Origin of the sequence: Enterococcus songbeiensis, assembly GCF_005405265.1 — a bacterium.
GTDB lineage: Bacteria > Bacillota > Bacilli > Lactobacillales > Enterococcaceae > Enterococcus_C > Enterococcus_C songbeiensis.
Genome location: NZ_BJDS01000010.1, coordinates 1 through 57,671, shown reverse-complemented (window position 1 = coordinate 57,671; position 57,671 = coordinate 1). Strand labels below are relative to the sequence as shown.

Here is a 57,671-nt window from a genome sequence, read left to right as displayed (position 1 = left end):
ATTGCCGCCGAAAAATTTCGGTTTGGCTTCGTCCAACGCTTCTTTGAGAACGGTTTGATCTCCCCCACGCACCAATGCCATATCCAAATTATTTTGGGCAACTTCCCCAATTTTCACCAACGATTCTGAACCATACGCTACACCAATACTGATGGTCAATGGTGGTGCCTGTTCTTCCGTGGCTTTGCGGATTCGCTCCATCAAAGAAAATTCATCCTGTGCCATTTTATCGATGTCTTCATTGTGGGCTACAAAAAAATAACGTTCCGCATTCAGGCGTTTATAAAAAATCTGATATTCGTTGATCCAATCAGAAATAACCGTGGTAATCAGGGAATTCAAATAAGAAACTTCCTTATCATCCATTTTATCCACGACGTCGGTATAATTATCTACCGAAATAATTCCGATTCCCGGACGAATTGCCAATTGTTTCTTCTTTGCCCGTTCCTGATCCGTGACATTGTATAGAAAAAGAATTCCTTTTTTTCGATCCATGGAATAGGTATATACATCATCTGGTAAATGCAGCAAGCCCTGTTCCTTATTGTGATTCAGCAAATTGACCAAATAGTCCTGCCAAACAGACTTGCTGTACTTGTGCAGCAGTTGCAGCGCATTTTGGTTCATCCATTCTACCTGCTGATGCTCATCATAGATAAAGATCAAGGAAGGTGATTTCTCAGATAAATATTTGGAGTTTTCCTGCGCAACTCTGGCAGACATTCGGATACTCTCCTGCTCACTGATTTGATGCCATCGGCGCAAACGAATGTGCATTTGAAAAAGAAAAAGATTGGCAACAATCACGATGCCAACTGCCAGCCATTTATTGAGAAACAGGAGACTCAGGACCTGCAAGAGACAACAAAGCAAAGCAAGTTTCCCAAAAACTTCTTTTTTCATAGATAACTCCTCACTACAACTCATTTCATCTCTTTTATTTTATCACAACTTGCCTGTGAATGCGATTTAGGATGTTTCACGTGAAACATTTTCGCGAAAACCCATCATTTAAATAACATAAAAAAGATGAAACAAAAATCAATTGACTTTTGTTCCATCTTTGAAATTCTAATTATTCTTCGCCTACAAATGGTAGTAAGCCCATGATACGTGCGCGTTTGATCGCAATAGTTAATTTACGTTGGTTTTTAGCGCCGGTACCTGTTACACGGCGTGGCAAAATCTTTCCACGTTCTGAAATAAAACGTTTCAATAATTCAACATCTTTATAGTCTACGTGTTCAATATGATTTGCTGCAAGATAATCAACTTTACGACGTTTACGTCCGCCTCTTCTTTGTTGTGCCATTCTGTTTCCCTCCTATCAACTAAAAATACTAGAATGGTAAATCATCGTCTGAAATGTCGATCGAAGAATCTGTTCCAAATGGATCAGAAGTATCACGATCGAAATTCGGCATTCCGGTTGATGGTTGAGATGATTGATTTTGATTACCAAATGAATTGGAGTTAGCGTTCGAGTTAGAACTTGTATTGGTATTGTTGAAAGAATTATTGGAATACCCGCCACCATCTGTACGACGTTGTTCAGATGCTGAACGTGATTCTAATAATTGAAAGTTTTCAGCAACAACTTCCGTTACATAGACCCGCTGACCTTGTTGGTTTTCATAAGAACGGGTTTGAATCCGTCCGGTAACTCCCAGCAGAGTACCTTTGCGTGCATAATTCGCCATTGTTTCGGCTGGTTTGCGCCAAATGACACAGTTGATAAAATCAGCTTCACGTTCACCGCTTTGGTTTGTGAAGTTGCGATTTACAGCAAGTGTGAAAGTAGCTACCGCCGATCCGCTAGCAGTGTAACGTAAATCAGGATCTTTAGTCAATCGTCCAACTAATACGACATTATTGATCAAATCGATTCATCTCCTCATCGTTAAAATTTGTTTCACGTGAAACATTTTTATTCTTCTTCTTTAACAATCATGTGACGAAGAATATCGTCGTTGATTTTTGCAAGACGATCAAATTCATTGATTGCACCTGCACTTGATGGAGAAGAAACTTTTACGATGTGATAGATGCCTTCGCGGAATCCATTCATTTCATACGCTAGACGGCGTTTTTCCCAATCTTTTGATTCGATAACTTCAGCTCCGTTATCTTTCAAGATTGTATCGAAACGTTCGATCAAAGCAGATTTTGCTTCCTCATCAATGTTAGGACGAATGATGTATAAGATTTCATACTTCGTGTTTTCCATTGATTTTCACCTCCCTATGGACTTTGGCCCTTAGAATTCCCTAAGAGCAAGGAGAGCTGTCATAAAAGACTACTCACAAAGTCAAATTATACAGGAAAAGTTCCTAAAAGGCAAGCAAAGAATCGCTGATTCTCCAGGCTTTTTTCGTAAAAGAATTGCGGCTTTTCTGAATTTTTAGCTGCTGTTTTTCTCTCCTCTAGTTTTAAATACGCCTTTTTCAGTCGAATCTTTTTTCAAATCTTTTATTTCAAAAAGAATTTGTTCTTCTTGCTCCACATACTTGGCGCTTTCCATATAGCAAAACCGACGAACGCCTTCTTTTTCAAAAAGTTTCACTTTCGTCATCTCTGTCATAATCTCCCGCACCTCTGCTTCGGTCAGATCCTCTCGACAGGCAATTGGCATAAAGGTGTGGGGACGATTGTTGCCATCCAAAAAAGTTAAGGACAGCTTTTTTCGAGCATCTCCCTCCCTTCTGAAATTTCGCAGCTTCACTTTTTCTAAATAATCCTCCTCTTTTGCCAGTTTTTGTATTTTTCGTGTGGTTTCAATAACTGCAACAGCTGCAAATTCTGACGGCATCAATCGCTGACAAAGTTCAGTCCAGCGGTGCAGCGCTTCTTCTGTTGGTCCTTTGATGACATCGTTCAATCCCTGCTTAAAGAGCTGTCCCCGCCCATTTTGAAACAAGAGTTCAATTTTCGTATCCAAATAATAACGCATCTTTTTCCCTCCGATCCCTTTACCTCTATAACGAAAAAAAAGCACAAAATGTCAAACGAATTTGTGAAAAAAGATAAAAAGAAACCGTCAAAAGTTATCCACTGGGGAAAACTTTTGACGGTTTTATTTATCCACATTTCTTTTTTTACGTCTCGCTTTAGAAAAAAGACCACCTACAAACTAGGCGGTCTACTTTCTTATTCTGGGTCAACACTTTCTGCTTCCTCTTCAATCGCTTCTGGATCAACGGCTGCCATGGTAACTACCTTGGCATTGTCTTCCATCTTCATCAAACGAACCCCTAAGGTTGCCCGTCCGGTTTGCGAGACTGTCGCAACATTGAAACGAATGATTACACCACGATTGGTGATCAGTAAAATATCTTCTTCTCCGTTTACCGTCGTCAGACCAGCCAGTGGACCATTTTTCGTCGTGATATTGGCAGTCTTGATCCCTTTGCCTCCCCGACCTTTGATTGGGTATTGATCGCCGCCGGTTCGTTTGCCATAGCCGTTTTCGGTAATGACCAGTACTTCCCGATCAGGAGTAATAACAGCTGCGCCAACGACATAATCCTCTTCACGTAAACGAATTCCGCGAACACCTGCTGCAGTCCGTCCCATATCTCGGACGGCTTCTTCCTTGAAGGTAACGGAATAACCGTTATGCGTGCCAATGATAATGACATTTTCACCATTTGTTTCCAAGACGTTGACTAACTCATCGCCTTCCTTCAATCCGATAGCAATCAGTCCATTGCTGCGGATATTGGCAAATGCCGTTACTGAAGTCCGCTTAACTACACCCAATAGTGTCGTAAAGAAGAGATAGCGACCATCTTTTGGTGAACCGTCAACGGAAATAATCGTTTGGATCTTTTCACTGGAGTCGATTCCCAATAGATTGATTACTGGGATTCCCTTAGCTGTCCGACCATATTCTGGAATTTCATAGCCCTTCGCCCGATAAACTTTTCCTTTATTGGTAAAGAATAACAACGTATCATGGGTGGAACAAGAAACCAGCGTCTTCACAAAGTCTTCATCGTGAATGCCCATCCCCTGAATTCCGCGGCCGCCACGGCGTTGCGCGCGAAATTCACTTTTTGCCAAACGTTTGATGTAGCCGTTGTTGGTCAAGGTAATCACGATTTCTTCTTCTTCGATCAAGTCCTCGTCTTCCAAACTCAACACTTCACCCACCAACAATTCCGTCCGGCGTTTATCTCCGAAACGATTGGCAATTTCACCTAATTCTGTTCGGATGATTTCAGAAACCCGTTCTGGATTTGCTAAAATTTCCTTCAAATCAGCAATTAAAGTCAGTAAATCTTGGTATTCATTTTCGATTTTTTCCCGTTCCAAACCGGTCAATCGGCGTAAACGCATGTCTAAAATCGCTTGCGCTTGTCGATCTGACAGCTTGAAGCGGTCCATCATCGTGGTTTTGGCCACATCATCTGATTTTGATCCGCGAATAATCGCAATAATTTCATCAATGTGATCCAAAGCAATCCGCAAACCTTCTAAAATATGCGCTCTGGCTTCAGCTTTGTTTTTGTCAAATTCTGTCCGACGAGTCACAACTTCCCGTTGGTGTTCGACATAATTTTCCAAGATTTGTTTTAAGCTGAGAATCTTTGGCACACCTTTTTCGATGGCCAACATATTGAAGCCAAAAGAGGTTTGCAATGACGTCATTTTATATAAATTATTCAAAATAACCGAAGAGCTGACATCCCGTCGAACGTCAATGACGATCCGCATGCCTTCCCGAGAAGATTCGTCCCGTAGATCCGTGATTCCTTCGATCCGTTTGTCGCGATGAAGTTCTGAGATTCGTTCAATCAGCTTGGCTTTGTTGACCATGTAAGGCAGTTCAGTCACCAAAATTCGTTCTTTTCCGTTAGGCATCTCGGTGATTTCTACCCGACCGCGGATCGTGATTGATCCTTTTCCAGTTTCATAGGCCCGACGAATGCCGGATTTTCCCATGACAAGACCCCCTGTTGGAAAATCTGGTCCTGGTAAAACTTCCATCAATTCGCTGTTGGTCACTTCTGGGTTTTCCATCAACAAATCAATCGCTGCAATGACTTCATTCAAGTTATGTGGAGGAATGTTGGTCGCCATCCCTACTGCGATCCCGGTAGTTCCATTTACCAGCAAGTTAGGAAAACGTGCCGGTAAAACTTCTGGTTCTCTTTCGGTATCATCATAGTTGCTGATAAAGCCTACAGTATTTTTATTGATGTCCCGCAACATCTCTAACGCTAATTTGCTCATGCGGGCTTCGGTATACCGCATCGCCGCAGCACCGTCACCATCGACAGAGCCGAAATTTCCGTGGCCGTCTACTAGCATGTAACGGTAACTAAAGGGTTGTGCCATCCGCACCATTGATTCATAGATGGCACTGTCGCCGTGGGGATGGTATTTCCCCATAACATCTCCGACAATCCGGGCTGATTTTTTATGGGGTTTATCCGGTGTTACACCTAATTCGTTCATCCCGTAAAGGATTCGCCGATGGACCGGTTTTAAGCCGTCGCGGACATCTGGAAGGGCCCGAGCAACAATTACGCTCATGGCATAGTCGATGAAGGACTCTTTCATTTCGCTGGTTAAATTTACATCATGGATATTTTTCTTTGCTTCGCTCACGATTTTCCTCCTTATTTATGTCAAGGTAAGAAATTTCTTTTAAATTTCCACCGATTTTCATGCCGTCTATCATTCCACAAAATACTTACACAAGTGGAGCTGACATCCTTCATCTAGATATCAAGATTTTTCACGTAATGGGCATTTTCTTCGATAAACGCACGGCGAGGTTCTACCCGGTCTCCCATTAGCATTTCAAAGATTTGATCGGCTTCGATAGCATCATCCACGCTGACTCTCAGCATCAAGCGATTATCAGGGTCCATTGTGGTTTCCCATAATTGGTGGTCGTCCATTTCTCCTAGACCTTTGTACCGTTGTACGTTAGGTTTTGGTGTTGCCGGCAAGGATTGAATCACTTCCTGCAACTCTTCTTCTGCACGTTTTCCAGGCTGAACGTAGGTGATATTTTTTCCTTGCTTTACGCCATACAATGGTGGTTGGGCGATATAAACGTACCCTGCTTCCACGATTGGACGCATGTAACGATAGAACAACGTCAATAGCAAGGTCCGGATATGGGCGCCATCGACATCGGCATCCGTCATAATCACTAATTTGTGGTAACGGGCTTTGGAGACATCAAAATCGGAACCAAAGCCGGTTCCCATTGCTGTGAAAAGAGAACGGATTTCTTCATTGGCTAAAATTTTATCCATCGTTGCTTTTTCAACATTCAAGATTTTTCCGCGGATTGGTAAAATCGCTTGGAATTCCCGATTTCGTCCTTGTTTTGCAGAACCACCAGCGGAATCCCCTTCGACGATGAACAATTCGCATTTTTCCGGATCGTTGCTGGAACAGTCTGCCAGTTTTCCAGGGAGATTGCTGATTTCAAGCGCACCTTTTCGTCGGGTCACTTCCCGTGCTCGTTTGGCAGCTAGTCGAGCTTTGGAAGCCAGCATCCCTTTTTCAACGACTTGACGACCAATCGTCGGATTTTCCATCAAGAATTTAGTAAAATGCTCTGAAAACAAACGATCGGTAACCGTCCGGACTTCTGAGTTGCCTAATTTGGTTTTGGTCTGACCTTCAAACTGAGGATCAGGGTGTTTGATGGAAACCACGGCAGTCATGCCTTCTCGGACATCTTCCCCCGTCAGATTTTCATCATTTTCCTTCATCAGCTTTTGTTTGCGGGCATAATCATTAATGACCCGTGTCAGCGCCGTTTTAAAGCCGAACTCATGGGTCCCGCCTTCATAGGTATGGATATTGTTGGCAAAGCTCAACAGGTTCGTGTGGTAGCTGTCTGTGTATTGTAGCGACACTTCAACCGTAATGTCTTGCTGTTCCCCTTCAACATAAATCGGTTCAGGGAACAATACATTCTTGTTGGCATTCAAATGTTCCACGTAGCTCTTGATTCCGCCATCAAAATGGTATTCTTTCAATACCGGTTCCCCACGACGGTCTTCAATAGAGATATGCAAGCCACGATTCAAGAAAGCTAATTCACGAATCCGAGTAGCTAGTTTGTCAAAATCAAATTCAACGGTTTCCGTAAAAATTTCCGGATCCGGAACAAAATGGACCGCCGTTCCGTGTTGATCGGTTTCTCCGATGATTTTCAAATCATCTACGACAGCACCCCGATGGTATTCTTGGAAATAAATCTTGCCGTCTTTAAACACTTTGACATCTAGTGTTGTCGACAAGGCGTTGACAACGGAGGAACCTACCCCGTGCAGCCCACCGGAAACTTTATAGCCGCCACCGCCGAATTTTCCGCCGGCATGTAGAATCGTAAAGACAGTTTCCACTGCGGGACGTCCCGTCTTGGCTTGGATGCCGACAGGAATTCCCCGGCCATCATCAACAACGGTGACACTGTTGTCTTCTTCCACAACGACTTGAATCTTCGTCGCAAAACCTGCCAGCGCTTCATCGATGGAGTTATCGACGATTTCCCAAACAAGGTGGTGCAATCCTTCAGAGCTAGTCGAACCGATATACATACCGGGACGTTTCCGAACGGCTTCCAGTCCTTCCAACACTTGGATCTGACTGGCATCATATTCTTTGGCGCGTTCGACTAAACTTTTTTCTTCTTCTGTCATCTAGTTTTCTTCTCCTTTTAATTCGCCTTGCTGAACGTAAAAAATTTCCGGTTCAACAGTCATTTTATTTTTCACATGTTCCAACGTCGTGGTAGTCAAGAAGGTCTGGACTTTGCCTTCAATGGTTTCTAAGAGATGGAGCTGCCGTGTGTCATCCAATTCACTCATGACATCGTCCAATAAAAGAATTGGATATTCGCCGGTCTCCTCCTTCATCAAATCGATTTCTGCCAGTTTGACGCTCAAGGCTGTCGTTCGCTGTTGTCCTTGAGAGCCATAGGTTTGGACGTCTTTGCCATTAATCGCAAAATGCAGATCATCCCGATGAGGACCTGCCAACGTAGATAAACGCAGCCGTTCTTTTTCTCGGCTTTTTTTCAACTCTTGGGTAAAAGCTGCTTGGATTTCTTCCAAATTTGAAGAGTGAAATGGAATACTTGAAACATAATCGATCGTCAGAGTCTCTTTTTCATGGCTGATTTTATGATGCAGCTCATTTGCCCAGTACTCTAAACGTTTGACAAATTTTGCTCGTCCTAAAAGCACCTTGCTGCCAAATGCCACCAGCTGCTCGGATAAGATATCCAGATACAGAGGATCGGCTTTGTTCAGCATTTGTTTTAGGTATTGATTCCGCTGCTTCAGTACATGCTGGTACTGGACCAGATCGTAGAGATAGATAGGATCAATCTGCCCGATTTCCATGTCCAAAAATTTTCGCCGCACCTGCGGACTGCCCTTGACCAGCGACAGATCCTCCGGCGCAAACAAAATCACGTTCATCTGCCCCACATAACTGCTGAGCTTTTTTTGTTCCATGTGATTAACTTTCGTTTTCCGACCTTTTTTCGAAAGTGTGATCTCTAATGGAATCTTGCTGGTATTTTTTGTCACCGTTCCTTGAATATGCGCAAATTCATTGCCCCATTGGATCAATTCCTGCTCATTATTCGTCCGATGACTGCGGGTCATGGCCAATACATAGATACTTTCCAATAAATTGGTTTTTCCCTGTGCGTTTTCTCCCAAAAAAAGAGTGAGATTTTTGGAAAAAGAAAGAGAGAGTTCTGAGTAATTTCGGTAATTTTTTAAATGGAGATCAGTCAGCCTCATGGGGTTGTTCCTTTTTAGTCATAAAAAAAGTACCTGCATCAGGTATCTCGATCATCATACCGGCATAAAGTTTTCGACCGCGGCGATTTTCCGGCTCTCCGTCAACAAATACGGTATTTTCTGCCAGATACCATTTTGCTTGTCCGCCACTGCTGATGACACTGACTTCTTTGAGCACCTGCCCCAATGTCATATAATCTGTTTCCAAAAAGATTTTCTCTTTCATTTTCATCCCTCAATTCTATGGCAGACATATGGCTTTATTATACCTTTTTTTAGGGGGAAAAACAAATTTATCTTGTTTATTTTCTTTCTAAGAAGTTTTGTTCCAAATCGAGTTTTTTTAACAAAAATAAATAAACGGGCTCAAAATCGATTTTAAGCCCGTTTTCTGTGATTGATTCTATTCTGTAAAATTTCTGAGGATTTTCACTTTCTAAACATCTCTTAGTTGGTGCGGACCGGAGTAATCAGTTGGATAAAGGCTGCTTCGCCTTCCGTTGGTTCCAAAGTGAAAGGACGGATTGCAGAGATGAACTTGACGGTGATACTCATATCGCCAAATGCCCGCAATGCAGCTTTCATGTAATCTGGATTGAAGGAAATATCCAATGGTTCGCCGGTTACTTTTTCGTAATTCAGCGCTTCTTCTACTTTCCCGATTTCTGGTGAATTTCCGTAAAGAGTTACTGCATCGTTGCGGATAGACAAACGAACAATATTGTTGCGGCCTTCATGAGACAGCAATGACGCCCGTTCGATAGCAGCCAATAGTTTTGGTACGGAAAATTCGATTTCGGTATTGAAGCTGGCTGGAATCAAACGATTGGTATCAGGATAATTGCCTTCTAACAAGCGAGAATAAAACAACATATTTTCGGTTTTGAACAGAACTTGGTTTTCCATAATGCTGATTTCCACGATTTCTTCTTCATCGCTCAATGAACGGGATAATTCGATCAGGCTCTTGCCAGGAATCACGATATTGAAATCACTGGCTGCCTGCTCGATAGGAATCACTCGTTGGCTTAAACGATGAGAGTCTGTCGCAACAGCTAATAATTTTTGATTGTCTAAAACAAAATGGACCCCAGTCAAAATGGGACGACTTTCGTGTTGAGACACTGCAAAAACCGTTTCATTGATCAGTTGGTTCAAGACATGTACCGGAATCTTCATTTGATTTTGACTTTCGACAACTGGCAAATGTGGATAACTGTCGGCATCCAAACCGTTGACGGTAAAGTTGGCTTTTCCAGAGTTGATGGCAACGAGATTATTTTCTAACACTTCCATCGAAAAGGTGTCTTCTGGTAATCGTCTGATGATTTCGCTAAAGAAACGTGCCTGTAATACAACAGCTCCCGTTTCCTCGATCTGCATTTGGGCTTTTTCATTTTCCACTGATAAAAAGGTTTCAATCGAGATATCGGCATTGCTGCCGGTCAAGGTCAATCCTTCACTGGTTAAAACGATTTTTACGCCTGTCAAAATGGGGATCGTAGTTTTAGAAGAAATTGCCCGTTGAACAGTTTGTAATTCTTGTATAAATGACGCACGATTTAGGGTGACTTTCATAGATGACTCTCCTTGCTCATTTTAGTGTATTAAATTTTCTAAAAGAAAATTTAAGTTTATTTTCGCACCGTATATCATTCCACTAGAATACTTGGAAAAGTGGAACTGACATCCTTATTCGGTTTATTGTCTGGATTTTTCTTGTTTGTTCGGTGGCGCTTTATCTATTAATAGATAATTAAAGATAATAGTAGTAGTAGGGCTGTTTAAACAGTGGATAACTCAGAAAAAGTGCGGACAGTCCAGTTTTCCCCATGTGTATAACGTGTGGATAACTTTTGGGATTCTGCCGCTTTTATCCACATGCTAATGAATCAGCAGATTTTTGATTTCGCCGATTTCGGTCTTTATGGTTTCATCGCTGGCAACTAATTTTTCGATTTTTTCGTGGGCATGGATGACAGTGGTGTGATCCTTTCCACCAAATTCTGCGCCGATTTTCGGCAAGGAATGGTCCGTCAGCTCCCGAGAGAGATACATGGCGATTTGTCGGGGAACAACAATAGTTTTGACCCGTTTTTTCCCTTTTAAATCTTTTAATTGGATATGATAATATTTTGCCACTTCTTCTTGAATTTGCAAAATAGAAACCTGTGCCAAGCCATGATTGGATTTCAATGCTTTTAGGGCTTCTGCCGCCAAACTGGTGGTGATATCGGAATTATTCATGGTAGCAAAGGCCTGCACTCGGACCAACGCCCCTTCTAATTCACGAATGTTGGAATCGATTTGCCCGGCGATGTAACTCAACGTATCATCGGGAATTTCCAAACGTTCTGCTTCGGCTTTTTTCCGCAAAATAGCGATTCGAGTTTCCAAATCCGGTGGTGTGATGTCTACTGACAACCCCCACGCAAAGCGGGAAACCAATCGTTCCGGCAAGGTTGGGATTTCATGAGGCAACCGGTCACTGGTCAGGACGATCTGTTTATTGTTTTTGTACAATTCTTCAAATGTATAGAAAAATTCCTCCTGGGTGCCTTCTTTGCTGACTAAAAACTGAATATCATCCACTAAAAGTAAATCGACACTGCGGTATTCGTTGCGAAAATCCTCCATTTTATTCTTTTGAATGGAGTTGATGAAGTCATTCGTGAAATTTTCACTGCTGACATATTTGATTTTTGCATCGGGGCGGTTTAGCAGCATTTGATGTCCGATGGCATGCATCAAATGGGTTTTTCCTAGACCAACGCCGCCATAAAAAAAGAGCGGATTATAGATCGAACCGGGTTCTTCCGCTACCACTAAAGCTGCTGCATGAGCCATCTGATTGCCTTTCCCGATAACAAATGTGTCAAAGGTGTACTTGGGATTGAGCATGGCATTTGGTTTGCTGACTTCTTTTGGTTCTTCGGTTTTTTTCACCGGGGTTAGCTGTTGGGCCTCTTCCGGGGTTACAAAGGTAGGAATAATTTCTTTGCCGTACAGCATAAAACTTGTTTCCACGATTTTTGACGCCAAATTTTTCTTCCAATATGTCTTGTGGACATCTGTAGGGACTTCAATCACCAATTGATTGTTTTCAAAAGAAATCGGTTTGACCGTCTCGATCCACACTTCATAGCTTTGTGGATTGAGTTCCTTTCGAAAGGTGTTTTGAAGTTCCTCCCATATGCTTTTAAGAGATGACATAGAATGTCCTCCTAGGTTCAATTTAGAATACTAGTACTAATTTAGCATGGATTAGCAAAGTTTTCCACAGATTAACGAAAAAAAAAGCCAAAGGCAGAAAAAAATTTTTTTATCTTTTCCACAGCTGTGCATAAAAAAATAAAAGTTATCCACAGAAAGCAATAAAGTTATCCACACAAAAAAAGTTTCTGGGGATTATTTACCATTGTCCAAAAGTAATCCACAAGCAGATGTGAATTATAAAGCCCGATATTAGGCGTTTTCTAGCAAGTTGTCCACAGCACAATAAAAAAATGTTGAAAACTTATTTAGGGCTGTGTAATTGTTGAAAACTTCCGGAAAAATCCTGAAAAGCTGTTGACATCTTTGAAAGGCATCCACAAATTTTACCAAGCTGGCAGTAAAAATGTGGATAATTTCGTTGGTTGTCCGGCAGAAGAATTCACGTTTTCTTATTGACAAAATAGATAAGTTCTCGTTATACTATCAAAGTATGTCTAGTATCTAGATAGATCATCTTGATGGAGGTGGAAGTAATGAAAAGAACTTACCAACCAAATAAACGTAAACGTCAAAAAGTTCATGGATTCCGAAAACGTATGAGTACTAAAAACGGTCGTCGTGTTTTAGCAAGCCGTCGTCGTAAAGGAAGAAAAGTTCTTGCAGCGTAAACCACTGAAACCACAGTGGTTTTTTTTATGCCCTTTTTTCCTTTAAAAGGATGAAGTAAGCGGCGCAGATATGGTATTATTGTTGAGTGAGTAAATGAGAGAGAAATGAAGGAAGCGAAATGAGAAAGTCCTATCGAGTAAAAAAGGAAAGTGATTTTCAAACAGTTTTTCAAAACGGCGCATCTTTTGCCAATCGCAAGTTTGTGGTCTATCGCTTGGATAAGCCTGAACAAGCGCATTTTCGCGTGGGGCTTTCGGTAGGAAAAAAAATCGGCAATGCCGTGACACGAAATGCCGTGAAACGAAAAATTCGCGCTTGCCTGTATGACATGCGGGAAAAAATAGTGCCTGAGATTGATTTCATCGTCATTGCTCGACCAGCGATCAGCGAGCTGGATAGCAAGGAAGTCTATACAAATCTGGAACATGTCTTGAAACTCGCAAAAATTTTAAAAACTAAATAAAGAAGTAAAGGGGAATTTGTTTCGTGAAGAGAAAACAGCTTATCTTATTAGCAAGTCTGCTAGGACTGGTTCTTTTCCTATCCGCCTGCGGAACGGGAAATGTCAGTGCAGAAAGTACGGGAGTTTGGGATCGCTACATTGTTTATACTTTTGCCCAAGCGATTAAAGGCTTATCTTTTGGGAATGCCGGAATCGGGATCATCTTATTCACCTTGATCATCCGAATCATTTTATTACCATTGATGCATTTTCAAACGAAGAGCATGCGCAAGACGCAAGAATTGCAACCCAAATTAAAAGCGCTGCAAAAACAATATGCGTCAAAAGATGTTGAGACTCAAAATAAGTTAAAGGAAGAAACACAACGGCTGTATGCGGAAAACAATGTTAATCCTTATGCCGGGTGTCTGCCATTGCTGGTTCAAATGCCAATCTTGATGGCGTTGTGGCAATCGATTCAACGGGTACCCGAATTGCGTCAAGGACATTTTTTATGGTTGAACCTTGGGGAATCTGATCCAACGTTTATCTTGCCGATTCTGGCAGCAATCTTTACCTTTGCAAGTACTTACTTGTCCAGCATGAGCCAAATCGATGCGAACCCAAGCATGAAAATCATGAACTTCGTGATGCCGGTCATGATCTTGGTAATGGGTGTCAATTTAGCCAGCGGGTTGTCCTTGTACTGGGTAGTGTCCAACGCCTTCCAAGTCGTTCAAACACTTTTGATTAACAACCCATTCAAGATCCGCAAAGAACGGGAAGAAGAAGCTCGTAAAATTCGTGAACGGGAACGGGCGTTGCAAAAAGCGATGACACCGAAGAAAAAACGTAAAAAATAGTAAGGGAGGTCAAACAGATGCCGATCTATGAAGGGACAACTGTGGAAGAAGCGATCCAAAAAGGGTTAGCCGCATTAGGACTTACGCAAGAAGAAGCATCCATCGAGGTTTTAGAAGAAGGAAAAAAAGGATTTTTGGGAATGGGCAAAAAAGATGCCCGTGTTTCCCTCGAACCAACCGTCAGTGAAGAAATCAGCGAGGCTGTCGTGGATACAGTGACAGCCGTTGCAAGAGAAGAAGCACCGGTTGCTCCAGCTCCAGCACCTGTCTCTGAAGCCGAGGTAAGTGAACTTGGCGATGAAGCTGCTTTGACAGAATTGGCGCTTTATCTGACCAATATCACCAACGAACTGCAAGCACCGGCGTTAGTCAAAATGGAGCGAGCAGACGGATTGATCATTTTCCATCTAGAAACGCAAAAACAAGGGATTCTGATTGGAAAACATGGCAAAATGCTAAATGCTTTACAATATTTGGCACAGGTTTTCATCCATCGTATTGCTGAAAATAAACTTTCAGTAGTAGTCAATGTAGGGGATTACCGTCAAAAGCGGCAAGCAATTTTGCAACGGTTGGCTGAACGGACAGCAGACAAGGTCAAACGAACCGGACGTCCTGTTTTCCTCGAACCGATGCCGGCTTTTGAACGCAAGCAAATCCATTCTGTTTTGAGTCATGACGATCAAGTCAAGACCCATTCAGAAGGGGATGAACCTTACCGGTACCTCGTTGTCGAACCCGTCAAAAAACATTACTAAAAAGGACGTATCCCTTTTTAAAAAGCGATTGACAACGTTTACGAAACCAAGTATATTTTACTAGAAATCATTCTTATCAAAGTGAAAGACGTTGCGTTTGTCATTTTGATCAAAAACAAGCCGAGTTTCTCCCGTTTGATGGAGGAACCCGGCTTGTTTTGATTTTGAGGTAAAAGAAACAATTTCTTTGTAAACGGTTCTTTTTTTGTCAGTATAGCATCGAAATCTGCAAAAGGAAAAAGGTATCTTTATCACACGCTAAGGGAATTTTTTCATCCATAGAAGGGTGGAATAAAAAAAGTAAAACTGTAAGCGAAATCACGGTTTTAATCGGTTGACATCAGAAAAAAATAGGCTTATTATAGCAAAGCGAAATTCACTAATAGTGTTAGTGATTAATAGTGTTAGTGATTAATAGTGTTAATTAATCGTGAAGGAGGAAAATCATGTCCTACGCTGAGGAAGCGCAACGAAAATTAGAGCAGTTGATGGTGCGAAACCGTCATGGTGCATTCAGTGAGATGGAAAAAAGCAATCGTGGTGAAACGGTTGTGATCAAGTATCTTGGTCATGAAAATCGGGCCGTCAGTCCTAAACATTTGGCTGGTGCGTTAAATGTTTCTAGCGCAAGAATCGCCGCTTTATTGGGAAGCCTTGAGAAAAAAGGGAAGATCCAGCGCACAATGGACCCGGATGATCGTCGCCGAATCCAAGTGACGCTAACCAAATCAGGCGAGGAAGCCGCTGAAGCTGAAAAGAAAAAAATGCAAGAAAAAATCGTTTGTGTCTTTCAAAAAATGGGAAAAGACGATACCGAGAAATTTCTCGAATTGATCGTGAAATTTATGAAATACTCCCACGAAATGCACAATGAAACAGAAAGAGGAAGTGACACCTAAATGAAGATCTTTAAACATCTTGGCAAATACTGGTATGCCATTCTCGCCGTGCTTGTCCTGTTAATCGTGCAGGCAAACAGTGATTTGAATTTACCAAATCTAACCTCTGATATCGTTGATGTCGGTATTCAACAAGGAGGGATCGAAACAGCGACACCGAAAAAAATCCGCAAAGAATCCCTTCAAGCAGTCGAAATGTTTATGACTGCTGCGGAAAAGAAAACAATTGAAGAAAACTACAAACTTTCAAAAGATGGAAAAATTTATACCTTGGATCTTCAAGACGGGGTAACGAAAGAAAAACTTTCTAAAATTTTTGAACTGCCGATGATGATGTTGGCTGCTTCCCAAACAAAAGGAGAAGAAAGCACAGAAGCAAAGGCAATCATTGAGGCGTATACCAAACTCAGTGAACAAGGAACAGAAGCAGAAAAATTAGGAGAAGAAGCAAAAACTCTCGGTGAACAAGCGAAAACTGCCGGAGAAGAAGCTCAAAAACTTGGAACCGAGGCTGCCAGCGCAACCGACCCGCAAGTGGCCGCACAAACTGCTGCTGAGGCACAGGCAAAAAGTCAAGAAGCACAAGATTTAGCCGCGCAAGCCCAAGAAAAAGGTACACAGGCACAAGAAGTTGCAGAAGAAGCGAAAACAGCTGCTGATGCAATGCCGGACAAAGTCATTGCTGCTCGAAAAGCAACACAAAAAGCCATGGGGGATCTTGGAGAAGATTCTATGAAAACCGTTGGGATCCAATTCGTTCTGGCAGAATACAAAGCCTTGAAGATGGACACCCAACAAATCCAAACCAATTACATGATCAAAACCGGTGGTAAAATGGTCGGTTTGACTTTCTTATCTGCGGCAGCCGCAGTAATTGTTGGATGGATTGCTTCTATGGTAGCCGCATCTGTCGGTAGAAATTTACGGGTCGCACAATACGAACGGACGTTGCAATTTTCCAATAATGAAATGGAAAAATTCTCGCCTGCTTCCTTGATTACCCGAAACACCAACGATATCCAACAAATCCAGATGGGGATTGTGATGATTATCCGGATGGTTTTATATGCACCAATCTTAGGAATCGGCGGTGTGTATCAAGTAGCCAAAACGGGAACCGGCATGGGCTGGATCGTTGGCGTTGCAGTGGGGGCAGTTTTATTTTTAGTCGTGACTTTGTTAGCCTTCACCATGCCGAAATTCAAAGCCCTGCAAAATTTAGTGGACCGAGTGAACTTGGTTTCACGGGAAATTTTGACCGGACTTTCTGTTATCCGCGCCTTTTCACGGGAAAAATTTGAAGAAAAACGGTTTGACAATGCCAATACAGATTTGATGAAGACCCAATTGTTTGTCAACCGGGCAATGTCAATCATGATGCCAGTCATGATGTTATTGATGAATGGTATCTCTGTATTGATCGTTTGGGTCGGTGGTCACAACATGAACGATGGTCAACTGCAAGTCGGTGATATGATGGCCTTCATTACCTATACGATGTTAATTGTCATGGCCTTTATGATGCTTTCAATGGTCTCAATCATTTTGCCTCGTGCCAACGTTGCTGCTGGACGGGTGGATGAAGTATTGAAAACTGAACCTAGCATTACAGACAAACCAACTGTGAAAGACAATGACGTTGAGTTTAAGGGGGAAGTGAAATTTGAAGGCGTTGAATTCCGTTATAGCGATGCGGACGAAGATGTGCTTCATCATATCAATTTCACCGCTAAACCGGGAGAAACTACCGCAATCATCGGGTCTACTGGTTCAGGAAAATCAACAGTCATCAACTTGATTCCTCGTTTATTCGATGTGACAGGTGGACGAATCACCATCGATGGAATCGACATTCGCGACTTATCCTTGCATAAATTGCATGAACTGATTGGGTTTGTCCCACAAAAAGGAATCTTATTCTCTGGGGATATCGAATCCAACATCAAATTTGGTGATGCAGAAATCTCTGATGAACAAATGAAAAAAGCAGCAGAAATTGCCCAAGCAACGGAGTTTATCAATGGCAACGAAACCGGCTATGAACGTGCTATTTCACAAGGTGGTTCAAATGTTTCCGGCGGACAGAAACAACGGCTTTCCATTGCACGGGCATTAGCGAAGAATCCAAAAATCTTGATTTTTGATGATTCCTTCTCTGCTTTGGATAATAAAACCGACGTGGCACTGCGAAAAGCTTTGTCTGAAAATATTCACGGAGCAACACAAATCATTGTTGCACAAAAGATTTCAACGATTCTTCATGCTGACAATATTATCGTGTTAGAAGAAGGACGTGCAGTCGCACAAGGAACCCACGAAGAACTGATCAAAACATCCCATGTCTATCAAGAAATCGCTCAATCACAATTGAGCAATTCAGAATTAGGCATAGAAGAAGCTGAATAGGGAGGAGCGAAAACAATGAGTGAAAAAACAAACAATCGCCCTCGCGGCGGCGGTTTCGGCGGTCCTGGCGGTCATATGGGCGGCGGGCAAAAAGCCAAAGACTTCAAAGGAACATTGAAAAAATTAGTGTCGTATATCGGCGCTTATAAAATCGCGGTCTTTTTCGTTATCGTCTTTGCGATCGCGTCAACGATCTTCAATATTTGGGGACCGAAAATTTTATCCCGAGCAATTACTGAATTGTTCAACGGATTGCTTGAAAAATATCAAGGAACCGGCGGCATTGATTTTGAAAAAATTGGTGGCATTCTGTTATTTATGTTAGGTTTGTATCTTGTTGCATCACTTTTTGGGATTATTCAAGGATGGATTATGTCCACCGTTTCCCAAAAAATTACGTACCGGATGCGGAAAGAAATTTCAGAAAAAATCAATCGGATGCCAATGAATTATTTCGAAAGCCGGACGGTGGGAGATGTCCTGTCACGGATCACCAATGACGTAGATACACTGGGACAAAGCTTGAATCAATCCATCACCCAACTGATTACTTCTGTCTTTACCGTGATTGGAGTTATCGTAATGATGTTGTCGATCTCAGTACCGATGACAGGGATTGCTGTATTGATTGTACCTCTTTCGATTCTGTTAATTGCGTTTGTTGTCAAGAGATCACAAAAGCATTTCCAAACCCAACAAGAATACTTAGGTGTTATTAATGGGCAGGTGGAAGAAACAATCGGCGGACACAATATCGTCCGTTTATTCAATGATGAAGAAAATGCGCTGCAAGATTTTAAAGCGCAAAATGATGTTTTGTTCAAATCGGCATGGAAATCCCAATTTCTGTCTGGTTTGATGCAGCCAATCATGAACTTTGTCGGTAATTTAGGTTACGTGGCAGTAGCGATCATCGGTGGAGTCTTGGCTTACAATGGCACGATCACAGTCGGAGATATCCAAGCCTTTATCCAATATGTGCGGAATTTGACACAACCAATCGCACAATTGGCACAAGTTTCTAATATGCTGCAATCCATGGCAGCAGCAGCAGAACGGGTCTTTGAATTCTTGGAAGAAGAGGAAGAAGATCAAACGGTTGAAAACCCAGTGAAGATCGGGAAAGCCAAAGGAATGGTAGATTTCGATCACGTTCATTTCGGCTATACACCGGATAAAATCATCATCAATGACTTTACTTCCCATGTGGACCCAGGACAAACCGTTGCAATCGTTGGTCCGACAGGTGCCGGAAAAACAACGATGGTGAAACTGTTGATGCGTTTTTATGACGTGAATTCTGGTGCAATCGAAATTGATGGTCATGATATCCGCAAATTTAACCGTGCTGACTTACGGGAAAATATCGGAATGGTCTTGCAGGACACTTGGTTGTTCAAAGGAACAATCATGGATAATCTGCGGTATGGTCGTTTGGATGCGACGGATGAAGAAGTTTACGCGGCGGCAAAAGCAGCCCATGTGGATCACTTTATCAAGACGTTACCTGGTGGCTATAACATGGTGTTGAACGAAGAATCCTCCAACATCTCTCAAGGACAAAAACAATTGCTGACCATCGCCCGGGCGATTTTGGCAGACAAACCCATTTTGATTTTGGATGAAGCAACATCTTCTGTTGATACCCGTACGGAAGAATTGATCCAAGCGGCAATGAACAACCTGATGCAAGGAAGAACCTCCTTTGTCATCGCTCACCGGTTGTCCACCATCAAAGATGCCGATAAGATCCTCTACATGCAAGACGGAGATATTAAAGAACAAGGAACCCACGAAGAATTGCTCGAAAAAGGCGGCTACTATGCTTCCCTTTACAATTCACAATTTGAAACTGTGGCAGCAGTCTAATAAAAAGGACATTGAGTTTTCTCAATGTCCTTTTTATGCCCACAGCTATTTGGTAATTTGTTATTTTAATAAAATCATAACAAACGAAAAAAATTTTTTTACCGGCTTTTCTCCTTGTCAGAGTAGTATTTTTATTCAAAAAATCCCAAGGAGAAATGAAAATTTAAAAAATTTACGGTTGACAAAGAAAAAGTTGGGTCCTATGATACTGGTATAGTAATTATTGAAAACGACAATGACCAAAACGAAGTAGGGATAAAGCCAATGTTTCAGAGAGCTAGTGGGGCTGCGAACTAGCACATGCTTTAAAACGAAGTACATTTTGCGAGTCTATGGCAAAAATGCCACGCGACAGCGTTATATGTTTGAGGTATGCATGTGCATACGAATTTGGGTGGTACCACGTAGAATCGTCCCTTAGCTGAAAACAGCTAAGGGATTTTTTTTATTTTCCGGTAATCACCACAATCACTACTTGTCAGTTAGCAGGTTTCTGCTTTCAAAAAAAAGATGGAGGTCAATAAAATGAATATTATTGATGAATTAACATGGCGTGATGCCATCAATCAACAAACCAATGAAGAAGGTCTTCGCAAGCTCGTTAACGAAAAGAGCATTTCACTTTATTGCGGTGTTGATCCAACAGGCGATTCCATGCATATCGGGCATTTAATCCCGTTCATGATGATGAAAAGATTTCAATTGGCGGGCCACCATCCGTATATTTTGATTGGTGGAGGAACCGGAACGATTGGCGATCCCAGCGGACGGAAGACCGAACGGGTGTTGCAAACCATGGAACAAGTCCAACACAATGTTGATGCACTGACTGCTCAAATGCGCAAATTATTTGGGAAAGATGCGACAATCAGCTTCGTTAACAATTACGATTGGTTGTCAAAAATCTCCTTGTTGGAATTTTTACGAGATTACGGAAAAAGCTTCAACGTCAATACGATGTTGGCAAAAGATATCGTTGCCAGCCGGTTAGAAGTCGGTATTTCCTTTACAGAATTTACTTACCAAATCCTGCAATCCATCGACTTTTTACATTTGCATAAGACCTTTGACGTCCAACTGCAAATCGGTGGCGCAGATCAATGGGGGAATATTACCGCCGGCTTGGACTTGATTCGAAAAATCGAAGGCCCAGAAGCAGAAGCTTTTGGATTGACGATTCCATTAATGTTAAAAGCAGACGGCACAAAATTCGGCAAAACTGCCGGCGGTGCGGTTTGGCTGGATGCCAACAAGACATCACCTTTTGAATTTTACCAATTCTGGTTGAACCAAGATGACCGGGATGTTGTGAAATACTTGAAATTCTTTACCTTCCTGTCTCAAGAAGAAATCAATGAGTTAGCGAAAAAAGTCGAAACTGCCCCTGAAAAACGGGAAGCACAACGACGTTTGGCAGAAGAAGTCACTCGTTTTGTCCATAGTGAAGAAGACTTGCAAGAAGCTCAAAAAATCACGAAAGCTTTGTTCTCAGGGGATATCAAAGAGTTGAATGCGCAAGAAATCGCGCAAGGTTTTGGCAAAATGCCAAAAGTTGACATCTCCAGCACACCAGAAAACATCGTGGAGCTTTTAGTCGCTACGAAGATCGAACCATCGAAACGTCAAGCACGAGAAGATGTTTCAAACGGAGCTATTAGTATTAACGGCGATCGTATTGCCGATTTAGATTTTGTCATCGATCCATCAGAACACTTTGATGGAAAGTTTGTGGTCATCCGTAAAGGAAAGAAAAACTACTTTTTGGCCGAAGTAGTGGATTAGAATTTAGTAATTTTTTCCCATGAGAAACTGGGAGAGAATGAAAGAATTCCCATATAGGAACCCATCCTAAAAAAAGAGCGGCGATCGTCGTTAATACAAACTTGGGAGGAAATTTGCATCTGCAAATTTCCTCCCTTTTTAATTTTTCATAATTGTAGGTACAATTGAGAAAATAGCTTAAAATTAAAATATAATGAGATTAATGTTCGGATTTTGGTTTACAGTCCTCCATAACAGGTGTAATCTAGGCAACGACAAAATTTAAAATATTTTTTTAGGAGGGGTTCATTATGACTGATAAGTCAAATGATCTAAACTTGCACGCACTATTCATTGGTGACAAAGCTGAGAACGGCCAACTCTATAAAGCTTTGTTGAATGAATTGGTGGATGAGCATCTCGGATGGCGTCAAAATTACATGCCACAAGATATGCCCATCATCACACCAGAGGAAAAAAGTTCAAAGAGTTACGAAAACACTGTGAACCAAATGAAAGACGTTCTATCCGAAATTTCCATGCGGATGCGGACGCACTCAGTTCCATGGCATAATGCAGGGCGTTACTGGGGACACATGAATTCAGAAACCTTGATGCCATCGTTACTAGCATACAACTTCGCGATGCTATGGAACGGGAACAACGTCGCTTACGAATCTTCTCCTGCAACGAGTCAAATGGAAGAAGAAGTCGGCCATGAATTTGCTCATTTGATGAGCTACAAAAATGGTTGGGGACACATCGTTGCCGATGGTTCATTAGCCAATTTAGAAGGCTTATGGTACGCCCGCAATATCAAATCCTTACCGCTTGCGATGAAAGAAGTCGCACCAGAACTTGTTTCTGGCAAAAGCGATTGGGAATTGCTGAATATGCCTACCAGAAAAATCATGGATTTATTAGATTCTGTTCCAGAAAAAATCGATGAGATCAAAGCTCATTCTGCCCGCAGCGGCAAACATTTAGAAAAATTAGGAAAATGGCTGGTTCCACAAACCAAGCACTATTCTTGGTTGAAGGCCGCCGATATTATCGGTGTTGGATTAGATCAAGTCATTCCGGTTCCTGTGGATCACAATTACCGGATGGATATCCATGAGCTGGAACGAATCATCCGTCAACTGACCGCAGAAAAAACACCGATTTTAGGTGTGGTTGGTGTGGTTGGTTCTACCGAAGAAGGGGCCATTGACGGCATCGACAAAATTGTTGCTTTGCGCCATGCTCTTGAAAAAGAAGGACTTTACTTCTATTTGCATGTTGATGCAGCATACGGCGGCTATGGTCGGGCAATTTTCTTGGATGAAAACAATGACTTTATCCCATTTGAAGAATTAAAAGATGTTCATTATCAAAATGGCGTCTTCACTGAAAATAAAAATTATATCTTGAAAGAAGTATATGAAGCCTACAAAGCCATTGAAGAAGCAGAATCTGTAACAATCGATCCCCATAAAATGGGGTACGTTCCTTATTCAGCCGGTGGTATCGTGATTCAAGATATCCGGATGCGGGATGTTATTTCGTATTTTGCAACCTATGTCTTTGAAAAAGGCGCAGACATTCCTGCTCTTTTAGGTGCCTATATTTTGGAAGGATCAAAAGCCGGTGCAACGGCTGCCAGCGTTTGGGCGGCGCATCATGTATTGCCATTGAACATTCATGGGTATGGCAAACTGATGGGAGCTTCCATCGAAGGCGCACATCGTTTCTTCAATTTCTTGAATAACCTGTCCTTTACAGTTGGGGATAAAGAAATCGAAGTTCATCCGTTGACGTATCCTGATTTCAACATGGTGGATTATGTCTTTAAAGAAAAAGGCGTGGACGATTTAGAAGCGATGAACAAACTAAATCATGATATCTATGATTATTCTTCCTACGTCAAAGGAAGTATTTATGGCAATGAATTTTTGACTTCACATACTGATTTTGCGATTCCTGATTATGGCGATAGCCCATTGAAATTTGTGAATCAGCTTGGTTTTTCAGATGCAGAATGGAAGCGCGCCGGCAAAGTAACGGTTTTACGGGCCAGCGTGATGACACCTTACATGAACCAAGCCGAAAATTTTGAGGAATACGCCGGCAAAATCAAAGCGGCTCTTCAAGAAAAACTGGAAAAAATTTACGCAGACGAATTATTAGCTGTAAAATAACTAATTCGAGGCTGCAACCAGTTTTTCTTCACTGGCTGCAGCCTCCTATTTTCTAGGAGGATGTCAACAGTGAGTCAATCATCTATCAATAAAATCGGTCTAGGTACCTTTATCGGGTTAACGATGGCCTTATGTGCAACAGTCCGCAGTATACCGACTCTCGCAGCAGTCGGGTGGACATTGATTTTCTACTCTATTTTTGCTGTGTTATTTTTTGCTGGTCCTATCTCCATGATTTCCGGCGAACTTTCTACGATGCTGCCACAAGAAGGTGGTCCACAATTGTGGGTGAAAACAGCATTAGGCAGCAAATGGGGATTTGTTGTTGCATGGTTGCTTTGGGTGCAAATGTTCCCCGGAATGGTCATGGTCGCTTCAACATTAGGCCCTTTGCTGGGCAATACAATCGGCAACCAAGAACTTGGAAACAATCATTGGTTTGTTTTAGCAAGTATTCTAGTTATTTATTGGATTATTACAGTACTGAATTTAAAATTTGATATGGCAAAAGTCGGCGGGAATATTGGTGTTTGGCTGGGGGTTTATATTCCAGTTGCAGTAATGTTTATTCTCGGTCTGTTCTCCGCATTTAAAGTAGGTCTGGTTTCTAACGGTTATCTTGGCGCATTTTCTTGGTCGAAGGTTCTTCCAGATTTACAACATATGGATTCATTGAAATATTTAGCCGGTATCACCTTTATTTTTGTCGGAATCGAAATGAGCTCGGTCTATATGCCAAGATTAAAAGATTCCACGAAAAACTACACGAAGGGCGTTTTTGCCGCTTTAATCGGTTTGGTATTGTTGAATGTGATCAATGCTTTGCTAGTAGCAAATGTCGTACCAAATGGCAAAATGGAACTAGCAAATATTACGCAACCCATCTTGATTTATTGTAAAATTTTAGGTTTGCCAACGATTATCGGCAATATTTTTAGTTTCATGGTCTTTCTTGGTGTTTTGCTACAACTCTCTGCATGGGTCACAGGTCCATCAAAAACCATCATCCAAGTGGCACGAGAAGGCTTTTTACCACCTAAATTCGGCTTTCATAAAGAAAACAAATATGGCGTATCAAAAAATGTCGTATTGACGCAATCTGTTGTAATTTCGTTGTTTGCACTGCTTTATGGAGTAATGGATGATGTCAGCGAAGTTTTTCTGACATTGACCAATGCCACCACCATCATTTATTGTATCGTGTATGTTTTGATTGCCATTTCATTACTGGAAATGCGCCGTCAACAACCAGATTTGGCTCGTCCTTATCGTATCGGTAAAACCGGCAATACGATGGCGTGGATCGTCAGCTGTATGCTGCTCTTTTCAATCGTGGTAGTCGCTTTTGCAACGTTAGGCACAGCGACACTGCAAAATGCTTTACTGGTTGCGATCATTGCCATCGTGATGTTCGTTATTCCATTGATAATCAACGGCTTCAAGAAACAGTCTTGGCAATCCGATGTAGAAAAATCGACAGAGGATTACTCAAAGGTTTCTCATAGTCACTAAAAAATACGACAAGGTCCTGCTTGAAAAAAGTTCAGCGGCCTTGTCGTTTTCAATGGAAGGAGGACATCAAATTGAAAAAGAATCATACCATCAAAGAGAGCGTTATTTTGCTTTTCTTAATGCTGGCTATACTAGGTATTTCTATTATCGGCTTTCATCTGACTCCCCATATCCCGATTTTGGTCGTTTTCATGTTGTTGTTATTTTACGGACGGTTTCGCGGGTATAGTTGGGATGAGATTCATGGGGGAATTACGAAAGGAATCACGCCGGGAATCATTCCCATCATTATCTTTATGTTAATCGGTGTGTTAGTAGCTTCTTGGATTTTAGCTGGAACAATCCCAACGATTATGGTCTACGGTTTTCAATTGATCTCTGTACGTTTCTTTATCCCAACAGTCTTTGTTGTTTGCGGAATTGTGGGCGTCACTGTCGGCAGCTCCTTTACAACGATTTCTACCATCGGCATTGCTTTTTTGGGGATTGGACACATTCTGGGGTTCAATGATGCGCTGACAGCAGGAGCGATTGTTTCCGGTGCTTTTTTAGGAAATAATGTTTCTCCATTGTCAGATACCACCAACTTGGCTGCCGGAATCGGTCACGTCAATTTATTTGAACATATCGCAAATATGCGGTTTACTGATTTGCCAGCGTTTCTTTTGAGTGTGGTCCTTTATATAGTCTTAGGACACACTAGCCATACAGCCAATTTGGCAAGTGTAGATCAGATGATCCACACGATTCAGACTAATTTCTGGATTTCACCATGGACGATGATTCCACTGCTGATTTTATTTTTTGGAGCAATCAAAAAAATTCCCGCAATTCCTACATTGTTGTTGGGATCGACTTCAGCGGTGGTATTATCTTTTATTCACAATCCGCAACTCACGGTTACTAAAACAGCCAATATTTTGATGAATGGATTTATCGCCCATACGTCAGATGCCAAGCTGGATGCGTTGTTTTCCCGTGGTGGTATCGTCAGCATGCTCAGTTCCGTCAGTTTGATTCTTTTGGCGCTGGCTTTAGGCGGTTTGTTGTTGGAATATCAAATCGTAGCGACACTTATTGATAAATTAAAAAAAGCGATGGATCGTCCTTCTCGTTTGATTGGGTTTACTGCTATCAGCAGTATCGGTATCAATGTAATCGTCGGTGAACAATATTTGTCGATTATTTTGCCGGGAGAAACGTTCAAGCATTCTTTTGAAGAAGCCGATCTGGAGGGGAAATATCTGTCCCGAACCATTGCGGATGCGGGAGCGGCAGTTAACGCCCTGATTCCGTGGGGAGTCAGTGGAACCTTTATTATGGGCACGTTGAAAGTTGGTGCGGTTCAGTACCTGCCTTTTGCATTTTTCCCATTACTGGCACCAATTTTGACTATATTTACTGGATTTTTGTTAAATCAACGGCGAACCAATCCTCATATGGTGGGGAAATAGGAAGCCAATAAAGTAAAGAAACAATCAGCTTTTGTTTCCGTCAGTTTGACTGCAAAAGCTGATTGTTGTACATAAGGATACAGAAAGCTTCTATAATAAAGGAATAAACTAAGAAATAAAGAATGATGCAATTTTTTTCGACAAACTTGCATAACCCTTGAAATTATGCTAATCTATGACCAGAATTTAATCAGACAAGCAGTCAAAGTGCAGAGTCTACCCTGTTTTCTCAAAGGGTGGAGTAGGCACTTTTTTTGTGCGAAGGAGAAGAAAATGGCTGAAATTACGAAAGAATTTGATACGATCGCCGCAATTTCGACACCGCCGGGAGAAGGTGCTATCAGCATCGTACGTTTAAGCGGAGAGGATGCCATCAAGATTGCCGGTGAGGTCTATCGTTCTGGCAGCAAACACCTGCAAGACGTGGCAACGCATACGATTCATTATGGACATATCGTTGATCCGCAAAATGACCAGCTTTTAGATGAAGTGATGGTTTCCGTGATGCGGGCACCCAAAACCTTTACGCGAGAAGATGTGGTTGAGATTAATTGTCACGGCGGAATCGTTGTGGTGAATCAAATGTTGCAGCTCTTATTGCGGCAGGGTGCTCGGTTAGCCGAACCGGGAGAATTTACCAAGCGGGCCTTTTTAAATGGTCGTGTCGACCTGTCACAGGCAGAAGCGGTGATGGATCTGATTCGAGCAAAGACCGATAAAGCAATGAATTTGGCGTTGAATCAATTGGATGGCAATCTTTCTCATTTGATTCGAGCTTTGCGGCAGGAAATTCTGGAAACTTTGGCACAAGTTGAAGTAAATATCGACTATCCCGAATATGATGATGTGGAGGAACTGACCACTAAACTATTACAGGAAAAAGCAACTCAAGTTCAAGGACAAATTCAGGAATTATTAGTGACCGCCCAACAAGGAAAAATTTTGCGGGAGGGACTCAGCACAGCTATTATTGGTCGACCGAACGTCGGAAAATCAAGTTTATTGAATTTACTTTTAAAGGAAGAAAAGGCAATCGTCACGGATATTGAAGGAACGACCCGTGATGTCATCGAAGAATACGTTAATGTTCGCGGTGTGCCATTGAAACTGGTGGATACGGCAGGCATTCGTGAGACACAAGATCAAGTGGAAAAAATCGGAGTGGAACGCAGCAAAAAAGCCTTGAAGGAGGCAGATCTGGTTTTATTGGTCTTGAATCAAAGCGAGGTACTGACCAAAGAAGATCGAGAATTACTGACACTGACGCAAGCAAGCAAACGCATTATTTTGCTGAATAAAACCGATTTGCCAAGTCAGCTAGATGCTGCGGAATTGGCTAAATATACAGAATCAGATACCATCTTGACCATTTCCGTTATTGAAAATACTGGCTTAGATCAATTAGAGCAAGCCATCGCTTCGTTATTTTTTGCCGGACAGACCGGGGATAAGGATGCTTCTTATGTTTCCAACACACGTCATATCGCATTGCTGGAAAAAGCCAGTCAAGCTCTTGGCGAAGTCAGCAGCGGAATTGCTCTGGGAATGCCGGTGGACTTGGTGCAGATCGACATGACCCGTTGTTGGGATTATTTGGGAGAAATCGTCGGGGATAGTGTACAAGACGAGTTGATTACCCAATTATTCAGTCAATTTTGTTTAGGAAAATAGTCGCAAAAAACGATAAAACAGTTCACCCAAAAAAGGAGCAAAAGAAATTTATGGAATATCAAGCAGAAACCTATGATGTCATCGTTGTCGGTGCTGGACATGCCGGTTCAGAAGCAGCACTGGCAAATGCGCGCATGGGCAACAAGACCTTGCTGTTAACGATCAATTTGGATATGGTGGCGTTCATGCCCTGCAATCCGTCAGTCGGTGGTCCAGCCAAAGGAGTCGTCGTACGGGAAATCGATGCTCTTGGCGGCGAAATGGGTAAAAATATCGACAAGACCTATATCCAAATGCGGATGCTGAATACGGGAAAAGGTCCAGCGGTTCGCGCATTGCGGGCACAAGCGGACAAGCATGCCTACGCAACAGAAATGAAACATACGATTGAAAAAGAAGAAAATTTGACGCTACGTCAAGGAATGGCAGAAAAGCTAATCGTAGAAGAAGGTGTCTGTAAAGGGGTCATCACCAATACCGGTGCTCGTTATGGAGCAAAAGCGGTGGTAATCACTGCAGGAACCGCTTTGCGGGGAGAAATCATTATCGGAGAATTGAAATATTCTTCCGGTCCCAATAATTCACAACCATCTGTTGGTTTAGCCAATAGTTTGAAGGAATTGGGCTTTGAGATTGCCCGTTTTAAAACGGGTACGCCACCACGGGTAAAATCCAGCTCGATCGATTACAGCGTGACCGAGATTCAGCCAGGTGACAAAGAACCTAATCATTTTAGTTACAGCACTCCAGACAGTGCCTACAAAACCGATCAAGAGCCTTGCTGGTTGACTTATACCGGGCAAAAAACCCATGAAATCATCCAAGCCAATTTGCATCGGGCACCAATGTTTACTGGTATCGTTGAAGGAGTAGGCGCTAGATACTGCCCTTCCATCGAAGACAAGATCGTCCGTTTTGCAGATAAACCCCGCCATCAGTTATTTTTAGAACCAGAAGGCTTGAATACGGAAGAAGTATATGTGCAAGGACTTTCTACCTCGATGCCGGAGGATGTTCAAGTGGAAATGTTGCGGTCAATCGCCGGATTGGAAAAAGTAGAAATGATGCGAACCGGTTATGCCATCGAATATGATGTCGTGGTTCCTCATCAATTACGCCCAACATTAGAAACCAAATTGATTGAAAATCTTTATACTGCTGGACAAACCAATGGTACCAGCGGCTATGAAGAAGCGGCTGGACAAGGTCTGATTGCCGGAATCAACGCCGGTTTGAAGGTACAAGGCAAAGACCCAATGATTTTAAAGCGCAGCGATGGCTACATCGGTGTGATGATTGATGACTTGGTGACGAAAGGAACCAATGAACCGTATCGTTTATTGACTTCCCGTGCAGAATATCGCTTGATTTTGCGCCATGACAATGCTGATTTACGTCTAACAGAAATGGGGCATCGAATCGGGTTAGTCAGAGAACCGCAATATCAAACGTATTTGAAGAAAAAAGCCGCTGTGGAAGCAGAAATTGCTCGTCTAGCAACCATTCGAATCAAACCAACGCCGGAGGTTCAAGCTTTTCTTGAAGCCAAAGGATCTGCCCCGCTGAAAGACGGTGTGTTGGCTAATGAATTTTTGCGCCGACCAGAAATCAGCTACCAAGAATTGATGCAATTTGTTCCTGAAAACGATGAATTGACCCACAAAGAAGTCGAACAAGTCGAAATTCAAATCAAATATGAAGGCTACATCAAAAAAGCCATGGAAAAAGTTGAAAAGTTGAAACGAATGGAAGCCAAAAAAATTCCTGAAAACATCGACTACGCTGCCATCAACGGCTTAGCGACAGAAGCCAAACAAAAACTACAAAAGATCCAACCCGAAACCATCGCTCAAGCTAGCCGAATCAGCGGCGTAAACCCCGCTGATCTAAGTATTTTGATGGTGTATATCGAACAAGGGAAGATTGCGAAGGTATCGAAGGAAACGGCTTGAGGGTAAGAAATGTCGATGTTTCATGTGAAACATTTAAAAGTGACTACCAATCCTATTTTATATAAGATAAACAAACTCATCTTTAAAAGTTCACAGGTAACTGTTGTGTCCTTTTAAAGATGAGTTTTTTGTTTTCAAGAAAATTGAACTATCGAAAATATGAAAATCTATAGTAGAATAAAATTAGCAAAGAGAAGGAGCTGCTATGGAAAAAAATTTGGCTAAAGAAAGTAGGCACTGAGGATTTAAAACCGCTATGGGAAGTCAGTTATGGACCAAAGGCGGATTTGAAATGGATGGAATTTGATGGTCCTTATTTTGAAGATTCTGTGTTAACTTGGGAAGAATTTACTACTGGCTGGGGAAAGACCGCGGTTAACGATTCACACAGAAATCTGATGTTGGTCGGCAACAAAATAGTCGGAATCGTCACAGCTTATTGGGAAGATGGAAACCTCAAACAATGGTTAGAGATAGGAATCGCAATCTATGATGCGGACTATTGGGGGAAAGGAATCGGTCATTTTGCCCTTCGTTTATGGTATCAACAGCTTTTTGAAATGTATCCATATTTGCCGCATATCGGGTTTACAACTTGGTCTGGAAATATCGGTATGCAAAAAGCCGGTGAAAAAAGTGGCATGCGAGAAGAGGGTCGTATTCGGAAGGTTCGTTTTTGGAAAAATCACTATTTCGACTCAGTAAAGTATGGAATTTTGCGAGATGAGCTATCACAATATGATTTAAATGGAGATTAAGAAAGGGACATAAACGTAAATGACAGATTTTTATTTCGTATCTGTAAATTCTTCTGAATGGGCAACACTTGCCAATACCATCAGAACTATTTCATGGACAGCCGGGGAATCTTTGTATCAAAAAATGAATACTTCCGCGTTTACCGAATGGGAAGGACTCACTGTTGGTAAAATTCATGGAGAATTAGTAGGTTTTTGCACCGTGGTGAAACAAGACTCATTGCAAACAAAGCAATATACACCCTTTATCGGCTATGTATTCGTCTTTGAAGATTATCGAGGACAGCGACTATCGCAAAAGCTCCTCACTTTTTCTGAGAACTATTTGAAAAAAATTGGTTTTGGACAGGTCTATCTTGTATCGGATGAAAAAGGATTGTATGAAAAATTCGGTTATGAGAAAATAGGTTTGGAAAAAACGATGCATGGAAACCAAGAAACAATATTTCAAAAAAAATTAAAATAAGTTTATCAGGAAAAAGACGGTAGGAAAAGGAGGAAGCCTAATGTCATTAATTCTACTCTTCACAGCGGGTCTGTTTCTCATAGTCGGAAAAAAATTCAGGCAGGGCAAGTGGCTGCGGTTAATGGCGGGCAATACCTTTAGTCCACCGGGAGAAGAAGCAAAGGAAACGGGCAAAACTATCGGGAGTATTCTCTATTTTTCTGCTTTGATATTACTGATTTTAGCTCTTTTTTCGGTAGGAAAACTTTAATTTTATTAAGTGCTTTCATTTGCGTAATAACAATGATTTAGCTATTATTTAGACAACTAATAATTGTTCGATAATGGAGGGTTTTTATGTTAGGTAATTATGATAAACTACCCAAGAATCTGCAAAAAATTTATGTAATCACAATTATCATTGCAATTGTTCTAATAGCAGCTATTTTTTTCATTTTTAACTTTTCGCAACTCATTGCATTTTCTATAGTTATCTTGATATTATCTGCGATTGACTTGTACTTCGTTCCCAAAGCAACCCGTGGGAAAAAATCATGGCTAATCAGTGATCTTTGTTATTTTATGCTATACGGACTTTTTCTCTTCTGGTTATCATGAGCAATAATTTTAGATTGGAAATCAGGATGAATGGATTCTAATCTTTTTTAGCAGAAACGCCTCACTTTTAATACCTGCATAATCGCCAACGAACATTTTTGTCATCTCAACTTTTTCTTAATTCTTTTCTGGTACTTTTGTTACAGGAGGGATTGGTATGAAAAAGTATACGTTGACGAAAACATTTACTGTACTTGGCTTCATTTTCTTTTTGGTTGCAGCGATAGTAGGGTCACGGGTAGATGCACAGGGGTATCTGATCGAACCCGCATTTTTCTGTATTCCATTGGGGTATTTTTCCTTGATTGTGGCGGGTATCTCTGCGATTATCACCTATCAAAAAAATCGATGGGCGCGATTTCACTAAGCCTTTTAATAGTAAGTGGTTTTGAAAAGGCTGTCATTTGCGGGGATTTGTTGTATAATGTAAAAAAATAACTTATAAAGAATGCGTAGAGCTTTTGAAAAAAATTCAACTAAAATTAGGGAGGTCATCAAAATGTTGGAGGAAATGAAAAAGCAGTTGGCTGAACAAAAACGCGAGAAGGCTGAAGAATTGCGGATAAAAAATGCAAAGTTGCGGGCAGAAGGCAAAGATCCTCTCAAAGGTTGGAATAGGATGGTGGATACGGGTCTTGGAGGTTTGAATAAAGGCGGGATGGCGGCAAATGGGGTCATTGATATGACGGGTGAAAATCTTGGCACAATGAATTTCTTTAGCGAAGAACAAAAAGAACTGGCGAAAGAATTAGAAAAAAAACGACACTAAAAATTCTTAAGCCTCAGTTAAGCCACCGGCGTTATATTCTATTCAACCCCAATAACCAAAACTTTTTCATTTTTCATTTCTTCCCTTTAGAAACCAGTCGGTCTAACCAGCCGGCTGGTTTTTTTGTATATATTTTTGTTGCAAATGCAATAAAAAGGTTGTATATTATTTCTACAAGGAAGAGGGGATCTGGATGACGGAAGTTTTGAGAGATATCGGTGTAATTGCCCGTGCTTTGGATTCAATCGCCAATATTGAATTCAAAGAATTTGATTTGACAAGAGGACAGTATTTATATTTGGTGCGAATTTTTGAAGATCCGGGAATCATTCAAGATAAATTGGCGGAACGGATCAAAGTAGACCGGACCACCACTGCCCGAGCGATTCAAAAATTGGAGAAAAATGGCTTTATCGAAAAGCGGGAAGACGAAAAAAACCGTAAAATCAAACGACTTTTTCCCACCGCTAAAGGCAAAGCGACTGCTCCGCTGATTCTTAAAGAAAACGCCTATTCCAATCAACGGGCTTTGTCTGGGCTGACTCCTGAAGAGGTGGCAAATTTTGCCGCAACTTTGGAAAAGGTCAGAAAAAATATTGATACCGATTGGAACGAGGTAAAAAAAGGGTATAAACGAGTGTATTGAAAAGAGGCAAAAGAATGACGACACAACTAAAAAAATGTACATTAGAGGATTTAGCGACTCTGCAACAACTTAGTATCGAAACTTTCACAGATACGTTTGGCGCATATAATACTGCCAAAGATCTACAAGATTATCTAGAGCAAGCCTACGATTCGGCAAAACTCACAGAAGAATTGCAACAGATGGATTCAGAATTTTATTTTCTTTTTTTTGAGGAACAGTTGGCGGGGTATTTAAAAATAAACACAGGAACAGCCCAAACAGAATCGATTGCCGCGAATGCTTTGGAAGTAGAACGGATTTATATTCGCACGTCTTTTAAAAGGCAGGGATTAGGACGTTATTTGCTGAAACAGGCGATTCAGTTGGCAAAGAGCAAAGGCAATCAGACAGTTTGGCTTGGGGTGTGGGAGCACAATGAAGCAGCAAAGGCTTTTTATCAGGTAATGGGCTTTGCCAAAGTTGGTGCTCATTCCTTTTATATGGGTGATGACAAACAGACAGATTGGATTATGATAAAAAATATCGAGGAGGAATCCCTATGAAAGTTAGTGTAGAACCAGAATTTTGGACACTTTTTCCCGATGCACAAGTCAACGTCCTGCATCTTAAAGGAGTAAAAAATCAGCCAGAAAATCACGCATATTTTGAAGAACTATTGAAAAACGGTGCCAAAGAAGCGCAACATTTTTTGACAGAAGAAACCTTCAGCCAAAATCCTGTTGTTGCACAATGGCGGCAAGCATTCAGTCAATTTAAAACAAAAAAAGGCGCCCGTTCCTCCATCGAAGCTCTCTTGAAGCGGGTCAACCAAGGACATGAATTTTCACCAATCAATCCGCTGGTGGATATTTACAACAGTATTTCTTTGAAATATGCCGTACCTTGTGGCGGGGAAGATCTGAAAAAAATCGCCGGTGACCTGCATTTAGGTAAAGCCATCGGTGGGGAAACTTTTTTGCCTTTAGGAGCAGAAGTGGATGCGCCGGCGTTGCCAGAAGAAATTATTTATTACGATGAAAAAGGCGCGGTATGCCGCTGTTTGAATTGGCGGGAAGCCCAACGAACCATGTTGACGGACGACACGACTGAAGCATTGTTGGTCATTGAAGCCATCAACGAAGAACAAGCACAGCGGGCAAATCAAGCAATGGATGAAATGCAGCGGTTGATGGAAAACTATTTCGGCGTTTCCGGGAGCTCACAAAAACTGACTGCTGATGCACCGGTTTTTGCAATTGAAGAAAAATAAAATCGGTTAAGCTTGTTTTAAGTTGCACCGGTTATAGTCTATTCAACCCAATAACCCAAACTTTTTTCATTTCTTCCCTTTAGAGCAGTCGGTCTAACCAGCCGGCTGTTTTTGTGTGGGCTTTTTTAAAAATGGTGTAGAAAAAAGAAATTATGCTACAATAAGTTCAATAGTATTAGAAAAGAGGAAGAAAAATGGCGTTACAAACTAAGCGAATGATTTTACGACCATGGACGACTGCGGATGGAGACAAATTATTTGAACTAGCATCAGATAATCGCGTGGGTCCGATGGCAGGCTGGCCGCCTCATATAAGCGTGGAAAATAGTCGGGAGATTATTGAAACAGTGTTATCTGATCCGCTGACCTTTGCTCTTGCCTTGAAGGAAGCACCGGAAGAAGTAATCGGAAGTATTGGTATTATGATGAATAAGGAACAAGCACGGCAGCCTTTTATGGCTTCTTCAGATGCAGAAATTGGTTACTGGCTGGGGGTTCCCTTTTGGGGGAAAGGGCTGATGCCGGAAGCAATGACAGAAATTCTGCGCTATGGCTTTGAAGAATTGACAATTCCTGTGATGTGGTGCGGTTATTATGAAGGCAATGAAAAATCAAAACGAGTGCAGGAAAAGGCTGGTTTTACATACGCCCACACGGTTTTTGATATTCCGGTGCCTTTGTTGGCGACCACCCGTACAGAACATTTTACACGTTTGACTCGGGAAGATTGGAAAAAAGACCGACAAAAATAAAAATTATGCTCATAGCATTAAGCTTGTTTTAAGTTGCACCAGTTATAGTCTATTCAACCCAATAACCCAAACTTTTTTTCATTTCTTCCCTTTAGAGCAGTCGGTCTAACCAGCCGGCTGTTTTTGTGTGGAAAATTATTCTTTGGTATTTTTATTGAATTGTTTTTTTACAGCTAAAAAGGTTCTAGCAAAAATATAAAGCAGACTTGTAAAAACTAAAAGAAAATAGCTATACCAAGAAGGAGAGAAAGTAGGGATAATATTCGCGAAAAGTCCCGATTTTTCAGCATCCATCAAGAAACGATGAAACAAAAAATTTGCACAACCTATGCCGATACTAAAGAAAAATACTGTGGCATAAACAGCCTGCAATCCGAATTCAATACCGATTCTGGGAATGCTTTGACCAAGAAGATACATCGTAAAAAATTCTTCCTTTTCCATGATTGCTAATTGTAGAAAGGTTCGTCGCAAATAACCTACAGTCGCAAACAATAAAGCTGCAGCGAGTATAAACGCCATTCCTTTAAAAATAGTGGATGCCAACAAGGGTGCTGTTTGGGCGAAGCCTATTTCTGATTGTAAATCTGTTACCATCACCCCATGCCAATGGTTTAGAAACAAACTGGCGTTAACAGCAAGAAAGGAAAAAAAAGTTAATAAAGTTGTTAGTATTCCAATACTGACTATCCCTTTTGTTCGTAAAAGACTTTTTGCAGCTTGACCGAACAAATAACATACACTAAGCAAGAAATCACCCGTCTCCCAACTTTTATTAAAAAATCGTGCATTCGTTCTAATCTGATTTATCTGTGATAGATTAATTACTTGAAGTATAGCATGGGAAGAAGACCTAGAAAATAGGAAATAAACGGATTGTAATCGTTTTTTAGGGTGGTATGATTATTTTATCAGATAAAAAATTAGTAGAGTAAATGGGAAAACTTACTGAAAATTTTAATTATGAATGGGTGAGATAAAGTGTGAGATTGTATTTTTTGTACCGCAATAATTTCGGTAATTTTAGAGAATGAAACTTGTATTGTGTTTTATGATAAGAAGCCTGTTTCTTTAGGGCATCTATTAATCATCCCTAAAGTGCATAGGATAAATTTTTTTCAACTGTCTCCACAAGAGCGAAAAAATATGAGCGAATTGTTGTTAGAAGCAAAAAAAGTGTTAGATTTCCAATATTCTCCACAAGGATATAATATTGGATTGAATTGTGGAGGAGTCGCTGGACAGACGATTTTTCATTGTCACCTGATTCCTAGATAGAAGGATGATACAGAGAATCCTGCTGGTGGGGTACGAGGTGTCATTCCAGAGAAAATGAATTATCACAGATTAGATTTTCGAAGAAACAATAATTGATTCACAACCCTCTTTGGGGAAATTAAGTTACTTTCCGTTTATCACTCTCGCTTTTTGCGGGAGTTTTTTTGTGCAAATTTTTTGAAAACTTGACAGCCATCAATTTCTTTCCACTTCTTTGGACGTACACTAGGTACATCAAATGAGTGATGGAGGAGTAAAAAATGAAATTTCAAAAATGGATTCAAGACCACAGTAACCATATTACATGGATTACCGCTGCGTTGATTGTCGTAGGTTTTGTTGGAAAATTTGCCGGGGTGATGCTACTGTATAAACTTGCATTGGCATTGGCATCAATTATCGCTGTCATCCCAATTGCAATTCACGCCTTTCAAGCGTTGAAGGCAAAAGTTATCAGTATTGAACTGTTGGTAACCATCGCGGTAGTCGGGGCGTTTATTATCGGAGAATACAATGAATCAGCCATCGTTACTTTCTTATTCTTGTTCGGGAATTTTTTGGAACAAAAAACTTTGTCAAAAACCCGTGAATCAATCAAATCGTTGACTGAAATGGCACCAACGACTGCTTTGATTGTGCAAGCGGATGGTACGACAGAAGAAGTTGAGATCGATGATGTAGAAGAAGGAGACATCGTTCTGGTCAAGACCGGCGGTGCGATTCCTGTTGATGGGGTCGTTGTTGAAGGAAAAGGGTACGCGGATGAAGCGGCCGTAACCGGTGAATCAAAAGAAGTGACGAAACAATTATCTGATGAAGTTTTTTCAGGAACTATTTTAAGTGACGGCTTTTTGAAAATCAAAGCCACTAAAGTTGGGGACGATACTACTTTTGCAAAAATCATCGAATTGGTAGAAGATGCTCAAGATACAAAATCTCATGCAGAAAAATTTATTGATCGTTTTTCACAATTTTACACGCCTGCAGTCCTACTGATTGCTTTAGCTGTCTTTCTTTTCACCCGTGATTTTAAATTAGCCATCACAGTCTTAGTATTAGGCTGCCCAGGTGCATTGGTTATCGGCGCACCAGTCTCCAACGTTGCCGGGATCGGTAATGGCGCAAAACGCGGTATTTTGGTCAAGGGTGGGGAAGCCATGGATACTTTCTCAAAAATCGATACGTTTGTCTTTGATAAAACAGGAACATTGACAAAAGGAACGACTTCCGTTTCGGCAATCAAAAGCTATGGCTCAGAGGAACAAAAATTTATTGGCTTAACTGCCAAAATTGAAACTCTTTCGGATCATCCTTTAGGTCGGGCCATCATGAGCTACGCCGACGACAAGAAAATTGCGTATCATGACTTGTCGATCAGCGACAACCAAACCATTAAAGGACAAGGGATCACCGCAAAAATCGACGGTCATACCGTTTGTGCCGGAAATGCTAAATTAATGGAAACCCACCATGTCTCATTGACCAGCCAACAACAAAAAGATTTGGTTGCTTTGCAACAAACCGGCAGCTCAATCGTAATCGTAGCCATCGACAGCAAGATTCAATTGATTATTGGTATCTCTGATATCGTTCGTCCAGAAGTTGCGGAAGAATTAGCCAACCTTAAAGCAGCTGGTGCCAAACATTTGGTTATGCTGACGGGTGACAATCAAGTTACCGCCGAATATGTCGCAAATAAATTAGGTATTGATGAAGTTCATGCTGAATTACTGCCAGATCAAAAGGTTGGATTCGTTAAACAATTCCAAAAAGAAGGTCGTCGGGTTGCTTTTGTCGGTGACGGTATCAATGATTCGCCTTCATTGGCAACTGCCGATATCGGAATTGCTATGGGCAGCGGAACAGATGTTGCTATTGAAACCTCCGATGTTGTCTTGATGCAATCAAGTTTTTCTGCATTGGTTCATGCCTACAAATTATCGAAGAAAACCGTATTGAACACACGGGAAAATGTGATCATTGCTATCAGCGTAGTTGCCTTCTTACTGATTGGACTAATGGCTGGCTTCATCTATATGGCAAGCGGAATGTTTGTCCACGAAGCAAGTATTTTAGTGGTTATCTTCAATGCTATGCGATTGATCAACTACAACAAAAAAGCCGTCCCACAATTAGTGGAAAAGACAGCGTAGAATTGGGTTAATAGGAAAGGAAAGATGGATGCAAAATTTTGCATCCATCTTTCCTTTTTTATGTTTCATGTGAAACATTTTGAGGAAACCCTCCTTCTTGCGTGAAATTTCACATAGCGGGTGTTTTTTCTGCTATAATGCGGATAAATCGTTACTTGTGGAGGCGCAGTCGTGGCAGATTATCAGATGGAAAAGACATTAGGCAAATGTTTTCGGACAACGACAGGAACGTATACCGGTATCGTTCGAGTGTACGGCAGCTGGTATGATTACAAGGTAGTCGCTGGAATTCCGGATGTAGGAGTGATGTTGGAAGTCGTCGCATATGACGCAAATCAATTGTTGGTACAGGTGAACAACTATCTTATGGAAAGTGATGTGAATTACATTGGCAATTTTTAGTATTATTATCTTGATTTTAGTTATTATCTTAGTCGTTTTTTTGGCTTCACAGATGGTAGTCATCGTGGAACAGGGAGAAGTCAAAGTTGTCGAAAGTTTTGGGAAATACGTGAAATCTTTGGAACCGGGATTGCATTTTTTGATTCCGGTTTTATACAACGTCAAAAGACGGGTTTCTTTGAAACAGATTCCGATTCAAATCGATCCGCAAAGTGTTATTACTAAGGATAATGTTATCGTTGAAATCGACGAAGCAATTAAATACCATGTAACCGATGTGCGGGCATTTGTTTATGATAACCAAAATTCTGTACTCTCAATGATTCAAGATTGTCAGTCTAATCTGCGGGGCATTATCGGGAAGATGGATTTGAATGAAGTGCTGAATGGTACGGAAGAAATCAACGTGGCACTGTACGAAAGTGTTCGGGATATTACGGCGGGTTATGGGCTGTCAATTGATCGGATTAACATTGGGGAAATTTCCGTTTCTGATGAAATCGTTAATTCTATGAATAAATTGATTACCGCCAGTCGGGATAAAGAATCACAAATCACGATTTCTGAAGGCCGCAAGCAATCAGTCATTTTGGAATCAGAAGCCAAAGCCTCTGAAATGGAGATCGATGCTGCTGCTCGGTCGAAGCAAACCAAAATCGATGCCACTGCACGGGCAGAACGTATTCATATTGATGCGCAAGCAGAAGCGGAACGTATCCGTATCGTCACAGAAGCAGAAAAACAACGGATCAAAGAAATCAATCAGGCTATCCAAGACAGTCAACTCAACGATCAAATGCTGGCTTATCTTGGAATTGAAGCTTTTAAACATGTGGTAGAAAACAATGGCAACACGGTGATTTTACCGACTAATATGACAGAGCTGGGAAATGTGCCTGCGTTAAAACAAATTTGGAATGCTGCAGATAGTAATAAATAATAAGTAACAGATGACGTATCTTTTTCTTGAAGATACGTTTTTTGTTGCATTTTTTTCAAAAACTGGCTATTATCACCTTTGTAGAAAAAACGAGGAGATAAATTATTTTAGGGGGGTGGTCATGTGATACGTTTCGTATCCTCTGCACCAAAAAGTGTCGCCTGGTAGTGTGATACTTTGGTGCATTTCTTCAAAGTATCACTGGTTTGAAGAAAGGAAAAACAATGCAACCAACAATAAAACCCAATGATTATTTTGCCGTCCAAAAACAAGTCGATCATCTGATCAATACCTATCAATCCGTTAACGATCCGAAGACGGTACAAACGATGCAGGCATTGACGATCGAAAAGATCCAACAAATTCTTGGAGAAACATCAGAAATTTTTAGGAAACTCTCGCCATTTATTTTAGACACGACCTTGACGAAAGTTCGGGCAGAACGCTTTTTTGAGGAAATAAAGGAACATGTGATTCCTTTTGCCCCACCTTCCAACAAGCAAGTGGAAAAAGTATTTCGCAAAACCAAGAAACTAAAAATCCCTGACTGGGAGAGCATGGATCTGCGGGAAAATTCATACATTGGTTGGAATGATCCTGGCAGTCAAAAGAAATTCATCCTACTTTATCAAGAGGAGCAGTTGACCGGTGTTTCTGGTCATTTGTCGCCGAATCATTTGAAAAATATTTGCAGCATTTGCAACCACACCGCGACGGTGGCGCTATTTTTAGCAACCACCAAAGAAAGCGGCGACGGCACCTATACGAAAAAAGGCAACTATATTTGTGTCGACAGCCAAGCATGTAATCAGCAGTTGTATGATTTGCAAGCGTTAGAACAATTTGTTCAGCGGGTGAAGAGAAAATAAAGATAGCTGGATGTGGGTAAACTCAACCCATATCCAGCTTTTTTCGATTGGATGGATTTCGTTCAATTTCCGTCAATAAAATTGAGTTGTTCTCAAGAACAGTCGTTAAATTTTCCCACAAACCATTGCAGAAACAGCCCATTTGCGTTAAAGTAGAGGAAGTCGTGAAACAAATATTTGTTTCACAAAAAAGAGAGGAAAACGAGATGTTACCTGAAGAATTTCAGCAACAATTGCTGCAGCAGCAGATCATTTTAAGCGACAAGCAAATGGCGCAGTTTCACCGCTACTTTGAGCTGTTAGTCGAATGGAACGAAAAAATGAATCTTACCGCTATCACGGAGCAAAAAGAAGTCTATCTCAAACATTTTTACGATTCCTTGACGTTGGCGCTGACGGCGGATTTCACGAAAGAAGTCGCCTTGTGCGATGTGGGTGCCGGAGCAGGGTTTCCAAGTATTCCTTTGAAAATCGTTTTTCCGCAACTATCGGTTACGATCGTAGATTCCCTGAACAAGCGGATCACCTTTTTAACCCATTTGGTACAGGAATTAGGCTTAGAAAATGTTCATCTGTATCATGATCGGGGAGAAACATTCGGTCAAAACAAGCAGTTTCGCGAAACTTTTGACTACGTGACGGCCCGTGCAGTGGCTCGTTTGAATGTATTGGCAGAATTATGTCTGCCCTTGGTGAAGAAAAACGGCACCTTTTTTGCCCTGAAAGCCGCAAAAAGCGACGAAGAATTAACTGAAGCCAAACCGGCGATTGCGCTGCTTGGCGGCAAGTTTATCGAGGAACGGGCGATTCCGCTGCCGATTACCGGTGACGAGCGCCATATCATTGTGATCGAAAAGAAAAAAGAAACACCTAAAAAATATCCCCGCAAACCGGGGCTGCCCAATAAACAACCAATCAAATAATGCCGTAAAAATTTTTCCGGCAAGACCAGAAGATGAGAGTGTTTTTCTGATCCATTTGACCAACTAATAGGAGGAAACTTGATGGGAAGAATTATTTCTGTCGCAAATCAAAAAGGCGGGGTCGGTAAAACGACGACTACCGTGAATCTTGGCGCTTGTCTGGCTTATGCCGGCAAAAAAATCCTGCTTGTGGATATCGATGCGCAAGGCAATGCAACAAGCGGTGTGGGTATTCGTAAACCAGATGTCGTGAAAGACGTGTATGATGTGTTGGTTAACGAAGAACCAATCAAGCATGCGATTTTACCAAGTTCTCGCGAAAATTTAGACATCGTACCGGCAACGATCCAATTAGCCGGTGCCGAAATTGAATTGACTTCCATGATGGCGCGGGAATCACGGTTAAAAACAGCATTGGAAGAAGTCAGAGACGAATATGATTTTGTATTTATCGATTGCCCGCCTTCATTGGGACATTTGACAATCAATGCGTTTACAGCCAGTGATTCGATTTTGATTCCTGTTCAATGCGAATATTATGCGCTGGAAGGTTTGAGCCAATTACTGAATACGGTGCGTTTAGTGCAAAAACATTTTAACCCAACGTTGAAAATCGAAGGGGTTTTATTGACGATGTATGATGCCCGCACGAATTTAGGAGCAGAGGTAGTGGAGGAAGTTCGCCGCTATTTCCAAGAAAAAGTTTATGACACAATCATCCCAAGAAATGTCCGTTTGTCAGAAGCGCCAAGTCATGGGTTGTCGATTGTTGATTATGATTTGCGGTCAAAAGGTGCTGAAGTGTATCAAGCTCTAGCAAAGGAAGTGTTAGCTCGTGAAAAATAAAGGCAAGGGCTTAGGTCGCGGCATCGATGCATTGTTTCAGGATTTTGCCAACTTGGAAGATGTGGATGTCAAAAAAGAAGCAGTCGTTGAGATTCCGCTGAATGAATTGCGTCCCAACCCCTATCAACCACGAAAAACATTTGACGAAGCCTCGTTACAGGAATTAGCAGCGTCCATTGCCCAATCTGGGGTTTTTCAGCCAATCATCGTGCGCAAATCAGCAGTGAAGGGCTATGAAATCATCGCAGGTGAACGTCGTTTCCGGGCGTCAAAATTGGCGGTCAAAGAAACGATTCCGGCAATTATTCGTGAGTTTGACGAAGAAGCGATGATGCAAGTCGCTGTTTTAGAAAATTTGCAGCGGGAAGATTTGAATCCTTTGGAAGAAGCTGAGGCTTACGATATGTTGATGAAAAATCTCAAGCTGACCCAAGCAGAAGTAGCCGAACGTTTAGGGAAAAGTCGCCCTTACATCGCCAATTATCTGCGACTGTTGACTTTGCCGAAGCTGGTCAAGGAAATGGTTCAAGATGAACGACTATCGATGGGACAAGCCCGTACCCTGTTAGGTTTGAAGAAAAAAGATCAAATCCTGAAGCTTGCCAATCGTTGTGTGAAGGAAAACCTGACTGTCCGTCAACTAGAACAGCTAGTGGGACAAATGAACGAAGCCAAAGAAGAAAAGAAAACGCCGCGAATCGCCAAAGTCAAACCTTATTATTTACGGGAAAGCGAAGACCGTTTGATGGATAAATTCGGTACAAGTGTCGAAATCCAAGAAAAAGACGGCAAAGGAAAGATCGAGATCGAATACCTTTCGCAAAATGACCTGACCCGCATCCTGGATATTTTGGATATCCACTTTGACGAAGCCTGATAGTGTGACTATGAACAAGAATGTCAGTTCCACTTTTATCAAGTAATCTAGTGGAATGATATGCGTCGTGAAATCGGAAGAAATTTCAGAAAAAATTTCTACCTTACTATGAACAAGAAGGTGTTTTAATGTATGATTTAGGTGATATTGTAGAAATGAAAAAACCCCATGCTTGCCAAGCCAATCGCTGGGAAATCATCCGCATGGGGGCAGACATTAAAATAAAATGTACCAATTGCGGCCACATCGTAATGTTGACCCGTCGCGATTTTGAAAAGAAAATGAAAAAAATTCTAGAAAAGAAAGTGTGAAGGAAATCATGGCATTAACCGCCGGAATCGTTGGCTTGCCTAACGTTGGAAAATCAACTTTATTTAACGCAATCACAAAAGCAGGAGCAGAAGCAGCAAATTATCCTTTTGCAACGATCGATCCCAATGTGGGAATGGTAGAAGTACCGGACTGGCGCTTGCAACGCCTGACTGAGCTGGTGCATCCGAAAAAAACAGTTCCTACAACCTTTGAATTTACTGATATTGCGGGAATCGTCAAAGGTGCCAGCAAAGGGGAAGGCTTGGGAAACAAATTCCTTAGTCATATCCGCCAAGTGGATGCGATTTGTCACGTGGTTCGCTGTTTTGATGATGAGAACATCACTCACGTAGAAGGACGTGTCGATCCCTTAGACGACATTGACACCATCAATTTGGAGTTGATTTTGGCTGATTTAGAATCCATCACCAAACGTTACGATCGCGTAGCAAAAGTTGCGAAAACCAAAGACAAAGAAGCCGTTGCCGAATTGGCTGTTTTGGAAAAAATCAAAGTTGCATTAGAAGCCGGAAAATCCGCCCGCAGTGTGGAATTTACTGATGAGCAACAAAAAATCGTTAAAGGGCTATTCCTATTGACCAGCAAACCCGTCCTTTACGTGGCAAACGTGGCAGAAGACGAAGTAGCTGATGCCGACAACAACCATTATGTACAGGAAGTCCGCAATTTTGCTGCAACTGAAAATGCAGAAGTCATCGCTGTTTGCGCCCGTGCAGAAGAAGAAATCGCTGAATTGGATGATGAAGACAAAGCTGATTTTCTTGAAGCGATGGGCATCGAAGAATCCGGGTTGGATCAATTGATTCGGGCAGCCTACGATTTATTGGGCTTGGCAACCTATTTTACTGCCGGAGAACAAGAAGTTCGGGCTTGGACCTTCCGCAAAGGAATGAAGGCACCACAAGCTGCCGGTATTATCCATACCGATTTTGAACGGGGCTTTATCCGAGCTGAAACGGTTTCCTTTGAAGATCTTGACAAATATGGCACAATGCACGCCGCCAAAGAAGCAGGACGGGTCCGTTTAGAAGGAAAAGACTACGAAGTGCAAGACGGAGATGTCATGTTGTTTCGTTTTAATGTCTAAAAACACTATCATACGAGAAAATGGTATGGTAAAATTGCCTCTGGAAATGTCAAGAGCGAAGGGAGAATAACAAATGGAGCCAGAAACTCTGCGCACATATGTTTCAGAAAATCGTGAATTAGAAAAAGAACTAACAAAACGTAACCAACAATACATCTTTGATTTGAAAAAATCTTTGGATGCCGCCAATCTTTCTGAAGAAGAAAAAACGATTGCGCTGCATGAAATGCTGCCGGTTTTAGTAAAAGAACAAAAAGGGGGCAAAACTGCCCGCCAATTGTTCGGTACTGTCTCTGAACGAACCGAAGCTATTCTAAGTGCACCTGCCGAAAAAGAGGAATCTTCTCCGGTTTTGATGTGGCTGGATAATACCCTGTTATTATTGGGACTTTTCTCCGTCATGATCGGTCTGATGTCCTTTATCGCCAAAGGTCAAGGTCAATCTTACGGAATGCTGGCACTCTTGCTTGCCGCTATGGTCGGTGGTTGGGTCTTCTACCTGATGTACAAATACATCTATCAGTATGAACGCAAAGGTGCTGACAAGAGCCAACGACCAAAATTATGGAAGACCATCTTATTGCTGGTACCATCCTTCTTATTATGGATTATTGTTTTCAGCAGTTCGCCTTTGTTGCCAAAAGCCATCAATCCGGTTCTCGATCCAATCATTACAATCGTCATCGGTGCCGCAGCCTTTGGTTTGCGTTACTATTTAAAGAAAAAATACCACATCGTTGGCAGCCTATCCGTGCCAAGAAACTAACGTCGAAAATTTTCGACGTTTTTTTGATAGGTGAAAGAACCTCACGAATCCGTTTTGAAAAGAAAATCAATGGAGAGGTGGGTTCTTTCCTTTTTTTGCGTATAATAGAACCAAAGGATGGGATGAATTGGAATTAACAACATTATTAAAAGAAAAATTCGGCTATGATGCCTTTCGTCCGGGACAAACAGCAATCATCGATCAAATTTTACATCATCAAAACGTGTTGGGCATTATGCCAACAGGTGGCGGAAAATCGGTTTGCTATCAATTGCCGGCACTGGTTTTAGAGGGCTTGACCTTGGTTATTTCCCCCTTGATTTCTTTAATGAAGGATCAAGTGGATGCATTGAACGATATGGGAATTCCGGCAGCGTTTATCAACAGCACCTTGAGTGTACCGGAAATGAATGAACGGCTGCGTTTAGCCGTGGACGGCAAGATCAAATTGCTGTATGTCGCCCCGGAACGATTGGAATCTTATGAATTTCAACAACTGCTGCGGCATGTGCCGATTGAATTGCTAGCGGTAGATGAAGCCCATTGTATTTCACAGTGGGGGCATGATTTTCGCCCCAGTTATTTGAAATTGGCGGAAACGATTCAGCAGTTTGATCAGCGCCCGGTGGTAGTAGCACTGACGGCCACGGCGACTCCGCAAGTTGCGGAAGATATTTTGCAACGATTGCAGATTCCCCCAGAAAATAAAGTGATGACCGGCTTTGCCCGAGAAAATCTGGCTTTTCAAGTGATTAAGGAACAAAAAGATACCTATCTGCTGGAATATCTGCGGGTGAATCGGGAGCAAGCCGGCATTATCTATGCCAGCACCCGGAAAGAAGTCGAACGACTGTATCACTTATTAAAAAGCAAAAAAATTGCGGTTGGCAAATACCATGGCGGCATGAACGAGCAAGAACGTTCTCAAAACCAAGAAGATTTTCTTTTTGATCGTATTCAGGTCATGGTGGCCACCAATGCTTTTGGGATGGGAATCAATAAGAGCAATGTCCGGTTTGTGATTCATGCGCAGGTTCCCGGTAATTTGGAATCATATTATCAGGAGGCGGGGCGTGCCGGTCGAGATGGCTTGCCCAGTGAAGCAATCTTATTGTTTGCTCCTCATGATTTGCAGATTCAGCAATTCTTTATTGATCAGTCGGAAATGGCGATTGATTACAAACAAAACGAATATTTAAAATTGCGGGAAATGAGCCAGTACGCCCATTCGCAAATCTGCCTGCAACGTTATATCCTGCGCTATTTTGGCGAGGACGGTCCCGATTGCGGCCGTTGTAGCAATTGTTTGGATGAGCGGGAAGTAACAGATATCACCATTGAAGCACAAAAAGTTCTGTCTTGTGTCAAACGGATGGGGGAGCGTTTTGGGAAATCTCTTGTAGGGAAAGTATTGACCGGCTCAAAGGATCAAAAAATCAGCCAGTGGCATTTTGAAAGACTGCCCACATATGGTTTGATGAAGGACTGGAGTCAAAAAGAAGTGGTTCAACTGATTGATTATTTGACTGCTGCCGGTTTTTTAACACCAACGGAAGGACAGTTTCCCATGTTGAAGGTCTCTGCAACCGGTGTCGAAGTCCTGCTGGGCAAACAGAAAGTTACTCGCAAACAAACGACGGTCAAAACGATTGTGGAAAATACAGAATTGTTCGAACAACTGCGACGGTTGCGAACCGAATTGGCGCAGGCACAAAATCTGCCACCATACGTGATTTTTTCTGATAAAACGTTGCAGGAGCTGGCAGAAAAACAACCCCAAACAACATTGGATTTTTTGCAGATCAAAGGGGTCGGTCAAAACAAACTGGAAAAATATGGCACCGCCTTTCTGGAAATCTTAAAAGACAGCGGCAATTCTTAATAAATCCTACTTTTTTTGCCAATAAAATGAGAATTTATTTTGATTGTTTGACTTGTCTGATTTTTTCTGTTAATTTCATAAATAAAATTAAATTTGAGGAGTGGTACGGAAATGTCCAACTGGGAAACAAAATTCGCGAAAAAAGGTTTAACTTTTGATGATGTCTTGCTGATTCCGTCAGAAAGTCATGTTTTGCCAAACGAGGTAAGTATGCAAGTGCAGTTAGCCAAAAATATTCGATTGAATATCCCAATCATCAGCGCCAGTATGGATACCGTAACGGACAGTAAAATGGCGATTGCCATGGCTCGTCAAGGTGGGCTGGGTGTCATCCATAAAAATATGAGCATCGCTGCGCAAGCTGACGAAGTGCGAAAAGTGAAACGTTCGGAAAGCGGCGTAATCATTGATCCTTTCTTTTTGACGCCGGAACATTTGGTGGCGGATGCGGAGCACTTGATGGCAAAATACCGAATCAGCGGGGTGCCAATCGTTGAAACGATGGAAAACCGCAAATTAGTCGGAATCATCACCAACCGTGACATGCGTTTCGTGACGGATTATCGAATTCCTATCGCAGAAGTCATGACCAAAGATGAATTAGTAACGGCGCCTGTTGGTACAAAATTAGCGGATGCGGAAAATATTTTACAGAAACATAAAATCGAAAAATTGCCAATCGTGGATGAAAATAATCGCTTAAGCGGCTTGATTACCATCAAAGATATTGAAAAAGTCATCGAATTTCCTAATGCGGCCAAAGATGAACATGGTCGTTTGTTAGTAGCGGCGGCAGTTGGCGTAACCAGTGACACCTTTGAACGGGCGCAAGCCTTGCTGGATGCTGGAGCAGATGCCATCGTGATCGATACAGCTCACGGTCACAGTGCCGGAGTGATTCGTAAAATCAAAGAAATTCGCGAAACCTTCCCACAAGCAACGTTGATCGCTGGAAATGTGGCGACAGCAGAAGCAACCAAAGCCCTTTATGATGTCGGTGTCGATGTTGTAAAAGTGGGAATCGGACCTGGGTCAATTTGTACGACACGGGTAGTAGCCGGTGTGGGTGTTCCCCAATTAACTGCGATTTATGACGCAGCTTCTGTGGCCCGTCAATATGGCAAATCAATCATCGCAGACGGCGGAATCAAGTATTCTGGTGATATTGTCAAAGCTTTGGCAGCCGGTGGACATGCAGTTATGTTAGGCAGTATGTTGGCAGGAACAGACGAATCCCCTGGTGAATTTGAAATCTATCAAGGTCGTCGTTTTAAAACATACCGAGGAATGGGTTCGTTAGGCGCAATGGAAAAAGGCTCCAGCGACCGTTATTTCCAAGGAGGCGTTAACGAAGCCAATAAATTGGTCCCAGAAGGAATTGAAGGACGAGTTGCCTATAAAGGTAGTGTCTCAGACATCATTTTCCAAATGACCGGTGGGTTGAAATCCGGTATGGGTTATGTGGGTGCAGCCAATTTGGAACAATTGCGGGAAAATGCACAATTTATCCAAATGAGCGGTAACGGCTTGAAGGAATCCCATCCTCATGACGTACAAATCACCAAAGAAGCACCAAACTATTCCGTTGAATCTTAAAAACTGAGAATCTAACAACCCCCCCGCAGCAGTTGCTGTGGGGGGTTTTTGATGGTACAAATCAATTTTCGATAAAAAGGAAAGAAGTTTCCGTCTAATTATTCAGCGACAGACTCCGATACGGCTTCGCTTTTTTCTTTGGTGCTGACGGTTTTTTTATAAAAAATAGCATATAAAACCGTGCAAAGAATTGGAATGATCGCTGAAAATAGATACAATCCGGAAAATGATAGGAAGCTGCGTAATTCACCCATAAGGTAAGGACCAACACCTAAGCCCAGATCCAAACCGATGAAATACGTGGAAAGAGCGATCCCAATCCGATGGCTGTTGACCTTTTTCAAACAAATCGCTTGTCCATTTGACATGAAAGTACCGTAACCTAAACCGATAAAGGCACCAGCCAGCAGTAGCATCCAGCTAGCAGAAGTAAAGCTCAACACGATCAACCCTAAAGATAAAAAGAGATAGCTGGGATACATGACATAATTTTCTCCCTTGGCATCAAAAATTCTGCCGGACAATGGTCTGGTAAAGGTAATGACTGTAGCATAGACCACGAAGAAGAAGGAGCTGGCTGTTACTAAATGGATGACTTGTGCGTAGGAAGAAAGAAAAGCCAACACACTTGAATAAGCCAAGCCAATCAAAAAGGCGATAAAGGAAATAAACAAGACCTTGTATTCGATAAAGCTGTCTAAAGACCATTTATTCAATAATGCCCGATGTTCTTCAGATAAGGTAATATTTTTTACCGGCATCATGAAACAACCAATGGTGGTAAATAAGATCAAAAGAACGGAGAAAAGAATAATGAAATAAAAATTGGTGGTATTCAGCAAAACCATACCAAGGAAAGGTCCGATGGCTGCTGCTAAACTGGTACTTAATCCGTAATAGTTGATGCCTTCGCCGTTTTTGGATTCTGGGATATAGGCGGTAACAATCGCATTCGTTGCAGTGGATACCGTTCCATAAGCAAATCCGTTTAAGAAACGTACCAGATACAAAATAGCAATGGTTGGCATATAAAAATAAGCAAGGGTGGTCAGCAGGTAAAATACCGCACCAAAACGCAAGACGGCTTTACGACCGAATAATTCCAGTTTCTTCCCAACATAAAGCCGGGCAAGCAATGTGCCGATAATGTAAATCCCAGAAGCAAGTCCGGCTTGTCCGGGGGTAGCTCCAAGATGATCTTGTGCGATAACGGCGATGATGACCATCAAAAGATAATAAACCAAAAAGACGATAAAATTGATAACAGTGATACTAATAAATCCTTTATTAAATAATTTTTCTTCCATTACGGATCATTCACTCCAATAAGTTTTAGTTTCTTGTTAAAAGGCTGGGTGCAGACGCATATCAAAATCGACCGTTGCAGTTTCTTCCTGACAAACGTTTTTCAGTTGTTGGATTTTTTGTTCCACATCGGCATAGTTTGAAGGGTAGCGATCCACCAGCTGACGAATAAACAAATCCCGAGTTTCCATGAAGCGTGCCAAGATTTCTCGCTGTTCTTTCTCCTCTGTTAGGGGTTGTGTTCGCAAAAGCAAATATTCTTGGTAGGCATCGTTGAGGAAAACCAACGCAGCTTCCCGGTCAAAACGTGCCCGGTAGGCAGCTTCTAGCCGGTCAATTAATAATTCTGTCCATTGTTCCATAGTAAAAACCTCTTTTCTTTTTTCTTTACGAGTGTCACTATACCAAGACAGAAACCAAAAAAAATGCGACTTTGCTGTTTTTTTTCGGTAATGACAAAAGGAAGAAACCTAAATCAACAACATTTGTTACTATTTTTTGTAAATTTTCAGAAATAATTATTAGTGTATCTTATGAGTACATCTGTTATTATAGGTTGAGAAAAAGTTGTTTATTAGAAAAAGGGAGTGCACCAAAAAATGGATAGTAAGGTCTTAAGTGACTATCTGAATGAACACTCATTTCCGATCATTGTGAAGGAAAAGAAGAAATATCTGATTTATGAAGGATTACAGGACAAGCATGTCTATATTTTGAAGAGCGGGGTAATCAAGACCAGCGTGATCTCAAAGGATGGACGGGAATTCAACATTGAATACATCAACGGCCTTGAAATCGTCTCCTTGTTAAAAGACGAGTATTCCCAATTTATCGATGCCCCCTTCAATATTCGGGTGGAATCAGAAAAAGCCGAGCTTTATCGCATCGACCGGGTGGAATTTTGGAAACACATCAACAGTAATCTGGAGCTGCAAAATTACGTTAAAGATTATTACCGGCTACGTTTGCTCCATTCTATGAAAAAAATGCAGCAGATGCTGATGAACGGCAAATTTGGGGCAGTCTGCGCACAGATCTATGAACTCTACGATATGTTTGGTGTTGATGTGGAGGGAAAAGGAATTTTGATCGATTTTGTCGTCACCAATGAGGAAATCGCTCGTTTTTGCGGTATCGCAGCGGCCAGCTCTGTCAATCGAATGATGCAGCAATTAAAAGAAATGGGTGCCATCGCAGTAAAAAATCGGCGTATCTGGATCAAGAATCTGGAGATTATCAAAGAAAACATTATTTTTTAACAACTTCAGCAATTATTCAAAAAAGGCTAAGAGCCGCGGAATTTCCGCAACTCTTAGCCTTTTCTTATTCAACATAACGTTCGTCTGTCATACCGAAGTATTGATGGAGAGGTTTTTGTTTGCCCGCCAATAAAGTATCGATAGTGACAAATTCATACCCCTGTGCTTGCAGGGTATCGATGATGCCGGGAACTGCCGCAATCGTTTCAGAGTGGATATCATGCATCAGGATCATGGCCCCGTTATAGGCACTGCCTGTCACCCGTGGCGTAATGATCGCTGCGTTTTTGGATTTCCAGTCTTCAGAATCAATATCCCATTGAATGATCGGCTTGCCGATCGTTTTTGCGGTTGCTCCATCAATTGCGCCATAAGGAGGGCGAATATTTCGTGGCAATATTCCGCTGGCTTCAAAAATCGCCTTGTCGGTCTTGCGAACTTCTTCTTGGACCTGTTTGGCATTTAAAGTCGTCAACTGAGGATGGGAATAGGAATGACTGGCAACTTCATGGCCTTCCTCGTGGACACGTTTTACCAATTCTTGATTGGCAGACACATTTTCACCCAGCATGAAGAAGGTCGCCTTAGCATTTTTTTCCTTCAGAATATCTAATAATTTTGGTGTCGTCACACCATTTGGCCCGTCATCAAATGTCAGTGCAATATATTTTTTCTTTGGATCGATGACCGGCAAGGCATCTTTCACTGTTGCCGGATCCACCAGCTGCGTATTGACATAAGCTGCAATATCTTTGTAAGCCAAGGTGATGGTCGATGTTCCCGTGTCATTTTTTGGCAAGGAGATCGTCAGATTTTCTGGTGTATAAGTGATCTCATTATCAAAACTGATCCGAGGCATAGTCAAAACCTTGTCGATCATTCCTTTTTCCTTTGAAGCATCCAGAATTTTTTGTTGGATCACTTGCTGAATACCCAAAAGATCTGCTTCGGAAGGGATAACATCTTTGATGGCAACCGCCTTACCGGTTTTTTGTGAGACATAAACTGGGGCTTCGCTAAGACCTTTGGCTTGTTTAAAGGTATTTTCTTTTTCGTTCCACCGATAATGCTCCGCCACTAATTGGTAGGTATCCAATTGATCGGTCACATGCTTGACAGCAACTTTGCTGACAAGAACCGCCATTTCATCTGCTTTGACCTGTTTTTTGATTTGATTGGCAAGTGCGGTTAATTTTTTATCTGCATCAGGAATCGGACTGTCATTTTGTGGGGTGTAGATCACCAATTTGACCTGTTCGTTTCCTTTAACGGTTTTCTTATTCGCTAATCCGCTTTGATCCCGTTCTTCTTGAATATCTGCCAACAAGCTTTTGGCGCTGTCGGTAAAGTGTTCCATCGCCTGGGCTTGATGCTGCTTCATTGAAAAAATCGAATAGCCGCCAACAAGGACGAGAGCTACAAATAAAATACTGATAATCGTAAAAATATTTTTTCCAGTGTTACTTTTTTTCGGCTGTTGGCTATGGCGCTGGCTACGGGTCGAATAGTGCTGATTTTCACTCATTTAGAGACCTCCGTAAAACAATAGAAATTATTAACTGTAACGGCATTGTAACATCTTTGTAACATTCCTTCAAGCCCAAGAGACAAACAAAAAATTAAATTAACGATCATTATTATTTAATGACCGTTACGCCGCCCATATAAGGAACTAAAACATCCGGTACTGTGACGCTGCCATCTGCATTTTGGTAGTTTTCCAACACAGCTGCCACTGTCCGACCAACGGCTAATCCAGAGCCATTCAAGGTATGGGCGTAATGAATTTTTCCATCAGCATCCCGGTAACGGATCATGGCGCGTCGTGCTTGGAAGTCTTCACAGTTAGAACAAGAGCTGATTTCCCGATAGGTGTCTTGCGCAGGAATCCAGACTTCAAGATCGTAGGTTTTTGCGGCAGAAAAGCCCATGTCTCCGGTTGAAAGAGCGACAACCCGATAAGGCAAATGTAATTTTTGCAAAATGTCTTCAGCATTGTTGGTCATTTTTTCTAATTCTTCATAAGAATGGTCTTCATCACTGAATTTGACCATTTCTACTTTGTTGAATTGATGCAAACGAATCAGACCACGGGTATCCCGACCGGCACTACCGGCTTCTGAACGGAAAGAAGGGCTCAAGGCAGTCACAGAGATTGGCAGCTCTTTGCCATCTAAAATTTCACCGTTGTAAAAGTTTGTCAAAGGAACTTCCGCCGTAGGGATCAATGTCAAATCTGAATTTTCTAATTGAAAGACATCTTCTTTGAATTTTGGAAATTGTCCTGTCCCAAACATAGCATTGCTGTTAACGATGTATGGTGTCATCATTTCAGTGTAGCCGTGTTCGTAGATGTGTTGATCCAGCATAAAGTTGTATAAAGCACGTTCTAGACGTGCACCAAGACCGCGGTAATAAACGAAACGACTGCCGGAAACCTTTGCTCCCCGTTCAAAATCGAGAATACCTAATTTTTCTGCGATATCCCAGTGTGGTTTTGGTTCAAAATCAAAGGTTCGGGGTGTTTCCCAGCGGCGGACTTCCACGTTGTCCTCTTCGTCTGCCCCAACAGGTACAGAATCAGCCGGTAGATTTGGCAAAGTGGTCGTGATCGTTCGCAGTTCTTCATCAATTGCGGCGATTTCCTCGTCGAAGGCTTTGATTTTCGTCCCGACTTCCTTCATTTCAGTGATTTTATCTGCTGCATCTTGCTTCGTCCGTTTCAATTGTGCGATTTCTGCAGAAACGTCATTGCGGTATTTTTTTAAATCTTCCGATTGAACTAGCAATTGACGGCGTTTTTCATCCAATGTCAAAAAGCGGGTCAAAATTTCTGCCGGTACGCCTCGTGTACTTAATTTCGTTTTTACCTCTTCAAAATTTTGCCGAATCATTTTTACATCTAACATTTTCGTTCCCCCTATAAATTATAAATAAAAAAAACTCCGCCCCAAAGCTATGCTTGGGACGAAGTAACGATCGCGTTGCCACCCAAGTTCAACATTTCTGTTGCCCTTGAAGACTTGTAACATAAGTCAAACGTTCCTTCTTTCGAAAGACCCATTGAGAAGTGGATTCCAAATCGCCTCTTACTGATTTGCACTACCCATCAGCTCTCTGAAAAAAAGAAGATTTGTACTAGGTTCTCTGTATTTTAGCTCTTTTGTTTGTACTAAGAATAACGAAAAAAATCTCCTTCGTCAACTATTCCTTTTTTGCCATTGCGCTATTGCGCTTGATAGGTAGATGGATGATAAAGGAAGTCCACTGGGGCGTAGATTTTGCATAGATATAGCCGCCGTGCAAGGCGACAATACTTTGGGAGATCGCCAGCCCTAAACCGGTGCCGCCAGTTTCCTGATTGCGGGATTCCTCCACCCGATAGAATCGGTCAAACAACGAATCCAGCGCATATTTCGGAATCATTTCCCCATTGTTTTTAACCACCAGCACAGCTTCTGTTCCGGCTTTTTCCACTTCAATGATGATTTGTGTGGCACCTTTGCCGTATTTCAGGGCATTGGTCAGTAAATTGTTAAAGACCCGCACCAGTTTTTCCGTATCACCATCCATGATCAATTGCGGAGCATCAGCCACCGTCTGAATCTGCACACCTTTTTTACTGGCTTCCAGTTCAAAATCCACAGCAAGTTGTTCCACCAGTTGAACCATATCAAAACTGGTCATGTTGATAGGGACACTTGGTTGCCGAACCTTCGTGTATTCAAAAAGATCCTCCACCAGCGACTTCATTTGCTTGGCTTTGACGTAAGCGGTGTGGGTATATTTCAGCAAATCTTCTTCTGAATGATACTGCCGATCCTCGATCAGCCCCAAATATCCGATGATCGAAGTCAAAGGGGTACGAATATCATGGCTGACATTTGTAATCAACTCATCCTTAGATTTTTCGATTCGCCGCTCATCTTCGATTGCAGCCACCGTACTGTCTACCAGCCCGTTGATACTGGAAACAACCCGATTCAAGTCTCCCCGTAGTTCAAAGGGAATGCGATGATCGTAATTGCCGTTAGCGATGTAGTGCAGCTCGCTGATAATATGCCGCAGCTGCATTTGCCGATACCGGCGAATCAATCGCCAATACAAAACCGCCACATCAAGAATCAGAAAAAGCGGCAAAATAAAATTGCGGCCATTCCAAAAAATGTCAGAATCCAAGCGGCTGGCAAAAATATTTTTTGAATCCCAAATAGCATCTGTCAATGAAGGGGAGCTGTTGATGACAGAAGAGAGTACCACCAAAACAGCGACATTTAATAGTAACAATAAAATAATCGTTACGATTCCTTCTGCAAACAACTCGCTGATTTCTTTTGAGGTCAACGTGATATGTTTCTTTTTTTCGGTTTTATTTTGCATCTATCTTGTAGCCGACCCCCCACACAGTTTGAATGACCTTTTCGCCATCCGTCGCTTCCTCGATTTTATCTCGCAAATGACTGACGTGTACCATGACGGTTTTGGCAGAAACCACACTTTCTTGTTTCCAAACCCGTTCAAAAATTTCGTCGGCACTAAAGACCCGATTAGGATGAGAGGCTAGGAGATACAAAATGCCAAACTCCAACGCTGTCAGTTGGATCTCTTTACCCTCCACCGTTTTGACTTCGTGGGAATCTTTGTTGATAATCAGGGAGCTGACCTCCAATACATCTGGTTGTTCCGGTTTGACCTGCATGCTGGTTCGGCGCAACAAAGATTTGACTCTGGCCATTACCTCTAAAGGATTGAAGGGCTTCGTCACATAATCATCTGCTCCAGCCACCAAGCCTTTGATTTTATCCATGTCAGTAGTTTTGGCAGTCAACATAATAATTGGAATCTGCGACTCTTTTCGCAGTTCCTTCACTACTTGCATCCCATCTTTTTCCGGCATCATAATATCTAAAATCAGTAATTCAATATCCGGCGTCGTGCGAATCTTCGAAAGAGCCTCTTTTCCGTCATAAGCTTTTACCACTTCATAGCCCTCGTTGTGGATATAAATGCTCAGTAGTTCAACAATTTCCTTGTCATCATCAGCAACTAATATTTTCATAAATAAATTCCTCCTACTATATAATGTCAACTTTTCCTTCTTCACAGCTTAATAGTATCAAAAAAAAGCAAAAGTAGACACTTAAAGCCATTTTTGGTGCGATACTTCCGATTTATAAATAGCGAATGATTCTTCCATATAGAAAAAACACGAACGTTTATTTTGAAAACAACAAAATCATCGGAATAAAAAAGAATAAAACGAATAAAAAAACCATTATTTTCTATTATAAACGGATTCTTAAAAATGTTGATAGAACAACAATCTTTTGGTTGACTTAGAAGCGAATGCTTGGTATATTATTACATGTTCGCAAGAGAGAAACAACGCTTGAGAATAGCAATTAAAAAAGTTTGGAAAAAACTTAAAAAAGTGATTGACAGACGGCAAACAGATTGCTAAAATAACAAAGTCG

53 protein-coding genes, 1 pseudogene and 2 other annotated features (1 of these 56 running past the window's edge) are annotated in these 57,671 nt (G+C 41.7%); of the genes and pseudogenes, 36 read left to right on the top strand and 18 right to left on the bottom strand.

What is annotated here, in order from left to right; translation table 11 throughout:
* From FFM66_RS06790 to dnaA, 11 genes are all read right to left on the bottom strand, one after another.
* Nucleotides 1-906, bottom strand: the start of a protein-coding gene (locus tag FFM66_RS06790; RefSeq protein ID WP_137605411.1) for a DHH family phosphoesterase. The gene continues 1,047 nt to the left of window position 1, outside the view; the window shows 906 of its 1,953 coding nt (coding positions 1-906); the start codon lies at nucleotides 904-906; the stop codon falls past the left edge of the window.
* Between the two features lie 172 nt (nucleotides 907-1,078).
* On the bottom strand, nucleotides 1,079-1,315 hold the full coding sequence (rpsR, locus tag FFM66_RS06785) for a 30S ribosomal protein S18 (RefSeq protein WP_137605410.1): 237 nt from the start codon (nucleotides 1,313-1,315) through the stop codon (nucleotides 1,079-1,081).
* 28 nt (nucleotides 1,316-1,343) lie between these two features.
* Nucleotides 1,344-1,883 (bottom strand): single-stranded DNA-binding protein, encoded by a 540-nt coding sequence (gene ssb / locus FFM66_RS06780; protein WP_048604615.1) that lies wholly within the window; start codon nucleotides 1,881-1,883, stop codon nucleotides 1,344-1,346.
* Between the two features lie 47 nt (nucleotides 1,884-1,930).
* Nucleotides 1,931-2,230: a 30S ribosomal protein S6 gene (rpsF, locus tag FFM66_RS06775; RefSeq protein ID WP_048604616.1), complete on the bottom strand. Its 300-nt coding sequence runs from the start codon at nucleotides 2,228-2,230 to the stop codon at nucleotides 1,931-1,933.
* A gap of 174 nt (nucleotides 2,231-2,404) precedes the next feature.
* A complete protein-coding gene (locus FFM66_RS06770) occupies nucleotides 2,405-2,953 on the bottom strand; it encodes a DUF2922 family protein (protein ID WP_237579217.1) in 549 nt (182 codons plus the stop codon).
* A gap of 197 nt (nucleotides 2,954-3,150) precedes the next feature.
* The gene (gene gyrA / locus FFM66_RS06765; RefSeq protein ID WP_171000814.1) at nucleotides 3,151-5,619 is read right to left on the bottom strand and encodes a DNA gyrase subunit A; all 2,469 of its coding nucleotides are present in this window, start codon (nucleotides 5,617-5,619) and stop codon (nucleotides 3,151-3,153) included.
* Nucleotides 5,620-5,729: 110 nt separating this feature from the next.
* Nucleotides 5,730-7,676, bottom strand: a complete 1,947-nt coding sequence (gene gyrB / locus FFM66_RS06760; RefSeq protein ID WP_048604619.1) for a DNA topoisomerase (ATP-hydrolyzing) subunit B — start codon at nucleotides 7,674-7,676, stop codon at nucleotides 5,730-5,732.
* Entirely contained in the window at nucleotides 7,677-8,789 is a 1,113-nt protein-coding gene (gene recF, locus FFM66_RS06755) for a DNA replication/repair protein RecF (RefSeq protein ID WP_048604620.1), read from the bottom strand.
* Nucleotides 8,776-9,015 carry a S4 domain-containing protein YaaA gene (yaaA, locus tag FFM66_RS06750; RefSeq protein WP_048604621.1) on the bottom strand — a complete coding sequence of 80 codons (240 nt, stop codon included), beginning with the start codon at nucleotides 9,013-9,015 and terminating at the stop codon, nucleotides 8,776-8,778. Before yaaA ends, recF begins: the two co-directional genes overlap by 14 nt.
* Before the next feature lie 221 nt (nucleotides 9,016-9,236).
* Nucleotides 9,237-10,367: a DNA polymerase III subunit beta gene (dnaN, locus tag FFM66_RS06745; protein WP_048604622.1), complete on the bottom strand. Its 1,131-nt coding sequence runs from the start codon at nucleotides 10,365-10,367 to the stop codon at nucleotides 9,237-9,239.
* Between the two features lie 306 nt (nucleotides 10,368-10,673).
* Nucleotides 10,674-12,002: a chromosomal replication initiator protein DnaA gene (gene dnaA / locus FFM66_RS06740; RefSeq protein WP_048604623.1), complete on the bottom strand. Its 1,329-nt coding sequence runs from the start codon at nucleotides 12,000-12,002 to the stop codon at nucleotides 10,674-10,676.
* A gap of 536 nt (nucleotides 12,003-12,538) precedes the next feature.
* Between dnaA and rpmH the strand changes: the two genes are divergently transcribed.
* From rpmH to FFM66_RS06630, 22 genes are all read left to right on the top strand, one after another.
* Nucleotides 12,539-12,673, top strand: a complete 135-nt coding sequence (gene rpmH, locus FFM66_RS06735; RefSeq protein WP_006703104.1) for a 50S ribosomal protein L34 — start codon at nucleotides 12,539-12,541, stop codon at nucleotides 12,671-12,673.
* Between the two features lie 119 nt (nucleotides 12,674-12,792).
* Nucleotides 12,793-13,137 (top strand): ribonuclease P protein component, encoded by a 345-nt coding sequence (gene rnpA, locus FFM66_RS06730; RefSeq protein WP_048604624.1) that lies wholly within the window; start codon nucleotides 12,793-12,795, stop codon nucleotides 13,135-13,137.
* 23 nt (nucleotides 13,138-13,160) lie between these two features.
* A complete protein-coding gene (locus tag FFM66_RS06725) occupies nucleotides 13,161-13,979 on the top strand; it encodes a YidC/Oxa1 family membrane protein insertase (protein ID WP_048604625.1) in 819 nt (272 codons plus the stop codon).
* Nucleotides 13,980-13,996: 17 nt separating this feature from the next.
* Nucleotides 13,997-14,737 (top strand): RNA-binding cell elongation regulator Jag/EloR, encoded by a 741-nt coding sequence (gene jag / locus FFM66_RS06720; protein WP_137605409.1) that lies wholly within the window; start codon nucleotides 13,997-13,999, stop codon nucleotides 14,735-14,737.
* Between the two features lie 446 nt (nucleotides 14,738-15,183).
* Nucleotides 15,184-15,636, top strand: coding sequence for a MarR family winged helix-turn-helix transcriptional regulator (locus FFM66_RS06715; protein WP_048604627.1), 453 nt, complete (start codon nucleotides 15,184-15,186; stop codon nucleotides 15,634-15,636).
* Nucleotides 15,637-18,042, top strand: a complete 2,406-nt coding sequence (locus FFM66_RS06710; protein ID WP_048604628.1) for an ABC transporter ATP-binding protein — start codon at nucleotides 15,637-15,639, stop codon at nucleotides 18,040-18,042.
* Nucleotides 18,043-18,057: 15 nt separating this feature from the next.
* Nucleotides 18,058-19,911, top strand: a complete 1,854-nt coding sequence (locus FFM66_RS06705) for an ABC transporter ATP-binding protein (RefSeq protein WP_048604629.1) — start codon at nucleotides 18,058-18,060, stop codon at nucleotides 19,909-19,911.
* 226 nt (nucleotides 19,912-20,137) lie between these two features.
* Nucleotides 20,138-20,332: a binding site (T-box leader), on the top strand.
* Nucleotides 20,333-20,436: 104 nt separating this feature from the next.
* Nucleotides 20,437-21,693: a tyrosine--tRNA ligase gene (gene tyrS / locus FFM66_RS06700; protein WP_048604630.1), complete on the top strand. Its 1,257-nt coding sequence runs from the start codon at nucleotides 20,437-20,439 to the stop codon at nucleotides 21,691-21,693.
* A 290-nt stretch (nucleotides 21,694-21,983) separates the two neighbouring features.
* Nucleotides 21,984-23,852, top strand: a complete 1,869-nt coding sequence (tdc, locus tag FFM66_RS06695) for a tyrosine decarboxylase (protein WP_048604631.1) — start codon at nucleotides 21,984-21,986, stop codon at nucleotides 23,850-23,852.
* A gap of 69 nt (nucleotides 23,853-23,921) precedes the next feature.
* Nucleotides 23,922-25,364, top strand: coding sequence for a tyrosine-tyramine antiporter (gene tyrP, locus FFM66_RS06690; protein ID WP_048604632.1), 1,443 nt, complete (start codon nucleotides 23,922-23,924; stop codon nucleotides 25,362-25,364).
* 71 nt (nucleotides 25,365-25,435) lie between these two features.
* On the top strand, nucleotides 25,436-26,818 hold the full coding sequence (nhaC, locus tag FFM66_RS06685; RefSeq protein WP_137605407.1) for a Na+/H+ antiporter NhaC: 1,383 nt from the start codon (nucleotides 25,436-25,438) through the stop codon (nucleotides 26,816-26,818).
* Between the two features lie 273 nt (nucleotides 26,819-27,091).
* A complete protein-coding gene (gene mnmE / locus FFM66_RS06680; RefSeq protein WP_137605406.1) occupies nucleotides 27,092-28,489 on the top strand; it encodes a tRNA uridine-5-carboxymethylaminomethyl(34) synthesis GTPase MnmE in 1,398 nt (465 codons plus the stop codon).
* A gap of 50 nt (nucleotides 28,490-28,539) precedes the next feature.
* On the top strand, nucleotides 28,540-30,441 hold the full coding sequence (gene mnmG, locus FFM66_RS06675) for a tRNA uridine-5-carboxymethylaminomethyl(34) synthesis enzyme MnmG (protein WP_137605405.1): 1,902 nt from the start codon (nucleotides 28,540-28,542) through the stop codon (nucleotides 30,439-30,441).
* Between the two features lie 200 nt (nucleotides 30,442-30,641).
* The gene (locus FFM66_RS06670) at nucleotides 30,642-31,199 is read left to right on the top strand and encodes a GNAT family N-acetyltransferase (protein ID WP_137605404.1); all 558 of its coding nucleotides are present in this window, start codon (nucleotides 30,642-30,644) and stop codon (nucleotides 31,197-31,199) included.
* Nucleotides 31,200-31,218: 19 nt separating this feature from the next.
* Nucleotides 31,219-31,665: a GNAT family N-acetyltransferase gene (locus FFM66_RS06665; RefSeq protein WP_137605403.1), complete on the top strand. Its 447-nt coding sequence runs from the start codon at nucleotides 31,219-31,221 to the stop codon at nucleotides 31,663-31,665.
* 40 nt (nucleotides 31,666-31,705) lie between these two features.
* Entirely contained in the window at nucleotides 31,706-31,915 is a 210-nt protein-coding gene (locus FFM66_RS06660) for a hypothetical protein (RefSeq protein ID WP_137605402.1), read from the top strand.
* A 504-nt stretch (nucleotides 31,916-32,419) separates the two neighbouring features.
* The gene (locus FFM66_RS06655) at nucleotides 32,420-32,629 is read left to right on the top strand and encodes a DUF3955 domain-containing protein (protein ID WP_137605401.1); all 210 of its coding nucleotides are present in this window, start codon (nucleotides 32,420-32,422) and stop codon (nucleotides 32,627-32,629) included.
* Between the two features lie 132 nt (nucleotides 32,630-32,761).
* Complete coding sequence (locus FFM66_RS06650) at nucleotides 32,762-33,031, top strand: hypothetical protein (protein ID WP_137605400.1); 270 nt, start codon at nucleotides 32,762-32,764, stop codon at nucleotides 33,029-33,031.
* 193 nt (nucleotides 33,032-33,224) lie between these two features.
* Nucleotides 33,225-33,677, top strand: a complete 453-nt coding sequence (locus FFM66_RS06645) for a MarR family winged helix-turn-helix transcriptional regulator (RefSeq protein ID WP_048604639.1) — start codon at nucleotides 33,225-33,227, stop codon at nucleotides 33,675-33,677.
* A 14-nt stretch (nucleotides 33,678-33,691) separates the two neighbouring features.
* The gene (locus tag FFM66_RS06640) at nucleotides 33,692-34,222 is read left to right on the top strand and encodes a GNAT family N-acetyltransferase (protein ID WP_137605399.1); all 531 of its coding nucleotides are present in this window, start codon (nucleotides 33,692-33,694) and stop codon (nucleotides 34,220-34,222) included.
* Entirely contained in the window at nucleotides 34,219-34,929 is a 711-nt protein-coding gene (locus tag FFM66_RS06635; protein WP_137605398.1) for a B3/B4 domain-containing protein, read from the top strand. The genes FFM66_RS06640 and FFM66_RS06635 overlap by 4 nt, the downstream gene beginning before the upstream one ends.
* 194 nt (nucleotides 34,930-35,123) lie before the next feature.
* Nucleotides 35,124-35,681 (top strand): GNAT family N-acetyltransferase, encoded by a 558-nt coding sequence (locus tag FFM66_RS06630; RefSeq protein ID WP_137605397.1) that lies wholly within the window; start codon nucleotides 35,124-35,126, stop codon nucleotides 35,679-35,681.
* Between the two features lie 135 nt (nucleotides 35,682-35,816).
* Here the strand turns inward: FFM66_RS06630 and FFM66_RS06625 are convergent, their stop codons facing one another.
* A complete protein-coding gene (locus FFM66_RS06625; protein WP_147570594.1) occupies nucleotides 35,817-36,431 on the bottom strand; it encodes a hypothetical protein in 615 nt (204 codons plus the stop codon).
* Nucleotides 36,432-36,674: 243 nt separating this feature from the next.
* Between FFM66_RS06625 and FFM66_RS06620 the strand changes: the two are divergent.
* The 13 genes and pseudogenes from FFM66_RS06620 (at nucleotide 36,675) to guaB (ending at nucleotide 49,633) form a co-directional block, all read left to right on the top strand.
* Nucleotides 36,675-37,055, top strand: a pseudogene (locus FFM66_RS06620) (HIT family protein).
* A 164-nt stretch (nucleotides 37,056-37,219) separates the two neighbouring features.
* Nucleotides 37,220-39,112, top strand: coding sequence for a heavy metal translocating P-type ATPase (locus FFM66_RS06615; RefSeq protein ID WP_048604645.1), 1,893 nt, complete (start codon nucleotides 37,220-37,222; stop codon nucleotides 39,110-39,112).
* Nucleotides 39,113-39,298: 186 nt separating this feature from the next.
* On the top strand, nucleotides 39,299-39,514 hold the full coding sequence (locus FFM66_RS06610) for a hypothetical protein (protein WP_048605317.1): 216 nt from the start codon (nucleotides 39,299-39,301) through the stop codon (nucleotides 39,512-39,514).
* Nucleotides 39,501-40,454: an SPFH domain-containing protein gene (locus tag FFM66_RS06605; protein WP_048604646.1), complete on the top strand. Its 954-nt coding sequence runs from the start codon at nucleotides 39,501-39,503 to the stop codon at nucleotides 40,452-40,454. Before FFM66_RS06610 ends, FFM66_RS06605 begins: the two co-directional genes overlap by 14 nt.
* 224 nt (nucleotides 40,455-40,678) lie before the next feature.
* The gene (locus FFM66_RS06600; protein ID WP_137605395.1) at nucleotides 40,679-41,323 is read left to right on the top strand and encodes a FusB/FusC family EF-G-binding protein; all 645 of its coding nucleotides are present in this window, start codon (nucleotides 40,679-40,681) and stop codon (nucleotides 41,321-41,323) included.
* A gap of 206 nt (nucleotides 41,324-41,529) precedes the next feature.
* Nucleotides 41,530-42,246: a 16S rRNA (guanine(527)-N(7))-methyltransferase RsmG gene (rsmG, locus tag FFM66_RS06595; protein ID WP_048604651.1), complete on the top strand. Its 717-nt coding sequence runs from the start codon at nucleotides 41,530-41,532 to the stop codon at nucleotides 42,244-42,246.
* An 81-nt stretch (nucleotides 42,247-42,327) separates the two neighbouring features.
* On the top strand, nucleotides 42,328-43,092 hold the full coding sequence (locus FFM66_RS06590) for a ParA family protein (RefSeq protein WP_048604652.1): 765 nt from the start codon (nucleotides 42,328-42,330) through the stop codon (nucleotides 43,090-43,092).
* Nucleotides 43,082-43,969, top strand: coding sequence for a ParB/RepB/Spo0J family partition protein (locus FFM66_RS06585; RefSeq protein ID WP_048604653.1), 888 nt, complete (start codon nucleotides 43,082-43,084; stop codon nucleotides 43,967-43,969). The genes FFM66_RS06590 and FFM66_RS06585 overlap by 11 nt, the downstream gene beginning before the upstream one ends.
* 128 nt (nucleotides 43,970-44,097) lie before the next feature.
* Nucleotides 44,098-44,280: a DUF951 domain-containing protein gene (locus tag FFM66_RS06580; RefSeq protein ID WP_048605318.1), complete on the top strand. Its 183-nt coding sequence runs from the start codon at nucleotides 44,098-44,100 to the stop codon at nucleotides 44,278-44,280.
* A gap of 8 nt (nucleotides 44,281-44,288) precedes the next feature.
* Entirely contained in the window at nucleotides 44,289-45,389 is a 1,101-nt protein-coding gene (gene ychF, locus FFM66_RS06575; RefSeq protein ID WP_048604654.1) for a redox-regulated ATPase YchF, read from the top strand.
* A 73-nt stretch (nucleotides 45,390-45,462) separates the two neighbouring features.
* The gene (locus tag FFM66_RS06570; protein ID WP_048604655.1) at nucleotides 45,463-46,155 is read left to right on the top strand and encodes a DUF1129 domain-containing protein; all 693 of its coding nucleotides are present in this window, start codon (nucleotides 45,463-45,465) and stop codon (nucleotides 46,153-46,155) included.
* Nucleotides 46,156-46,282: 127 nt separating this feature from the next.
* Nucleotides 46,283-48,037: a DNA helicase RecQ gene (gene recQ, locus FFM66_RS06565; RefSeq protein ID WP_048604656.1), complete on the top strand. Its 1,755-nt coding sequence runs from the start codon at nucleotides 46,283-46,285 to the stop codon at nucleotides 48,035-48,037.
* Between the two features lie 111 nt (nucleotides 48,038-48,148).
* Nucleotides 48,149-49,633, top strand: coding sequence for an IMP dehydrogenase (gene guaB, locus FFM66_RS06560; protein WP_137605394.1), 1,485 nt, complete (start codon nucleotides 48,149-48,151; stop codon nucleotides 49,631-49,633).
* A gap of 98 nt (nucleotides 49,634-49,731) precedes the next feature.
* On the opposite strand, the gene FFM66_RS06555 is transcribed toward guaB, so the two are convergent.
* Together FFM66_RS06555 and FFM66_RS06550 are read right to left on the bottom strand one after the other, a co-directional pair.
* Nucleotides 49,732-50,940 carry an MFS transporter gene (locus tag FFM66_RS06555; protein ID WP_048604658.1) on the bottom strand — a complete coding sequence of 403 codons (1,209 nt, stop codon included), beginning with the start codon at nucleotides 50,938-50,940 and terminating at the stop codon, nucleotides 49,732-49,734.
* Nucleotides 50,941-50,976: 36 nt separating this feature from the next.
* The gene (locus FFM66_RS06550) at nucleotides 50,977-51,300 is read right to left on the bottom strand and encodes a hypothetical protein (RefSeq protein ID WP_048604659.1); all 324 of its coding nucleotides are present in this window, start codon (nucleotides 51,298-51,300) and stop codon (nucleotides 50,977-50,979) included.
* A 237-nt stretch (nucleotides 51,301-51,537) separates the two neighbouring features.
* On the opposite strand from FFM66_RS06550, the gene FFM66_RS06545 reads away from it, so the two are divergent.
* Nucleotides 51,538-52,197, top strand: a complete 660-nt coding sequence (locus tag FFM66_RS06545) for a Crp/Fnr family transcriptional regulator (protein WP_048604660.1) — start codon at nucleotides 51,538-51,540, stop codon at nucleotides 52,195-52,197.
* Nucleotides 52,198-52,261: 64 nt separating this feature from the next.
* On the opposite strand, the gene FFM66_RS06540 is transcribed toward FFM66_RS06545, so the two are convergent.
* The 4 genes from FFM66_RS06540 to croR all read right to left on the bottom strand — a co-directional run bounded on the left by FFM66_RS06540 (nucleotide 52,262) and on the right by croR (nucleotide 57,256).
* Complete coding sequence (locus FFM66_RS06540; RefSeq protein ID WP_048604661.1) at nucleotides 52,262-53,722, bottom strand: polysaccharide deacetylase family protein; 1,461 nt, start codon at nucleotides 53,720-53,722, stop codon at nucleotides 52,262-52,264.
* Nucleotides 53,723-53,834: 112 nt separating this feature from the next.
* A complete protein-coding gene (gene serS / locus FFM66_RS06535) occupies nucleotides 53,835-55,106 on the bottom strand; it encodes a serine--tRNA ligase (protein ID WP_048604662.1) in 1,272 nt (423 codons plus the stop codon).
* 51 nt (nucleotides 55,107-55,157) lie between these two features.
* Nucleotides 55,158-55,353 (bottom strand) — a binding site (T-box leader).
* A gap of 48 nt (nucleotides 55,354-55,401) precedes the next feature.
* Nucleotides 55,402-56,577: a sensor histidine kinase gene (locus tag FFM66_RS06530; RefSeq protein WP_048604663.1), complete on the bottom strand. Its 1,176-nt coding sequence runs from the start codon at nucleotides 56,575-56,577 to the stop codon at nucleotides 55,402-55,404.
* Entirely contained in the window at nucleotides 56,567-57,256 is a 690-nt protein-coding gene (gene croR, locus FFM66_RS06525; RefSeq protein WP_048604664.1) for a response regulator transcription factor CroR, read from the bottom strand. Before croR ends, FFM66_RS06530 begins: the two co-directional genes overlap by 11 nt.
* Between the last annotated feature and the right edge of the window lie 415 nt (nucleotides 57,257-57,671).

Bases quoted from the DNA above. Each gene is read 5' to 3' on its own strand.
- rnpA (WP_048604624.1), top strand. From the start codon at position 12,793: ATGAGAAAGTCCTATCGAGTAAAAAAGGAAAGTGATTTTCAAACAGTT.
- FFM66_RS06550 (WP_048604659.1), bottom strand. From the start codon at position 51,300: ATGGAACAATGGACAGAATTATTAATTGACCGGCTAGAAGCTGCCTAC.
- FFM66_RS06660 (WP_137605402.1), top strand. From the start codon at position 31,706: ATGTCATTAATTCTACTCTTCACAGCGGGTCTGTTTCTCATAGTCGGA.
- rpsF (WP_048604616.1), bottom strand. From the start codon at position 2,230: ATGGAAAACACGAAGTATGAAATCTTATACATCATTCGTCCTAACATT.
- FFM66_RS06580 (WP_048605318.1), top strand. From the start codon at position 44,098: ATGTATGATTTAGGTGATATTGTAGAAATGAAAAAACCCCATGCTTGC.
- FFM66_RS06615 (WP_048604645.1), top strand. From the start codon at position 37,220: ATGAAATTTCAAAAATGGATTCAAGACCACAGTAACCATATTACATGG.
- gyrB (WP_048604619.1), bottom strand. From the start codon at position 7,676: ATGACAGAAGAAGAAAAAAGTTTAGTCGAACGCGCCAAAGAATATGAT.
- rsmG (WP_048604651.1), top strand. From the start codon at position 41,530: ATGTTACCTGAAGAATTTCAGCAACAATTGCTGCAGCAGCAGATCATT.
- FFM66_RS06540 (WP_048604661.1), bottom strand. From the start codon at position 53,722: ATGAGTGAAAATCAGCACTATTCGACCCGTAGCCAGCGCCATAGCCAA.
- FFM66_RS06665 (WP_137605403.1), top strand. From the start codon at position 31,219: ATGACAGATTTTTATTTCGTATCTGTAAATTCTTCTGAATGGGCAACA.
- FFM66_RS06645 (WP_048604639.1), top strand. From the start codon at position 33,225: ATGACGGAAGTTTTGAGAGATATCGGTGTAATTGCCCGTGCTTTGGAT.
- FFM66_RS06705 (WP_048604629.1), top strand. From the start codon at position 18,058: ATGAGTGAAAAAACAAACAATCGCCCTCGCGGCGGCGGTTTCGGCGGT.
- guaB (WP_137605394.1), top strand. From the start codon at position 48,149: ATGTCCAACTGGGAAACAAAATTCGCGAAAAAAGGTTTAACTTTTGAT.
- FFM66_RS06715 (WP_048604627.1), top strand. From the start codon at position 15,184: ATGTCCTACGCTGAGGAAGCGCAACGAAAATTAGAGCAGTTGATGGTG.
- yaaA (WP_048604621.1), bottom strand. From the start codon at position 9,015: ATGAAAGAGAAAATCTTTTTGGAAACAGATTATATGACATTGGGGCAG.
- recF (WP_048604620.1), bottom strand. From the start codon at position 8,789: ATGAGGCTGACTGATCTCCATTTAAAAAATTACCGAAATTACTCAGAA.
- FFM66_RS06590 (WP_048604652.1), top strand. From the start codon at position 42,328: ATGGGAAGAATTATTTCTGTCGCAAATCAAAAAGGCGGGGTCGGTAAA.
- dnaA (WP_048604623.1), bottom strand. From the start codon at position 12,002: ATGTCATCTCTTAAAAGCATATGGGAGGAACTTCAAAACACCTTTCGA.
- tdc (WP_048604631.1), top strand. From the start codon at position 21,984: ATGACTGATAAGTCAAATGATCTAAACTTGCACGCACTATTCATTGGT.
- FFM66_RS06770 (WP_237579217.1), bottom strand. From the start codon at position 2,953: ATGCGTTATTATTTGGATACGAAAATTGAACTCTTGTTTCAAAATGGG.
- jag (WP_137605409.1), top strand. From the start codon at position 13,997: ATGCCGATCTATGAAGGGACAACTGTGGAAGAAGCGATCCAAAAAGGG.
- FFM66_RS06640 (WP_137605399.1), top strand. From the start codon at position 33,692: ATGACGACACAACTAAAAAAATGTACATTAGAGGATTTAGCGACTCTG.
- FFM66_RS06600 (WP_137605395.1), top strand. From the start codon at position 40,679: ATGCAACCAACAATAAAACCCAATGATTATTTTGCCGTCCAAAAACAA.
- FFM66_RS06530 (WP_048604663.1), bottom strand. From the start codon at position 56,577: ATGCAAAATAAAACCGAAAAAAAGAAACATATCACGTTGACCTCAAAA.
- serS (WP_048604662.1), bottom strand. From the start codon at position 55,106: ATGTTAGATGTAAAAATGATTCGGCAAAATTTTGAAGAGGTAAAAACG.
- rpsR (WP_137605410.1), bottom strand. From the start codon at position 1,315: ATGGCACAACAAAGAAGAGGCGGACGTAAACGTCGTAAAGTTGATTAT.
- FFM66_RS06635 (WP_137605398.1), top strand. From the start codon at position 34,219: ATGAAAGTTAGTGTAGAACCAGAATTTTGGACACTTTTTCCCGATGCA.
- FFM66_RS06630 (WP_137605397.1), top strand. From the start codon at position 35,124: ATGGCGTTACAAACTAAGCGAATGATTTTACGACCATGGACGACTGCG.
- FFM66_RS06710 (WP_048604628.1), top strand. From the start codon at position 15,637: ATGAAGATCTTTAAACATCTTGGCAAATACTGGTATGCCATTCTCGCC.
- croR (WP_048604664.1), bottom strand. From the start codon at position 57,256: ATGAAAATATTAGTTGCTGATGATGACAAGGAAATTGTTGAACTACTG.
- tyrS (WP_048604630.1), top strand. From the start codon at position 20,437: ATGAATATTATTGATGAATTAACATGGCGTGATGCCATCAATCAACAA.
- FFM66_RS06610 (WP_048605317.1), top strand. From the start codon at position 39,299: ATGGAAAAGACATTAGGCAAATGTTTTCGGACAACGACAGGAACGTAT.
- dnaN (WP_048604622.1), bottom strand. From the start codon at position 10,367: ATGAAAGTCACCCTAAATCGTGCGTCATTTATACAAGAATTACAAACT.
- FFM66_RS06650 (WP_137605400.1), top strand. From the start codon at position 32,762: ATGTTGGAGGAAATGAAAAAGCAGTTGGCTGAACAAAAACGCGAGAAG.
- mnmE (WP_137605406.1), top strand. From the start codon at position 27,092: ATGGCTGAAATTACGAAAGAATTTGATACGATCGCCGCAATTTCGACA.
- rpmH (WP_006703104.1), top strand. From the start codon at position 12,539: ATGAAAAGAACTTACCAACCAAATAAACGTAAACGTCAAAAAGTTCAT.
- mnmG (WP_137605405.1), top strand. From the start codon at position 28,540: ATGGAATATCAAGCAGAAACCTATGATGTCATCGTTGTCGGTGCTGGA.
- FFM66_RS06555 (WP_048604658.1), bottom strand. From the start codon at position 50,940: ATGGAAGAAAAATTATTTAATAAAGGATTTATTAGTATCACTGTTATC.
- FFM66_RS06655 (WP_137605401.1), top strand. From the start codon at position 32,420: ATGAAAAAGTATACGTTGACGAAAACATTTACTGTACTTGGCTTCATT.
- ychF (WP_048604654.1), top strand. From the start codon at position 44,289: ATGGCATTAACCGCCGGAATCGTTGGCTTGCCTAACGTTGGAAAATCA.
- FFM66_RS06570 (WP_048604655.1), top strand. From the start codon at position 45,463: ATGGAGCCAGAAACTCTGCGCACATATGTTTCAGAAAATCGTGAATTA.
- FFM66_RS06545 (WP_048604660.1), top strand. From the start codon at position 51,538: ATGGATAGTAAGGTCTTAAGTGACTATCTGAATGAACACTCATTTCCG.